Origin of the sequence: Synechococcus sp. BS55D (assembly GCF_004332415.1) — a bacterium.
Classification (GTDB): Bacteria; Cyanobacteriota; Cyanobacteriia; order PCC-6307; family Cyanobiaceae; genus Synechococcus_C.
Map to the genome: position 1 here is coordinate 53,835 of NZ_PHQT01000004.1, position 54,232 is coordinate 108,066.

The following is a 54,232-nucleotide window of genomic DNA, read 5'->3' on the forward strand; positions in this document are numbered from 1 at the left end:
TTCGCCACAGGCACCACCAGCGCTCGGGCTCCTGCCGCGGCGGCCAGACGGGCCACAGCAAGGATGCCTCGGCAGGGCCTCAGGCTGCCATCGAGGCCCAGTTCACCGGCACACCAGAGATCCTTCAGCAGCGGTGCATCCAGCTGGCCGCTGGAGACGAGAAGCCCGAGGGCAATCGGCAGGTCAAAGGCTGGTCCTTCCTTGCGTAGATCCGCCGGGGCCAGGTTCACCACCACCCGCACCAGTGGACCACGAAACCCGCTGTTGCGAAGGGCTGCCCTCACCCGTTCCCGGGATTCCTGGATGGCGGTGTCCGGTAGCCCTACGAGCTGGAGGCCTGGAAGTCCGGGGGCTAGGTCTACCTCCACGACCACCGGTCGAGCCTCTAGGCCGACGATCGAGGCACTCAGGCAGCGTGCCAGCATTGCAATCAAGCGGGTCAGGGGTTTAGTGCCCCACCTGTCACATCCCGGATCAGACGATGGCAGCTGACACGATTTTTGCCCGCATCCTTCGTGGTGAGATCCCCTGTGATGAGGTCTACAGCGACGATCTCTGTCTCGCCTTTCGCGACATCGCCCCGCAGGCTCCGCTGCATGTGCTCGTCATCCCGCGCAAGCCGATCGAGAGTCTGCGCTCGGCTGAGGAGGCGGATGGACCCCTGCTTGGCCATCTGCTGCTGGTCGCGGCCCGAGTGGCGAAGCAGGAGGGCCTCAGCGACTGGCGCACTGTGATCAACAGCGGTGCTGATGCTGGGCAGACCGTCTTTCACTTGCATGTCCACGTGATCGGTGGGCGTCCCCTCGCCTGGCCTCCCGGTTGAGTCCGGGGTCCGAGAGAATCAGGCGATGACAACTCTCCCCAGCAAGGTTCCTTTCGAGGCCCTGCGCCGTCAGCTCGCCAAGCTGCGCCATCTCGCGCAGCCGTTTTTCCTCCCTTTGGATCAGGCCAGCGGCTGGCAGTTCGTCTGGCTGCTGATCTCGCTGCTGTTCTGTGTAGGCGGCGTGGTGCTGCTGTTGCTCACGGGGCTGATGCAGCTGCTGGCGAAGCTGCAGCCTCTGATCACCGAGAAATACTTCGGAGGTGTGCTCAGCACCCTCGCCACGATCTGGAGCGGCTGGTGGGGGTGGGGCTTCGCGACGCTGTTCCTGATCGGGGCCGCCAGCTTCCTGACCATGCGCCAGCAGTTGCGCAACCGTCGCTGGTTGCACTGGCTGCTGCTCGCAGTGATCGTGTTGATGCTGCTGGCAGTGAACGGCATCAATGCCGGAATCAGCTTCATTGCCCGCGATCTCACTAATGCCCTGGTTGCTAAGCAACAGGAAGGCTTTTACCGGATTCTGATTATTTATGCCAGCTGTTTTGTGGTGGCATTGCCGATCAGGGTTTCGCAGATCTTCTTTACCCTGAAGCTAGGCATTATCTGGCGCGACTGGCTGTCGCGCAGCCTGATTGCAGACTATATGAGCAATAGGGCTTACTACGTTCTCAATCCAAATGATGAGCAGGCCACTGATGTTGACAACCCCGATCAGCGGATCACTGATGATACACGCGCATTCACGGCTCAGAGCCTTCAGTTCACGCTTGGGATTTTTGATGCGCTGCTGACCTTCTCCCTGAATATCTTGATCCTCTGGAGCATCAGCACAACACTGACCTTCTCGCTGTTTGCCTATGCCGCCTTTGCAACGACTGTGCTAATTGTGGCCGGTCGCAAGTTGGTCAGGATCAATTTTGATCAACTTCGCTATGAGGCCGATTTTCGCTATGGCCTGGTGCATGTTCGCGACAACGCCGAGTCGATTGCCTTTTATGCAGGCGAGAAGCCTGAGCAGGAAGAGACCCAGCGCAGACTCGGTTTTGTGGTGCGCAATTTCAATCTGTTGATCATCTGGCGGGTGGTCATTGACGTGATGAGGCGGTCGATTGGTTATGCCAGTAATTTCTTCCCGTATTTGGTGATGGCGGCGCCCTATTTCGCTGGCGAGATCGACTACGGCGGATTCATTCAGGCCAACTTTGCTTTTGGCATGGTCGAGTCCTCGTTATTTTTCGTGGTCAATCAGATTGAAGAGCTGGCCCAATTCACAGCGGGTATTACTCGTCTTGAGGGCTTTCAATCAAAAGTGGAGCAGGTCAGTCAGCAGGCTCCGGATGCAATCGGCGCCACCGTGCGCGACCGCGATTCGATCTTGGTGGACCATGCCGATCTGGTTCCCCCTGGCGCTCGGACCCCGATCATCCGCGACCTCACCCTCAGTGTTGGTGACACCGACAAGCTTCTTGTGGTGGGGCCCTCCGGCTGCGGTAAAACCTCCCTGTTGCGCATGGTGAGCGGGCTCTGGTCTCCCGAGCAAGGGCGGATCGAGCGTCCCCCGACAGGGGACCTGCTGTTCATTCCTCAGAAGCCCTACATGCTGCTTGGTTCCTTGAGGGAGCAGCTCTGTTATCCCACCGATGAGGCCCGCTTCAGCGATGACCAGTTGCGGGCTGTGCTTGAGCAGGTGCGCCTGCCTCAGCTGGTCAGCCGCTATCCCGATCTGGATGTGAAACAGGACTGGCCCAGAATTCTTTCCCTCGGCGAACAGCAGCGTCTGGCCTTCGGCCGTCTGCTGCTCAATGCTCCGCGCTTTGTCGTCCTCGATGAGGCCACCAGCGCCCTCGATGTGAAGACGGAGGAGCACCTCTACCAGCTGCTCATCGACAGGGATCTGGCCTTCATCAGCGTCGGGCACCGACCGACTCTGCTCAGCTTCCACGACACGGTTCTGGAGCTGATTGGCAATGGCGACTGGCGTCTGATCCCGACGGCCAGCTATGACGTATCCCAATCCTGATCCGGCCGCATGACCAGCAGCAGCACTGAGCAGACCTCCAAGGACTCCGCTCCCGGACAGGCCCCAGAGACCAGTGCGACCACCTCGGATGTTCCTGCCTTCGGGTGGAGCGCCTACGCGGAGCGCATCAATGGTCGTTTCGCCATGGTCGGTTTCGCCGCGGTGCTTCTGGTGGAAGCCATCAGCCACGACACCTTTCTGCACTGGGCAGGTCTGGTGCCCTGACTCGATCCATCAAGCTCCTTGCCCCCAGGCATGCCCGCCGTGGATGCAGGGCTTCTGCCTTGAGGGCGAGGTGATTCATGGCAATGGAATGAGATCCACCTCCCAGCGGCCGCCGCGGCTCACCTGCACGGCAAGTAGCTTGCCGCTCCCGTCCAGGCTCACCTGGCGAGGAACTCCTCGCGGATTGAGCTCCAGTTGTTGCATCAGGCCGAGCGAGCGGCGGTAAAGCATCAGTTCCGTCTCTCCGTCGCGCTGGCGCACGAGGGCGAGGCGCTCTCCGTCGCCGCTCAGGCTGATGCTCACCGGCTGGGCATCGGCTCGATTCAGTCCTGGCGTTGGAGTTGGCTGACCACTGCGCAGGTTGATCAGCTCGATCCGCTCCCTGCCGCTCCGGCTGCTCAAGGTTGCCAGCCATTCTTGAGCCAGGCTTGGATCCCTGCGGGCTTCACCACTGGAGGCGAGACGGCCATTCAGATCCGAGAGTGGACGGATTCCATCCGGGCTACAGGCGCTGAGCATCAGACCAGCCATGCAGCAGCAGCCTGCCCTGATCCAGTTCATGGTGTCGCTCCTGCTGGATCGCTCAGCTGCTCACCTCCCGGCCGTTCGGGTTCGAGAGTGCCGCTGAGGTCGAGAAGCTCCACCCTCCAGCGCCCCTGATCGGCCACCTGAAGGGCGAGTTTTCTGGCATCGGGAGCCAGGCTGAGGCGGATCGGATCATGGTTGCCGGGAAGGCGGATTGGATGGGCACGGCCCGTGAGTCGGTCCTCGATCAGGGCCATACGACGGCTGCCCCGTTGGGTGATCACGGCCAGATAACGGCCATTCCAGCTCAAGGACGGGGAGCTGTGGGGCTGATGACGATTGAGGTGGCGCAGAGGAATCAGGCCTCCCCCGCGACGATCACGCAGCTGAACAGTCGGGCGTCCGTTCTGGTCGACGATGACGGCAAGCAGGCGGCCATCACCGCTGAGGGCTGGCTCCAACTGCTGACGGTCAGCAAAGCCACCTGGTGCCCGCTGGGCCATTGGCCCACAGGCGCTGATCCAGGGACAAGTCATCAGCATGGCCAGGATCAGGGGGAGCCTGGGCATCAGGGGAACCTGGGGAGCAAACGGTGGCGATCCCCCTTGGGATCAGTCGTCGAAACGGGAGCTGTTGTCCCGCGGACGGGAACTGCGGGGGGTGGGCCGCTCAGCTGATGGTGGGTTGGCGGCTGGAGAGGTGGATGTTGGGTTAGGCCGAGCCGTTCCTGTCCGAGGGGAGGTTGATGGGGCTGAATCAAAGCGATTCGAGCCTGTGGCGACTTGGTTGCGGGACTCACCCAGGGAACCCGGACGCCGAACGGGGCTGGCATTGTCAGCCTTGCTGAACGAAGCCTCCTCTGGGGCTGCTCTCATGCGGCCTGCGGCTGGAGATCCGTCACGGGGACTGGCTGCACTGGGCCTGCTGCCCCGTCGTTGGTCCTGACGTTGGCTGCGGCGCTCCCCAAAGCTGGAGCGTGAGGGGGCTTCGTCATCATCGCGGCGTCCAAACCTGGCCATGCGCCGCTCGCGCTCGGAGTCTTCGGACCAGCCGCCGTCAGCTTCATCCCGGCCGCGGCGGCGGCTGGCTGCTTGTTCCGGGATGGCAGCACGGGATGGGCGACGGGGTCTGTAGAAATCACGTTCAGCGCCGTCGTCATCCATGCCGTCTGGCTCGGAACCGCGGAACCGTCGTCTCAGCGGTTGGGGCTCATCAAATCGGTCGTAGCCTGGATCAAAGTCACCGCGGAGACCACCGGCTGGGCCGCGGGACGGAGCAGGCTCGTCGTCGAAGTAAGCCGATCTCCTGGCCTGCTCTGTTGAAACACCGCGGAGACGAACGCTTTCGTAGGCAAAAAAGACGGTTGTGGCGGCCAGGAGAAACTGACCGAATTGCAGGATCGGATCCAGTCGCCAGCCCTGGAAGAAGAGAATGCCGCCGCATAGCAGCCCGATCGCTGCGAAGAAGACGTCATAGTCCCGCGCAAGCGCAGGTTTGAAGGTGCGCATGAAATAAAGAAGCGCACCACCCACAGCCAGCACGATGCCGACAATGCTGGCCCAGTTGAGACTGGCATTAACCACTGATTGGCCCCCTGGCGACGGCTGGCTTCAGGCTGAAGACCAGCCGAATTCAATCCAGTCTACGAACTGCGTCAGGGGGGATCAGAGCTTGCGGTCGACCTGATCGGTCTGGCTCAGAAGAAAGAGGCCAATGCTGGCAGGGATGACCACGATCACAGTGCCCCACACGAGGCTGCTCAGAAAGTTGGCGAGGGAGGGGGTCATGTCGGAGCGGACGCGATGGCCTTGCTCTGAGGATCCTAAGGATCACGGGTCGCTTTCTACGATGGGCGGCCGGATGCTTTGAGCTTTGTGACGCCGCTCCCGCTCGCCATGCTGCCTGCCGTCCATCTGGTGCTGGGGGTCCTGCTGGCTGTTTGGACCCTGATGTTCCTGGTGCGGATCGTGCTCACCTGGTATCCGCAGATCGATTTGAAGGCCGGGATGTGGCCTCTGGTGGCTTGGCCCACTGAACCTTTGCTGTCAGCGACTCGGCGGCTTGTGGCACCGATCGGCGGTGTGGATGTGACCCCTGTGATTTGGGTGGGCCTGCTCAGTCTTCTGCGTGAGCTGCTTGTGGGTCAGCAGGGCCTTCTCTCCCAGGTGATGCTCCATGCAGCGGCAGCCACTGCCTGAACGATGAGTCCAGGGCTCAGAGCATGTCCTGTTCGACGAATTTGGTGTGCACGTCTCCGCGCTGGAATTCCGGACGGTCTAGGAGGCGCAGATGAAAATCAACAGTCGTGGGGATCCCCGTCACGGCACATTCATTGAGCGCCCGTCGCATGCGCTTGAGTGCGCTCTCCCGATCAGGGGCCCAGATGATCAACTTGCCGATCAGTGAGTCGTAGAAGGGGGGGATGTCGTAGCCGGTGTAGACGTGGCTGTCGACACGAATGCCTGGGCCGCCCGGTGGGAGCCAGCCCGTGATGCGTCCGGGAGCCGGGCGGAAATTGTGGTTGGCGTCCTCAGCATTGATCCGGCACTCGATCGCGTGGCCGCGCAGCTGAACCTCTTCCTGACGCACGCTGATCGGCTCACCACCGGCGATGCGCAGCTGCTCCGCGATCAGGTCGATGCCAGTCACCATTTCTGTGACGGGGTGCTCCACCTGAATGCGGGTGTTCATCTCCATGAAATAAAAGCCACCACTGCGGTCGAGCAGGAATTCCACGGTTCCTGCACCCTCGTAGTTGATGCTGCGGGCTGCCGCCACCGCCGCTTCGCCCATGCGTCGGCGTAGATCGGGATCCAGGGCCGGGCTCGGGGCCTCCTCCAGCAGCTTCTGATGACGCCGCTGGATGGAGCAGTCCCGTTCCCCTAAATGCACCACGTTGCCGTGACGATCAGCGAGGACCTGCACCTCCACGTGCCGGGGCCGGTCGATGAATTTCTCCATGTAGAGGCCCGGATTGCCGAAGGCCGCCTCTGCCTCCCCTTGGGCCGCTTTGAAAAGTCCAGGCAGCTGCTCGGCATCCATCACCAGGCGCATGCCGCGACCACCACCGCCGGCGGTGGCTTTGATCATCACTGGATAGCCCATGTCCGCTGCCAGTTCGGCGGCTTCCTCTGGGGTCGACAGCAGGCCCTCGCTGCCTGGCACCGTGGGCACCCCCACGCGCTGCATCGTGGTTTTTGCCGTGGACTTGTCACCCATGGAACGGATCGCATGGGGGGAGGGGCCCACAAAAGTGATGCCGTGATCCCTGCAGATCTCAGCGAACCGATCGTTCTCCGCCAGAAAGCCGTAGCCGGGGTGGATGGCGTCGACCCCCCGCGATGTGGCCGCCGCAATGATGTTGGGAATATTGAGGTAGCTCTTGCTGCTGGCCGCCTCACCGACACAAACCGCTTCGTCGGCGAGTTGCACGTGCAGGGCGTTGCGGTCGACCGTGCTGTACACAGCCACGGTGGCGATCCCAAGCTCCCTGCAGCTCCGGAGGATCCGGAGGGCAATCTCGCCGCGGTTGGCGATCAGCACTTTGCCGATGGGCATCCCGCAGCATCCAGGCCAGGGCGGATCGTATCAGCGCTCCTGACCGGATCTTCCTCGGAGTGCTGGGAATGTTGTGCGAACCCCGAGCCGGTATGATCTTTCCTCGACGCGACCCGAGAGGTCGAGTCAGCCACGCGGATGTGGTGGAATTGGTAGACACGCACGTTTGAGGGGCGTGTGGCTTCGGCCTTGCGAGTTCAAGTCTCGCCATCCGCATTTCTCTTCACAACCTGGCCAGCACCGGTGTCGCCCTTGCCTGAGTTGCCGACCGGAGACGCCACGCTGTCCATCGTGTTGGTCTCCAATGGCCCTGGGGAGCTCACCACCTGGGTGAGACCCCTGGCAGCAGCTCTGCATCGCTCGATGCTGCTTCGCCCGCGTGCTGGGGCCTCACCGATCAGCCTGCGCTTGGTGCTCGTGCCCTGCCCGAATGCCACCGGCAGCGAGGCGGAGGTGGCGCAAGCCTGGGGACTGTTTGACCGCATCACCAGCGCGGCTCAGTTCTGGTCTCTGTTACTGCGTCCGGGGCGCTTCGGGCCCTGGGCGTCCCGCGGGGTGGTGGTGTTTCTGGGGGGGGATCAGTTCTGGAGTGTGTTGCTGTCGGCTCGGCTCGGCTATCGGCACATCACCTACGCCGAATGGGTGGCCCGCTGGCCCCGCTGGAATGACCGGGTGGCGGCCATGGGGCCCGATGTTCGTTCCCAGCTCCCCAGACGCTTCCGTTCCCGTTGCACGGTGATCGGGGACCTGATGGCTGATCTCTCCAGCCACGCCCGGGAGCAGGAGCCCCTCCCGCCAGGGGAGTGGCTGGCGCTTCTGCCGGGGTCCAAGCGAGCCAAGTTGTGCGTGGGGGTTCCCTTTCTGCTTGAGACCGCCGACCGACTGGCTGTTTTGCGCCCGGGTTGTCGCTTTCTGTTGCCGGTGGCGCCGACGACTAGCCCTGAGGAGTTGCTGCATTTCGCAGGATCCAGCAATCCGATTGCTGCCTGCTACAGGGCCTCGATTGCACAGATCATCGGTCCCTCTCCAGCATGGCCCGGCCGCAGCCTGATCACGGGAGCGGGCACCGTGATTCATCTCCATGAGGATCCACCCGCCCATGGCCCCCTCAGTCAGTGCGCCCTGGCACTCACCACCGTGGGTGCCAATACCGCTGAGCTCGGCGCCCTAGGGGTGCCGATGCTTGTGTTGGTGCCGACGCAGCACCTGGGCGTGATGCAGGCCTGGGATGGTTGGCTCGGGCTGCTGGCGCGTCTGCCCGGCTTACGCCGATGCATCGGATGGCTGCTCAGTGCCTGGCGCCTGCGCAATCACGGTTTTCTTGCCTGGCCCAATATTTCAGCGGGGCGTCTGGTGGTGCCTGAACGGGTGGGTGCGATCACCCCGGAAGCCATCGCCCGGGAGGCGGATGAATGGCTTGCCTCCCCAGAGCGTTTGCAAGGGCAGCGAGATGACTTACGCAGCCTTCGTGGCCAGCCAGGAGCGGTCAGGGCGCTGGCCGGAGAAATTCGTGAGCTGCTGCCCAAGGCGCTGACCGACTAGGGTCTGCCCGCTTTCGTATCCAGCCCCCATGACCGCCGGTGACCGCCTTGAGCGCAGCGCTGATGCGTGGCAGGCGCAGCTCACCCCTGAGCAGTTCCAGGTTGCTCGTCAGGGGGGCACAGAACGGGCCTTCACCGGCGCCTACTGGAATCACAAAGCTGATGGCCTGTATCACTGCGTCTGTTGCGATGCGCCCCTGTTCAGCTCTGAGACCAAATTCGAATCGGGAACTGGTTGGCCCAGCTTCTGGGATGGGGTGACCAGTGGCGCGATTCTGACGAAAGAGGATCGCAGTCACGGCATGGTGCGAACGGAAATCAACTGCGCCCGTTGTGATGCCCATCTGGGCCATGTGTTCAGCGATGGCCCCGCACCAACCGGATTGCGCTACTGCGTGAACAGCGCCTCGCTGCAGTTCAAAGATCGGGACTGACCGTTACCAGGGATCCTCAAGCTCCTCTTTTGGATCAGCGGGTTCCCGGAAGCGCTCGTTGGGCTCGATCGGCTCGACATCGAGGGGGTCGCCGATCGGGTCAACCGCCCGACGCGCCGCTGGACGGGGCCTGGCCGAAAAGCGTTCAATAGGCTCCGGCTCCGGCCCTGGTCTCTCCTCCTGCTCCAGCCGTCCGTAGCGATCCTGTTCATCCCAGCGTTGCGGTTGTTCGTCGGGATAGGCATCGAGATAGCGCTGGGGCTGCCGTTGCTGCTCGTAGCGGCGCTCGTCGATTTCCACATAGTCGAGCTCTTCCTCTGGAGCGAAGGTCTCTGTCCGGGAGGCCTCCAGCCGCCGCTGCTCCTGTTCGTTCGCTTGACCTGAGGTCAGCTGGTTCTCGACGGGAACGACGTTGACGCGGTAGCGCTCCCGTTCCTGTTCCTCCCAGCTGGGACCTCCGACCCCAAGCTTTTCGAGGAAGCCACTGTTGAGTTGCTTGAGCTTCTCTTCGGCGCCCTCATAGACAATGATTCGGTCGGCACCGCTGCTGACGATTTCCTCCACCGGAATCTCCCAGGTGCTGAGCACCCCCTCCCCGAGTAGAGGAACCCCTAGAGCACCCATCACGAGTGTGGTGAGTTCGCCGGTTTCGATGTCGAACGAGAAGCCAAGCACGCGGCCCAGCTGCTGACCGGATTCTGTGATCACCTGGCAGTTGATCACCCGGCTGTAGCGATCCGGCTGAAAGGTTTCGCTGAGGGAATCAACGGAGTCGACGAGGATCACGTCGCCCACCTGACGGATCCGGTCTAGGGGCATCCAACGGGGAAGGCCAGGCAGAAAGCGGGTCAGGGGGTTGTCCCGCAGGCCTAGGGCCACCACCTCACGGCCATCGATGTCGACGATCACCTCACCGACCACCCCAAGACGGCGGCCCGTGTCGCGGGTGATCACCTGGGTGCCCATCAGTTCAGAACGCAGCCAAAGCCGGTCGCTGGGGACACCAGCACCGGGCACGATGGCGCCGAGAGGGTCGTTTGGGGATGGAGATGCGCTCAAATCCTTGCCCAGTCCTGGCGATTCATTCCGGTCATTTTGACGCAAGGGGACACTGGCGGTTGTTCAGGCTGCATCCGGTAGCCCCACCACCTGGGTGTGGGCGCCCCGTGCCTGGGTCACACCAATCGTTCGTTGGGAGGCGCCGATCATCGGCCGACGGTGGCTGACCACCAGGAACTGGGCATCCTCGGCTTGCCGTGCAATCAGGGCTGCCAGCCGCTCCACATTCACACCATCGAGGAAGCTGTCGACTTCATCGAGGGCATAGAAGGGTGAGGGGCGGAAACGCTGCAAGGCGAAGAGAAAGCTGAGCGCCGTCAGCGATTTCTCTCCCCCTGACATGGCGGCCAATCGGCGCACCGACTTGCCTTTCGGGTGCGCCACCAGGGTGAGACCTCCCTCGAGGGGGTCATCGTTGTTGTCGAGCTGCAGATGGCCGTCGCCGTCGGAGAGGCTGGCGAAGATCTCGCGGAAGTGACCATCCACGGCGGTAAAGGCCTCCATGAAGGCTTCTTGCCGCAGGGTGGTGACGGTTTCGATCCTCAGCAGCAGCTCTTCCCGCTCCTGGCTGAGCACATCAAGGCGCTCGCCGAGATCATTGAGCCGCGTCTCCAGCTCGGCCAGCTCCTCCAGGGCCAGCATGTTCACGGGCTCCAGTGCTTCCATCCGCTGCTGCAACTGCTGCAACTCGCTTTGGAGAGCTTCTAATCCCGCGGCGCGCAGCTCCTCTGGGATTTCAGGTTTTGGATCAGGCAGTGCCCTTTCCAGCTCTTGCAGTCGCAGGGAGCCGCTGCGCAATTGTTCCGCCAGGGTCTCCTGTTCCTCCTGCAGCCGATCCAGTTCCCAACGAGCCTGTTGGAGTTGCTGGCGTTGCTCAGCCACGGCTGCCTCTGCTTCGTCTCGGGCCCGGCGTTGCTCCCCAAAGCGCGTCTGTAGCTCCTGTTGCTGGATGTCGAGGGCTTGGCGCCGCTCCGTCAGTTCCTGCTGCTCTTTTTGCCAGCGGCTGTGCTGCTCACCGAGGGCCTTCACGGCCTCCAGCAGGCGCTGCTCCTCCGCTTCCAGGTTCTGTTGCTGATCGCCGAGGCGTTCCAGGGCTAGCTCCCGTTGACGCTCTTCCTGCAGCAGCCCATCCCGTCTCTGGCGCGCATCACTCAGGGCCCGGTCGGCTGCTTCCAGTTCCTCCTGCAGCTGCTGCCAATTGCCGGCATCTCCCTGCTGCTGCGCGGCCTGCTCCTGCTGAATCAGGGTGTCCAGCTCGGCCTGAAGGGGTGAAACGGTTGCCCCTAGTTCCGTCAGTCGGGATTGCAGCTGGGCCTGGCTGTTGCGAAGGTTTTCGAGCCGATCGTTGCGTTGACGGCAGCGCTCAAGCAAAGGGGCGTGGGCTCGACGGGCCGTCTGACGTTCCGCCTCAAGGGCAGCTTGTCGCTGTTCCAGCTGGCGGTATTGCGGGCGGCTGGCATCCAGGGCAGCGCTCAGGCGCTGTTCTTCGCGATGGCAGGCCACCAGAGCTTCTCCCAGCTCCAACAGCCGCTGGCGCAGGGGTGCTGCCTCATCGCTGTCGCTGCTCACCCCGAAACTGAGACCACCGCTGCGCTGGGACAGGCTGCCGCCGGTCATGGCACCGCTTTTCTCGAGCAGCTCTCCCTCAAGGGTGACGGCTCGCTGGCGACCCAGCTGCTGCCGGGCGCTCTTCAGATCACTAAAGACCTGGGTATCTCCAAAGACATAGGCGAACACATCGGCATAGATCGGTTCGAAGCGCACCAGTTCCACCGCCCGTCCGATGAGCCCTCCGCTGGTCGGGGTCATGGCCCCATCCGGGCGGCGGCCGCGGGCCATGGCTGCGCCGCTGCCACCCCCAGAGGCTCTGATCTTGTTGAGGGGCAGGAAGGTGAGTCGCCCGGCCCGGCGGCTTTTGAGCAGTTCAATCGCCTGGGCGGCGATCCGATCATCGTCAACCACCACCTGGGCAAGGCGAGCCCCGGCGGCCACCTCAAGGGCGAGGCGGTGGCGTTCCTCCACCTCCCCTAACTGCGCAACCGGGCCGTGGATGCCATCGAGGCCTGCTTCGAGAAGTAAGCGAAGGGCTCCGGTGCCTCGGCTTTCCTGCAGGGCCTCCCGCCGGCTCTCGAGGCGGGCGATCTCCCGCTCGAGCTTGCCCTGCTCTTGCTCGAGGCGAGCGCGGGTGCGCTGCTGAACGGCGAGCTCCTCTGCCAGGGTCTGCACGAGCTCCTTGCCTTCCCGCAGGGATTGGAGCAGGGTTTGCCACTCCTGCTCGAGCTGTTCGAGGCTCTGCTGCACCCGGCGGTCTTCCTCTCCGTCGGTCTCCAGCTCCTGCTGAAGATCAGCGAGACGATCAGTGTCCTGCCGCTCACGCTCCAGGAGTTGTTGCTGCTCCTGCTGCAGCGGGGTCAGCTGAGCCTGGAGCTCGAGGCGACGAGCGCTGCGCTGCCGTTGTTCCTCGATCCAGGTACCGGAGCGCCCGGCCACATCACCAAGGCGGCGGCGGGAGATCTCCACAGCGGCTTCCGCGTCACGGCAGAGCCGTTCGGCATCGTCAAGGTTCTCTTGTCTGGTGTTGGCCACCAGCTGCTGCCCTTCCTCCTGGTATTGGCGGCGACGGTTGTTCAGATCGTGGCGGAGGCCCTGGAGCCGTTCGCTTTCCTGCTGATGCAGAGCCGACTGCCGTTCCAGGTCCCGCCCCCGGGTGTCGAGGCCGGCGAGCTCCGCCTGCACGCCCAACAATTGGTCTTCGCCGAGGGCTTTCACGCTCTCCTGAAGGATTTGAAGCTGGCTGGCGGCAGCTTGAAGGGTTGTCTCCTTCTCGCTCAGGGCTTCGCTGTCGCGAACGGTCTGTTCCGCGAGTTGCTGCTGGCGGATTTTCTGGAGCTCCAGCTCCCGGCAAGCGGCTTCGAAGCCCAGCACCAGCTCCTGTTGTCGACCCATCTGCAGGCGCTGGCGCAACTCCTGATAGGTGCGGGCCTTGGCGCAATCTTTCTCAAGCCGTTGCCTGGCGCTTAGAAGTTCCTGCTCCACGATCCGGCAGCGCTCCTGCCGCTCCTGAACGTCATCGAGCTTGCGGCGTGTCTGCTCGATGCGACTGTCGAAAAGGGCGACACCGGCCAACTCGTCAACAAGGCCCCGGCGCTCCCGGTTGCTCATCGAGACGATGCGGGTCACATCCCCTTGCATCACCACGTTGCTGCCCTCAGGGTCGATCCTTAGCCGGCGCAGCTGGGTTTGTAACTGCTGCAAATTGCAGGGTTCACCGTCGGCGCTGTAGCTGCTGCTGTATGAGCCGCCTGGCATGACCCGCAGTTTGCGGGTCACGGTCCATTCCTTCTGATCGGCGCGAATCCAAGGCCCCTCCTCCGGTGGCTCGAGACCTTCCTCCGCTGGATCAGGGGCCCAATCGGAGAGGTCGAAGCGAACGCTCACGGTGGTCTCTGCGGCCTTCCCCGCCTTGAGTACACCGCTGTTCACCAGATCAGGCAGTCGATCGGCGCGCATGCCGCGACTGTTGGCGAGTCCGAGGCAGAACAGCACCCCGTCAAGGATGTTGCTCTTTCCGGATCCATTCGGCCCGGTGACCACCGTAAAACCAGGTTCCAGGGGGATCGACATCGCCCCCCCGAAGGACTTGAAGTGCGTCAGCCCGACCTGATTGATGTGAACCAACAGGGGCAATGGCTGTCAGCGCACACAAGTTAGCGGACCCCCTGAAAAGCTCAAGGGTGTGACTTCGCCCCTAACCTGCGGGCAACCAGCTGGAGATCCATGGACCCGGCAGCTTTTCCCGCCCAGGAGCCGACTCGGCCCGAACCGGCTCCTTCCACCCCTGAGCTCGAGTCAATTCCGCAGCGGTTTCGCGATCATTTCGAGACGCTGCTGCCTGAGATCCAGCGACGCTGGCCCGAGGTTGCATCCCAGGCCTTGGAGGCCACCCGCGGCAGCTTGGATGAAGTGGTGCGGGTCATCGCAGAGCAAACCGGTCGTGCCGGGACGGCGGTTCGGCCTCAGCTCGAGGACCTGTTGCATCGGGCTGGCGACCGCACCCGACATCTGGTCGACAGCCTGGAGCCCCTGGAACAGCAGCTTGAGCACCTGCTCGATGATCTGAATCAGACCCTGCGGCCCAGGATTGAGCGGCCAGTGCGGGAGCGCCCGCTGCTGTCACTGGCCATTGCCGCCGGTGTTGGGTTGCTGCTCGGATCCCTTCTGGCAGGAGGGCGGCGCTCCTCATGACCGGCTCGACTCCTAGGGATCAAGGTGCCCAGTCCGAGGCACCCCGCTCAAGGCGACTCGGGGCTGCTGCCCGGGTGACGGCTCTGGCGGGTTCCGTGATGGATCTGCATGTGCGCATTGCTCTTCAGGAGGTGGACAGGGAGAAGCGGCGGCTGATCAGTGGTGGCTTGTTCCTGGCCATGGGCGGCACCCTGATGCTGCTGGCGCTCATCGCTGCTGAAGTCGCCCTGCTGGTCTGGGCTCTCGAGGCCTGGGGGTGGTCGCTGGTCCAGGCCCTGGTCGTTCTGGCGATTGCTGATGTGGTGGTGGCCGGCATCAGCCTGCGGATTGGCGGACAGCTCACCAAGGGGCCCTATTTGCCCCAGACCCTTGATGGTCTGTCCCGCACGACCAAGGCGGTGCTGGGTCGCTGAACCTTCGTGGGCTCTCTTCTCAGCGCACCTGGTCAGCGCACCTGGTAATGCAGCCAGCGGCAGTCGATGCCGCCGTTGCTGATTGGGATCCGGCGGGACGCCTTCATGCGCAAGGCTCCGGTCACAGCAGGGTTGCCACTGAGCAGCCAGAACTCCCAGCCGGATGCTTCCCGTTTCACCACCTGGGCCAGGTCGCCATAAAGAGTTTCGAGTTCGTCCTCTGCGCCGATGCGCACCCCATAGGGCGGGTTGCAAACCACCATCCCAGGCCCCGCTGGTAGTGACAGATCGCGGAAATCACCGGTGTTGATGGTGATCGACTCCTCGAGACCGGCGGCAGCCACGTTGCTGCGAGCCTGCTCGGCAATGTCGGCATCCTGCTCCCAGCCCAGGATTGGTGCTGAGGGCTGCTGGGGCTGGCTGCGCCTCCGGGCCCGCTCCAGTTCATCGCGCCAGAGCTCAGCATCGAAATCCGCCCAGCCTTCGAGGCTGAAGGTCCTTTCAAGGCCAGGGGATTGCCCGCGGGCCAGGCTCGCGGCTTCGATCAGGAGGGTGCCTGAACCACAGAGGGGATCGACCAGGGGAGTGGTGCCGTCCCAACCCGTGAGCCGGATCAACCCAGCAGCCAGGTTTTCTTTGAGCGGTGCGGCACCCATGGCCGCCCGGTAGCCACGGCGATGGAGACTGCCGCCGCAGCCATCGAGGCTGAGCACAGCTTCGCCCCGTCCCAGGTGCAGGTGGAGATGGAGGTCGGGCTCCTCCAAGTCGATTGAGGAACGTTCCCCCCACAACTCCCGTTGGCGATCCACGATCGCGTTCTTCACTTGCAGGGCGCTGTAATGGCTGTGGTTGAGCCCTTGGGCGCTGCCGGTGGCATCCACCCGGAAGCTCATGGAGGGATGCAGCCAGCGTTCCCAGTCGACGCTGTCCTGCACGCCGTGATAGAGCGAGTCGCGGCCATCACAGGGGAAGCGGCTCAGCTCTCGAAGCAGCCTGAAGGGCAGGCGACACTGCAAGTGCAGCCGATAGAGGCAGGCCATATCAGCTTCGAAGGCCGCGGCTCGGCGTAGCGGCCTTACGGCCTTGGCCCCCAGGTCGATCAGCTCCTGGGCTCCCGCTTCCTCGAGTCCCTGGGGCAGCACCGCCACTGCGGGGATCCTTTGGTGTGCATGGCGGTTGTCCCTCCCCACGATCCTGTGCTCTCCGTCACCACTGCTGTCAGAATGACAACGTCCGGTCTCGACCGGACTAGGTGATCCACACCAGTGTTTCGGACAGCGGTTCGATTCCGCTCAGCTCCATTCCCCCCTCCCTGGGGCTGCAATGGTTTCGACGGGGCATGAGGAGGGTGACTGAAGCCTGCTCGGTGAGAGCAAACCCGTAACTGCGAACAACATCGTTCGTTTCTCCCGTCAAGCAGCCCCTGTTGCTGCCTGATCCTTAAAGGAGATGGGGTGAGGTCAGCCTTATCACCCAAATGACCCATGGGCCCTGGAAGGGGCCTACCCATTACTTGGTAACGGCCTACACAGCCTGCTCCTGCAGGCTGCTGCACATTCAAGACACGCCCTCCACCGGCCTGGCATGAGCCCCCTGTTTCGCTGTCTGATGTGCACCAAAGACATCGAGCGTTCGACACGCAGCTTCTGGCGCCATAAGGGCCATTTGCTCTGCTCCAGCTGCAAGGACCAGCTGGAGTTTGAGTCGAAGGGAGTGAGCCGATCCAGTGGCGAACCGATCAGATGAAGCGGCCGATGAACACGTCGCCGAAATTCTGTTCGAAGATTTTGTTGCCTAGCTCGGTGATCTCCTGATCACTCATGCCGGCCATGTTGTGCAGGTTGTGGCGCACCACCGTGGCGTGGTGAAGCTCATGGCCGTGGTCGGCGGCCACCTGGATCAGCTCCTCCGCCGAACGGGCTGCTTTCACCTTGTCGGTGAGGGCGGGATCGGCGGAGGCTTGCTTGAGGAATCGATCCAGATTCTGCTGGCTCATGACGTGGCCATCGTTGGGATGCCCTCATCTTTGAGTGTTCAGCTAAAGGTTGCGTTATCCCCGCTCAGATGGGCCAGTGCTTGCTCGAGCGCTGCCCTGCGGGTCGGCACCAACGCATCGATCCCGAACTGGTTCAGCCGCTCGTGCACCTTGCCAGAGGCGCCGGCTACCAACACGTCCCGATGGTGGTTGCGGGCTTCATCCACCATGCGCTCGATTGCCAGGCTGGCCGTGACCCCCACATGAGGGACCTCGCTGATATCGAGAATCAGCATCCTGTACTCACGAACAAGCATCATCCGCTCGCTGATGCCCTTGGCGGCTCCAAAGCTGAGAGGGCCCTGCAGGCGAAACAGCATCACGGCATCACCGCAACGATTGAGGAGGGCCTGCTCCTCGGGGGGAAGGTTGCCGCTGGCCTCTGGCCCGCTCTCCATCCCTGCCAGTTGGTGCTCGCTCAGATTTTCAATCGTCAGCAGGTTGGCCACGAACATGCCCACCAGCACGGCCCCGATCAGATCCCAAAACACGGTGAGGACCAAGACGCCCCACATCACCACCGCGGTTTTGCGAGACAACCGATGGGCTCTGAATAGGAATCCCCAGTCGATGATGTCGAGCCCCACCTTGATCAGAATTCCCGCGAGTAACGCAGTGGGAATTCCTTCCGCCAAGGGGCCGGCCCCAAGCAGCAGCACCAACAGCACCAGTGAGTGCACCATCCCCGCAAGGGGTGTGCGGCCCCCGGATTTGATGTTGATCACCGTGCGCATGGTCGCCCCGGCTCCTGGCAGGCCGCTGAGTAGGCCTGCTACGGCGTTGGCGATGCCTTGACCGATCAGCTCCTTGTCCGAGCGGTGACGCGTTCCGCTCAGGTTGTCGGCCACCAGTGAGGTCAGAAGCGAGTCGATGGAGCCGAGCACTGCCAGCACCAGCCCTGCCCTCACGAGCACAGGGAGATGTTCGCTCCAGTTGGGAACGTTCAGTTGTAGGCCTCCCTCTGGGATCGCCCCGATCCTCGGCAATTGTTCCGAGCCGAAGAGCAGCAGCGATAGCGGCGTGATCAACAGCAGCGCCAAAAGTGGTGGGGGCAGCCAGCGACGGACGGAGGCCGGAGTGCAGAACACCACCAGTAACGTGCAGCAACCGATCCCTAGAGAAGCCGGATTCGGATGCCAGTTGCCGGCCACCATCCGCAGGGCATTCACCACACCCCCGCCACTGTTGATGCCAAGAAGCGGGCCGATCTGGAGCAGCAGGATGATCACGCCGATGCCCGACATGAATCCCGAGACCACCGAGTAGGGCACCAGCGTGATGTACCGCCCTAGGCGCAGCAGGCCGAACAGGATTTGCAGCAGTCCACCGATCACCACCGCGGCCATCACCAGGGGCAGGACTTGCCCGCCGCTTAGGTCACGCGGGATTCCCACGGCAGCAAGGGTGCCCACAATCCCGGCTACGGTCACGCTCATGGGCCCGGTCGGACCGCTCACCTGTGCAGGGGTGCCGCCGAACAACGCCGCCAGGAACCCTGTGACGATGGCTCCGTAAAGACCGTAAATCGCGCCTCCTGGGCCCAGCGCCGCATTGCCGAAGGCCAGGGCTAGGGGCAAGGCAACGACCGCTGCGGTCAGCCCCCCCAGCAGATCCCCACGCCAGCGGCGTTGATTGAAGCCATGCAGAATCCGCCCTGGAAACCATGTGGCCATTGGCGTCTCTCTGCTGCCTGCATTGTTCGCAGGATTGCGGAGGTCGCCAGCCTTTCGTTATCGAATCGGGCCCATTCAGGGGCGGCCTGTTGTCATCCCTGACCAGACCTGAAGGTCCTCCAGGCTTTGCACGCCCACGCGCCTTTCGCCGTTGGGCAGGATCCAGGTGGGATAAGCGCGAATCTCGGCTGCCTGGCAGGCGGCCGCTTGTTGAGGCAGTTCTTCGGGTTTGGCGCATTCCACGTAGGGAAGACGCTGGGCCCCGACTTCACCAAACAGGCCCGTCTGGAACTGACAGGCCGGACAGCGCCAGGATCCGTAATACAAGACATTCACCTGCTTGAGGTGGTCCGCCAGGGCCAGTGGATCAGGGCCGGCGGGTTGGGCCGTGGCCCCAAGGGGCGCGAGCAGCAGGGGGGTGGCTGCGATGAACAGCCGACGCAGGCCCCGGCGGGACATGGAATGCATGGGCCCCGAGAGAACAACTCAATCGTAAAGAGGCCATCGGCGTTCGGGCTTCCCTCCATTCATGGCCTGGGCCGGGGAAGGACATTGCTGAGACGATGGATCTCAGTGGGGCCCTAGGCCATCGCATCCGTTATGGCCGGCAGTGGTTACCGCGATTACTTCAAAGTGCTCGGGGTCGACCGCGGTGCTGATGCCGATGCGATCAAACGCGCCTTCCGGAAGTTGGCCCGGCAGTACCACCCGGATGTGAATCCCGGCGATCAGACAGCCGAGGCCAAGTTCAAAGAGGTGAGCGAGGCCTACGAAGTGCTGTCCGATCCGGAGAAGCGCCGGCGCTATGAACAGTTCGGCCAGTACTGGAATCAGGCTGGCGGCATGGGCAGTGGCCCAGCTGGAGCCGGCTTTGATGTGGATTTCGGCCGCTACGGAAATTTCGATGATTTCATCAACGATCTGCTGGGGCGGTTCGGGGGTGGGGGTGGTGCTGGCTTCGCGGGTGCTTCCGGTTTCCCAGGAGGCGGTTTTCCTGGAGGTGGTTTCGCAGGAGCTGGTTTCCCAAGGGGCGCACAGCGACAGCCCGTGAACCTCGATGCAGAAGCCACCGTCAAGGTCAGCTTCTCCGAAGCCTTCCGCGGTGGAGAGCGCACTCTCTCCGTCAATGATGAACGGGTGCAGGTGCGAATCCCTGCTGGCGTGAAAAATGGCTCCAGGCTCCGCCTCAAGGGCAAAGGCAACCTGCAGCCGGGTACGGGGCGTCGCGGCGATCTCTATCTGAATCTTGAGGTGCAGGCCCATCCCGTGTGGCGCCTCGATGGTGATCAGCTCCGCGCGGATCTGCCCGTTGCTCTCGATGAACTCGCCCTGGGTGGCAGCGTCACCGTGATGACCCCTGACGGCGAAGCCGATGTGGCCATTCCTGCGGGAACAGCACCTGGCCGCAGCCTTCGCCTGAAAGGCAAGGGTTGGCCCCAGAAGTCCGGTCGCGGTGATTTGCTGCTCACCCTCACGCTCCAGTGGCCGGATGCCTGGTCGGAGCAGGAGAAGCGGCTGTTCGAGCAGTGGCGCGAGGCACGTGCACAGGATCCCCGTCGCGACTGGCTTCAGTCGGCTCGCCTCTGAGGCAGGCCCTACGATTTCAGCCCCAATCCAGCCTCGCCTGATGGATCTTCCCTATCGCCCCCGACGACTGCGCCGCACCCCGGCTCTGAGGGCCATGGTGCGCGAAAACAGTCTTCAGGCTTCGGATTTCATCTATCCGTTGTTTGTTCATGAAGGCACCGAGGTGGAGGCGATTGGGGCGATGCCAGGGGCGTTTCGCTGGAGCCTCGAGCAGCTCACCGGTGAAGTGAAGCGCGCCTGGGATCTGGGAATCCGCTGTGTGGTGCTGTTCCCGAAGGTGGCGGAAGGGCTGAAAAGCGAAGATGGCTCCGAGAGCTTCAACGAGCACGGCCTGATCCCCCGTGCCATCCGTCAGCTCAAGCAGGAGTTGCCAGAGATGGCGATCATGACCGATGTCGCGCTTGATCCCTATTCCTGCGACGGCCATGACGGGATCGTCAGTGCTGAGGGGGTCGTGCTGAATGACGAAACGATCGAACAGCTCTGCAAGCAGGCGGTGGTGCAGGCTGAGGCGGGAGCCGATCTGATTGGCCCCAGCGACATGATGGATGGCCGCGTCGGAGCCATCCGGGAAGCGCTCGATGACGCCGGTTTCGAACACGTTGGCATCATCAGCTACACAGCCAAGTACTCATCGGCCTACTACGGCCCGTTCCGTGAGGCACTCGATTCCGCCCCACGCCCTGCCGGTAGCAAGCCGATTCCTACCAACAAGGACACCTATCAGATGGACCCGGCCAACGCCCGGGAGGCGATCACTGAGGCTCAGCTTGATGAGCAGGAAGGGGCCGACATCATGATGGTGAAGCCCGGGTTGGCGTACCTCGACATCATTCACCGGCTTCGGAAGGAATCGGAGCTGCCGATTGCCGCCTACAACGTCAGCGGCGAATACTCAATGGTGAAGGCGGCCGCTGAGCGCGGTTGGATCGATGAGCGGGCTGTGGTGCTGGAAACCCTTCTCAGCTTCAAGCGTGCCGGTGCCGATCTGATCCTCACCTATCACGCCTGTGATGCCGCCGCTTGGCTGCAGCAGGACTGATCGATCAGGGCTAAGCAGGGAACAGGTTCCACTTCGACCATGGTTGCCGCCCGACCTCTGCGTTTCTGGAGTCCGCTGCCCTTCGTGGCCTCCGCCATTGCCCTGATCATTGCCGCCCATCTTCTGCTCAGTGGCGATCGCCGTGATCGGGGTGATGGGTTGGCGCTGCTCGGTAGCGGCCTGATCTGCTTTTCCATCGGCTGTGTTTGCCGTACCTCCTGGGGGATCTCCTTCGCCCATGATCCAAAGCCTGAGCCCGCATCCCTGGAGCCGCGCCGGTAGGTTCAGATCAGCCTGAGCTCCTTTCGCCTGCCCCTTCCGCCATGGTTCCCGTCCATCGTCTCGGTCATGTCGCCATTCGCGTGCAGGACATGACCCGGGCGATTGCCTTTTATACGGATCTCGGCATGCGACTCGTCTGGCGGGCTGAGGACTGGTGCTACCTGGAAGCGGGCGAGGGCCGCGATGGTCTCGCCTTGCTCGGGCCCAATTACAAGGCCGCCGGCCCCCACTTCGCCTTTCACTTCAAGGACCGTGCCGCTGTTGATGCTGTGCATGCCCGGCTCAAGAAGGATGGGGTGGCAGTCGGTGGTGTGCATGACCATCGCGATGGCACTGCTTCCTTCTATCTGCGCGACCCCGAGGGCAACTGGCTCGAAATGCTTTATGAGCCCCCGGAGGGAATCCCTTCGAATCAGCCTGAGGTTGCCGCTGAGCCCTCCTGACGATGGCTGAGCAACACCGCGCAATGGCGACGTCATCCGGCGTGCTGGAGGAGGCGCTCGAGCTACTGGAGTGGCCGCGCCTCTGCAGTCATCTCGCTCATTTCGCCAGCACGGTTGTGGGCCGTCGGCACTGCCAGGGTGATCTCTTCCCCGCTGATCTCGATGGCAGTCGCGTCTTGCTGGCCCGCAGCATCGAGATGGGGGGGCTCGATGGTGTGATTGACGGGGGGCTCAGTTTTCAGGGGGTTCACGACCTCGAGCTGGTTGTGCTGCGCTGCTGCAAAGGGGGGGGCGCCGATGGCGAGGAGCTGCTGGAGGTGGCTGACACCTTGGCCGCTGGCCGTCGCCTGCGGCGGCAGATCGATGACCCTGAGCTTCGACCTGTCTGCACAGCCCTGCTTGAGGATGTGGCCACCCTCCCAGAGTTGGAGCAGCGGCTGAAATTCGCGTTGGAGGAGGGCGGCAGGGTGGCGGATCGTGCCAGTGCGGCGCTGTCCGGGCTACGACGGCAGTGGCAGCAGCTGCGCCAGGAGCGTCGTGATCGCCTGCAGGAGGTCATCCGCCGCTGGGCTTCGCAGTTGCAGGACACGGTGATCGCTGAGCGCCATGGCCGTCCCGTGCTCGCGGTGAAGGCCGGGGCCGTGGCCCATTGCCCCGGCATGGTGCATGACAGCTCCGCCTCTGGCAGCACGGTGTTCGTTGAGCCGCGAACGGTGGTGGACCTGGGCAACCGTTTGGCCGATCTCGAGGGGCGGATCCGGGAGGAGGAACAGCGGGTGCTGGCGGAGTTGAGTGCTGCTGTGGGTGAGCAGGGTGAGCCCCTCCAGCGACTCGGGAACGTGCTGCTTCAGCTGGATCTGGCCCTGGCCAGGGCACGGTATGGCCAGTGGCTTGGTGCCGTACCTCCTCGGTTGGAGCCCGATCCTGATGCTCCGTTTGTGCTCCAAAACCTGCGCCATCCACTGCTCGTCTGGCAGGAGCGCAGGGATCAGGGGGCCCCAGTGGTACCGATCAGCGTGGAGGTCTCCAGCAGTCTGCGGGTGGTCGCGATCACCGGACCCAACACCGGCGGCAAGACCGTCACTCTCAAAAGCATCGGCCTGGCCGCTCTGATGGCCCGCGCTGGCCTCTGGTTGCCCTGCACGGGAACGCCATCCCTTCCCTGGTGTGCTCAGGTGCTGGCTGACATCGGTGACGAGCAGTCGTTGCAGCAGAGCCTGTCGACGTTCAGCGGCCATGTGAGACGCATCGGGCGCATCCTCGCCGCTTTAGCGGCCGGCCCCGCCCCAGCTCTCGTGCTGCTCGATGAAGTGGGAGCGGGCACGGACCCCAGTGAAGGCACGGCCCTGGCGACTGCCCTGTTGCGCACCCTCGCGGACCGAGCCCGCCTCACCGTGGCAACCACCCACTTTGGGGAACTGAAGGCCCTCAAGTACGCCGATGCTCGTTTCGAGAACGCCTCCGTTGCTTTCGACAGCGACACGCTGTCTCCGACCTATCGCTTGCTCTGGGGTATTCCAGGTCGCAGCAACGCTCTGGCGATTGCCACGCGTCTGGGCCTGGATTCTGGGGTGATCGAGCAGGCTCGGGAGTTGCTGGCCCCCCAGGCGGAGGGGGATGTGAACGCTGTGATCCGCGGTCTTGAGGAACAGCGTCAACGCCAGCAGGCGGCTGCTGAGGATGCCGCTGCTCTCCTGGCCCGTACGGAACTTCTGCATGAGGAGCTGCTGGGTCGCTGGGAGCGCCAGCGGCGTGAATCCTCAGAGCGGCAGGAACAGGGGAGGCAGCACCTCGAGGCCTCGATTCGCTCAGGCCAGAAGGAGGTCCGTCGTCTGATCCGGCGCCTGCGGGATGAGAAGGCCGATGGCGAAACGGCTCGGCAGGCCGGCCAACGGCTCAGGCGTCTGGAGTCAGATCATCAGCCCCGGCCCCAGCGCCGACAGCTCACAGACTGGCGGCCTGCGGTTGGCGAACGGATCCGACTGCTCGCACTCGGCAAGGCAGCAGAGGTGCTGTCGATCTCAGAGGATGGCCTTCAGCTGCAGGTTCGTTGCGGAGTGATGCGTAGCAGCGTGGAGCTGACAGCGGTAGAGAGCCTGGATGGTCGTCGCGCCGCAGCACCTGAACCGGTGGTGAAGGTCAAGGCGCGGGTGAATGGCTCCGGTGCTCAGGTGCGCACGTCACGCAACACCGTGGATGTGCGTGGCATGCGTGTGCATGAGGCTGAGGCTGCCGTGGAGGAGATCCTGCGCACGGCCAGTGGTCCGGTCTGGGTGATTCATGGCGTTGGCACCGGGCGCCTTAAACGTGGACTGCGTGACTGGTTGTCGACGGTTCCTTACGTGGAGCGAGTGGTGGATGCGGATCAGGGAGACGGTGGAGCTGGCTGCAGCGTGATTTGGCCTCGATGAATCCGTTGGCGATCGCCTAAAGCGTTGGAAGCACTGGCTCCGGGCCTGGAGCGGCAGGCTCCTCAGGCAGCGGGATCGCTTCTCCAGCCTGGTCGAACAGTCGCCAACCCGCCGGATCCGCATCGAGGTGGATCCGGCTGCCGCTGGTCAGGCTGAGATCGGGTTCAGCTCGCACCTGCACCAGGTGATTGCCCTCAAGCAGCCTGCAGGTGATCAGTTGCTCGTTGCCCAGGACCTCGCAGTGACTGACCTCCGCAGGCAAGTTGCGGTTGGTGGCGGGAGCCACTTTCAACTGTTCCGGTCGGATGCCAGCGGTGAGCGGCTGGCCTTCCAGCGCGGGCATGGCAGCAGCGAGTGGACCTTCCACGTTGAGCCGGCGCTCCTCCAAGAGAAGGCAGTGGCCGGCACCCACACGGACCGGCAGCACGTTCATTGGTGGACTACCGATGAACTGAGCCACGAACAGGTTCGAGGGCCAGCGGTAGAGCTCCATCGGCGTGCCCAGTTGCTGCAGCCTGCCTTGATTCAGCACCGCGATTCGGTGCCCCATGGTCATGGCCTCCACCTGATCGTGGGTCACGTAAAGGGTGGTTGTGCCCAGCTGGCGCTGTAGATCAACAATCCGGGCACGCGTGCTGGTGCGCAGCTTGGCATCGAGATTGCTCAGCGGTTCATCCATCAAAAACACCGCTGGTTGGCGGGCCATGGCGCGACCAAGCGCCACCCGTTGTTTCTGACCACCTGATAGTTCCTTGGGCCGGCGATCGAGCAGCTGATCGAGCTCGAGGGCGCGTGCCACCTCCTGGGTGCGCTCCTCAATGCGTTGCTCCCGCATGGAAGGAACCTGAAGGATGCCTGGAAGCTGCCGCGTCTGCCTGTGCAGCTGATCCTGGATCCGTTGCACAGGCGTGCGTGAGCGACTGCGCCGGAGACCGAACCCCAGGTTGTCGCGCACACTCAGGTGCGGGTAGAGGGCATAGCTCTGAAACACCATGGCCACGTCCCGCTGGGAGGGCCTTAGCTGACTGACCGGTCGATCCCCCACGAGGATTTCGCCTGAGCTGGGGGTGTCGAGCCCTGCCAGCAGCCGGAGCAAGGTGCTTTTGCCGCAACCGGAGGGGCCCACCAGCACGAGGAACTCGCCATCGTCGATGCTGAGATCCAGCTGGCGGATCACCTCCACCCCAGCGCCACCGCCCCTACCGGGATAGGTTTTGCTGAGCGCCTCGAAGCGAACCCCGGCCACCGCTGTGCTCCCGTTCGACGCGATCCTAGGGTTGATGGTTGGCCAGGCCCGAGGGTTGCTGTGCAGTTCATCGATCAGGCGCGCATCACCGTGCGGGGCGGCCGCGGCGGCGATGGGATCGTCGCTTTCAGACGCGAAAAATATGTGCCGGCCGGTGGCCCCTCAGGGGGTGATGGGGGGAATGGCGGCAATGTTGTGCTCGAGGCAGACGCCAACCTCCAGACCCTGCTCGATTTCAAATACAAGCGCCTCTTCCCGGCGGTGGATGGGCGGCGGGGCGGTCCGAATCGCTGCACCGGTGCCTCTGGCATTGACCTGGTGATCCGTGTGCCATGCGGTACGGAGGTTCGCCACCTCACCACAGGCATCTTGCTGGGGGATCTCACGACTGCTGGCGAGCAATTGGTGGTGGCTTTTGGTGGCCGCGGTGGCCTTGGAAACGCCCACTACCTCAGCAACCGAAACAGGGCGCCGGAGAAATGCACTGAAGGTCGCGATGGGGAGGAATGGCCCCTGCAGCTGGAGTTGAAGCTGTTGGCCGAGGTGGGGATCATTGGATTGCCCAATGCAGGCAAGAGCACTCTGATCAGCGTGCTCTCAGCGGCTCGCCCCAAGATCGCCGATTACCCGTTTACAACTCTGGTGCCCAACCTTGGCGTCGTCCGACGTCCGACAGGGGATGGCACCGTGTTCGCCGACATCCCCGGGTTGATCGCTGGTGCTGCCCAGGGAGCAGGGCTGGGCCATGATTTTCTTAGACACATCGAACGCACCCGACTGCTGATCCATTTGGTGGATGGGGGCTCAGAGGATCCGGTCAGTGACCTTCGCGTGGTGGAGAAGGAGCTGGAGGCCTATGGCCACGGTCTCGTGGATCGCCCACGAATCCTGGTGCTGAACAAGCAGGAATTGCTGGATGATGAGGCGGCCCGTGCTGAGCAGGTGGAACGGCTGCAAAGTGAAAGCGGTCGACCAGTGCACTTGATTTCGGCGGCCATGGGTCAGGGGCTGGATCAACTCCTGGATCTGGTCTGGCGAGAGCTGGGCATCTAAGACAGCTGGTTGTTAGGCGGAAACCTGGTGCTGGTGTTCACGCCGACATCAATGCTTGTGGCCCCCTGGATCCATGGCGATAAAGGGGGCAGCTCGTTTTCGATGCATGACCTTCTTCACCTGTTTCGATGCCGAAGGTGGGGTGATTGCCCGCTGTCAGACCCGTGAGGAGATCGCCGTCCTGCAGGGCATGGGTCGTCCGATCGCCGAAGTGCGCGAGATGAAGGCCGAAGAAGCTGTGGTCTGCTCTCTCACCGGTAGCCCAGCCGAATACGACGAGGAAGTCTGAAAACGCCAAAGAAAAGGCCTGCGGGACAGCATCCTGCAGGCCATCGATCATTCCTCAGTAGGGACTGACGCTCTGATCAGTCGTCGTAAACCCGGCACTCGGGTGCCTCGGGGTTGGCGTCGCAATACATCTCAAGGGATGTGGGGTCGTGGTTATCACCGGGATGGTGTTCCTTGTAGTCCTTGAGCTCCTTGAGCTCACCTTCCAGGTGACGCACTTTGGCCTCGTTCCCCTCGGCACGGGCAGCCTCGATCTCCGATTGATCTTTTTGGATGTGCTCGTCGATGGATTTCATGGAATCTGCGGTCTTTGGGTGCCGCTCACAGGCAACGTGCACACCATACGGCTGATCCACGATGGCGCTACGGGGGAAGGGTGCCACTGCCTTTCCGTAACAGGATGCTTGTCAGGGATCGCTCATTGGCGCTACCAGCTCAGTAGGGAGCAAGGGGGCGCATGGTTCGTATCAGGCATCGTCAAGGCCGCCACTTCATGGATGAGGAGGGGCGGATGTTCTGGATCAATGGGCCTGAGGCCTTCTGCTATCTCTCGGAGCAGAGGCAATGGCGATCAGGACTAACGTTTCTGGAAATCCTGGAATGGAAGCAATGCGCTCCTTCTGGGCTTGTCAGTCAGCGATTTGCCTCGCTCGTGCAGGCCTGTGAAGCCTTTGAACACAATCAGGTGATCTGGTCCCATGACCTTTACCTGAGACGGATGGGTGATCAGATGGCCCTGCATCGCTCTCTCGATGACTACAGGCCCACGGCGATGAAGCTGGCTGAGGCTGCCGGTGCGAGGGTTCTCCCGGCCCCCTGGGCCGTGGCGGGCCAGAGCCAGGCGCAGGTTGTTCTCTGCTGTGAATGGCCTGCACCATCTCGCTCCCAGGATCTGACTCATCCCAAGCGCAGACGGCGCAAGCGCAGCGGTTCACCTGTGTTGCAGACAGCTTCTTTCATGGAGCCAGTTCGCTGAGTTCCAGCCAGCGCTCTTCGGCTGACTCCAGCTGCTGGATCAATGCGGCCAGCTCCTCGCTCAGGCGGGTGAGGTCTTCTCCAGTCCCGCTACTCAGCGCGGCTTCCAATTTGCTTTTGCGTGCTTCGAGAGCTGGAAGCTCCCGGTCGAGAGCTTCCAGCTCTCGAGATTCCTTGAAACTGCGCCGTCGAGGAGTCGGGGCTGAATCGTTGGTCTGGCTCTCCTGCCGCAGGGTGGAGGTGGTGTCCTTGGTTTGGCGCTGTCCTGCGCTTGACCGCTCGTCTTGCCGACGTTGATCGAGAAAGGCGCTGTAGTTTCCCTCAAAGCGCTGCAGGCGCCCGTTCTCGAAGCAGAACAGGCGATCCACTGTGCGGTCGAGGAAATAGCGGTCGTGGGAGACCACCACGACGCAGCCCTGGAAGTCCTCTAGGAGATCTTCGAGGACGCTCAGCGTCTGCACATCGAGATCATTGGTTGGTTCATCAAGAAGCAGCACATTGGGGGCTTGGATCAACAGCCTGCAGAGGGTGAGGCGCCGCCGCTCACCTCCGGAGAGCTTGCTGATGGGGCTGTGCTGTTGGGCGGGAGGAAACAGAAAGCGTTCAAGTAACTGAGATGCACTGAGTTGTTCGCCCCCCAGGTCGATACGCGAAGCAGCTTCTTCCACGAATTCGATCACCTTCCGCTCCAGTCCACGTCCGCTGGTGAGGGCGTCGGTGTGTTGGTCGAGATAGCCGATGTGCACGGTGTCGCCGAGCCGCAGGCTGCCGCTGGTGGGTTCGCGGCGCCCGGCGATCAGGTCCAGCAGGCTCGATTTGCCGCTTCCGTTGGGGCCGATGATGCCGACCCTGTCCTCAGGGCTAAAGCTGTAGCTGAAGTCATCCAGCAGCACAGGCCCGTCGGGATGGCCATCGGCGGTGACCCTCAGGTTCTCAGCTTCGATCGCGATCTTGCCGATCCTTCGGCTGATGCTGGCCATGTCCAGCTGCGCCCGAGCCTGGCGGGAGGGTGCTTCCCGCATCGCCTCGATGCGTTGCAACCTCGCTTTCTGTTTGGTGCTGCGAGCTTTCGGGCCCTGACGCAACCAGGCCAGCTCCCGGCGCAGAACGCTTTTGAATTTTGCAGCGGAGGCGGCATCTGCTGCATCCTCTTCGGCCTTGCGCTGCAGATAGGTGCTGTAGTTCCCGTCGTAACTGCGTGCTTCGCCTCGATCCACCTCCACCATCCGGCGCGTGACGCGATCCAGCACATAGCGATCGTGGGTGACGAGCACCACAGCCCCTGGATAGCGGTCGAGCCATAACTGCAACCATTCCACCGCTGCCGCATCTAGATGGTTGGTGGGCTCATCCAGCAGCAGTACATCCGGGCAGGCCACCAGGGCCGATGCCAGACCCACCCGCTTGCGATACCCGCCGGATAGGTCTTCGACTGGGCGATGGAGATCACTGATACCAAGGCGCTGCAACACCTCTTGGCACTGCTGTTCGAGGCCCCATGCTTCCGATTCATCCATCTGTTGGCTGAGCTGTCCCAGCTCAGCCAACAAGGCACTGTCTTCGGGTGCTTCAGCCACAGCCTCGCTTAACGCCGAGAAGCGCAGCAGGAGCTCCCTTTTTTCTCCGCAGCCAGCCAGCACCTGTTCGAGCACGGTGAGACCGGGCTCTACGGCACTGTCCTGGCCCACCAGTTCGATCCGCAATCGCGGCGAGCAGCGTCGTTCTCCAGCACCGAGTGGTTCGATCCCGGCGAGCACCTTCAGCAGGGTCGATTTACCCGCGCCATTGGGTCCGATCAGGCCAAGCCGATCGCCCGCGGCCACGTGCAGTGTGAGCTCGGCGAAGAGGGTGCGGATTCCGAAATCCTTCGCTGCCCCCACCAGGCTGATCAGACTCACGCGCTTGAGGCCATCCGTTGTGCTTCCAGATAAGCAAACACGCTCTTATCCCCCACATCGGCAGCAACAGGGCCCCCAAACTTGCGCAGCGCTAGGACCAACATCAGCAGGGCCGCCAGAGTCATCACAGTGCCGGTGAGCGCCTCTGAGAGCAGTCCGCTCAGGTGCCCGAGTAGTCCCAGGGGTAGCAGCAGGGTGAGTCCGATCGCTTCCGGCCGGCGGAAGCAGAAGAACTCTTTGAAACCCACCCCAGTGAGGGCGGCGAACAGAGGACCGATCAGCCAGATCCAGAGTGGTTGCTGCGCCGCGACCTGGAGCATGGGCTCGGAACCGCTTCGCCACATCCAAACCAGAAGCCCAAAGCATCCCAGGCCCCAGAGGATCTGCAGAGCTCGATGCAGGCTGCGCAGGTAGATGTGAATCCAGCTCAGGGCCAGTCCCAGACTGGTGGCCATTGGCAGGAGCCAGAGGCCTGCGTGGCGTGGGCCCAGCAGGGCCCATTGCCCCATGGCTGCCGTGAAGCTGATGGCGCAGATCAGGAGACAGAAGCGATAACGCTGCACTTCCTTCGCATCACGCTCGGTGATCTGGTAGATGCCATAGACCCCCTCGAACGTTGTTTGTTCACCGTTGGCGGTGGAGGAGATCATGGGCAGGTGGGGGGCTGGGCCATGACCAGTCTGCTCAAGTCCTCGCCGGCTGGAATGATGCCCCCAGGGTTGAGTGGGAAGAGGGCTCCGAAGTAATCCTGCCGCCAGGCGTGGGCATCACAGGTGGCGGCTACTCCTGGCAGCTGGAAGAAGCGTTGTCGCCACTCCCAGAGTGCCGGCAGGGTCCATAGGGGCTGGGCCGTGCATCCGAACAGGGGGGCGTACACCATTTCCCATCGAATCATTGTTGGGAAGAGACGCACGTCAGCCAGGGTCAGCGCCTCGCCGCACAGCCAGGGACCCCCTCCAGTTTTGAGGGCAGATTCCACGGTTTTCAAGGCCTGGAAGAGAGCCTCACTGGCGTCCTGATAGGCCTGCTGGCTGCGGGCGAATCCACAGCGATAGACCCCGTCATTGACCGCTGGCTGCAGTCGTTGCTGCCAGATTTCGATGCTCTCCAGAAGCGGCTCCGGGGCTAGATCAGGAGCTCCTTGGGGGGCCGGCCAGCGCGCTAGCGCCACGCTGAGTTCGGCGCTGTCATTGCCAAGCAGAGCCGGTTCATGGGTTGCTGACTGGCATGGATCAACGAGGGCCGGCACTGTGGCTCGGTGTCTGGGACTGCAGCCGCAGTGTTGATACAGAGCCTGCAGGCTGTCGCAGCCCAGCCAGGCCGGTTCCAGGCTCCATCGCCCTTTCAGGTGATCGGCTTTAGCGATCACCAGCTCAAGACTCGGCTGCAGCTGCCGCAGCTGATGAATGAGCCAGGTGCGATGGGCCCATGGACAGCTGCGGCCGATGATCAGTCGCGCTCGGGTCTCATCGTTGCGGGCAAGCAGGTCGCTGGCCTCGGGTAGAACCACGTCATGGCGGTCGCTCGCGGGCCTGCGGTAGTGACCTTCTGCGTCGGCTGGGGCGAGTCCTTGCATCAGGCGTTGCCATTGCCAGTGCCAACCCGCGCGAGCAGTGGCAACGATCAGCGGGGGAACGGCCATGGCGCTTTCCTTTCATTCCATCCTCCGCCAGGCTGGAGGTCCTGGCTGGTGGTGCATGGCAGCCCCTCGAGTGTTGGTGGTCGCGGGCACCCACGGCAATGAGATCAACGGTCCATGGCTGCTCGAGCAATGGGAGACGCATCCAGACTTGCTTGATCGCAGGGGGCTGCAGGTCGAGACGGTGCTTGGCAACCCCGAGGCCTGCCGACTTGCCAGGCGCTACGTGGATCGTGACCTCAATCGCAGCTTCCGACCCGAATGGTTGGGTCTGGTCCCGGAATCTTTCTCCTCAGCCCCGCAGGATGTCCCCCTGGAGGTCCGCCGGGCCCGGGAGCTCATGGCTGCCTATGGGAGCTCTGGGTCTTTGCCCTGCAGCCTGGTGTTCGATCTGCACAGCACGACGGCTGCGATGGGGACCTCGCTGGTGGTCTATGGGCGCCGCCCGGCTGATCTGACCTTGGCAGCGGCGCTGCAGGAGCGGCTGGGGTTGCCGGTGTATCTGCATGAGGGTGATCAGGCTCAGCAGGGCTTTCTGGTGGAGCGCTGGCCTTGCGGACTGGTCGTTGAGATCGGCCCTGTGCCCCAGGGTGTTCGCTCTGCCCGCGTCGTCGAACAGACCCGGCTCGTACTCCAGGCAGCCTTCGATGTGACCCATGAAGCTGCTCACGGCTTACTGATCACCCCATCCGATCTGGTGGTGCATCGACATCTCGGCAGCATTGACGTTCCCCGCGATCCAGCCGGTCGCCCTGATGCCTGCATTCATCCACAGCTTCAAGGCCGGGATTGGCACCCGCTGCGTCTTGGTGATCCTCTGTTCTTGCGTGCCGATGGCGAGGTGATCCGCCATGGAGGCCCGGATGGGGTGGTGCCGGTATTCATCAATGAAGCGGCCTATGCCGAAAAAGCGATCGCCTTCAGTTTCACCAGCAGGGAACGGTGGCCCCTGGACCCATCGGGACCAGGGGCGCTCAGGGCTCTGCTGATGAGCGATCAGCGCGGGGAGCCGTTGTAAATCACCTGAACCACGCTGCGGCCATCAGGGGCGATCTGGATTTCGGATTCGGTGGTGGGCTGACTTCCGTTCTCCGGCCAGCCGGGCTTGCCGCCAAGGAAGCGGAAGGTGTAGCCCTGGCTGTTGTTGCTAATCAGGCACTGTCCGCCCCCTCCGGCTGTGTTGAACATGCAGGGCTGCGGCCGGTACGCGCTCAGACCACCGTTCTGGTTCACAACGGTGTTGCGAGCCAAGTTCAGGGCACGCACCTGGGAGGCTGGCACAGGGGCCTGTGCCTGAACCGGAGCGGAGAGGCTGAGCAAAGACGCGCCGCTGAGAGCAAGTGAGGCTGAGAGAAGACGGAAACCCATGGGTGATGTGAGGATCTCCCCCTCATTGATTGTTCGACTCCTCTCGGCTGTCAACTCAAGGCAATAACGCGCGCCCGATCCGGATCAGAGTGAACCTGGTTCAGCGCAGAGGACCGTTGTAAGGAACTGCCACGATGCTGTCTCCGCTGCGGGAGACCAGAACCTCAGTTTCCAATGAGGGATTGGCTGGAACCTGCTGTTGCCAGCCCGGTGCACCCCCCTTAAAGCGGAAGAGAAACCCCTGGGTGGATCGGGAGACAAGGCAAGTGGGCGCCCCGGTTTCGTACATGCAGCCGGCTGCCCTGTATCGGGACAGCCCCCCGTTGAGGGATTCCGCTCGCATTCGGGCCAGGTTTGCGGCCTTGGTTTGAGCGAGGGGAAGCGAGCTGCTGCTCTGAGCGTTCAGGGCGCCAGGACTGAGGGCCGCCAGGCCAAGGAGCAGGCCTGTGGCGAAGTGGAGCGTTCGTGTCTGGTTCATGGTCCCGATGATGCTTGGGCAGGGCGATCGTCATCTGACTGGCTGATGACCAAGCTGTGTCTGGGTACGACCGTTCGCCTTGGGGGGGATGGCCTACCCGCAGGCCCAGGTGGCCTGTTCCTTGGTGCAGGGCAGATCGCTTGTGCTGCCATCGGCCCAGTAGATCCTCAGGCGATCATCCACCGTGCCGAGGCGCAGGGTGAGTGATTTCACAGGGCCGGCGGGAGCTTTGCGATTCGGGTCGCCCGGTTGAGCACCCTGCTGGGCAAGCCGTCGCTCCAGTTGCTCGAGGCGTAACTCCAGACGATTGATCGCTTCAGCCTGTTGGCCTGCTTTGTGCGGTTGCGATTGCCTTTGACAGGCGCTGAGCCCAAGCAAGGCCAGTGCTAGGCCCGTGAGACCGACCAGGGGGGCGACACGGATTTGAGTTTTGGCACAGGCTCTGCTGAGCATGGACAAAGGATTGGTGCCCCCAGTCTGCGTGGTTACTGCGGGTTGACCAGTCGCTCGCTCCAGTAGATGACAGCCCCCTGGGCTTCGAGCTCATGGCGTCTGTGACGCGCTCGTTCGACAGGAACGGTCTCCTCGAGACGTCGCCCGGCATGAAGCCAGCGAATCAGAACCACTTGAGTCTCCAGAGACTTGACTTAAGAACCTTAAGTGATCCTGAAGCCCTTGCCCTTCTTCATGAACGGGAGCACTCACAGCTCAATGTTCCGTTACAGTCGTTTCTGGCAGGGCATCCCTGCCCTTCCGTAACCGCTCTTCGGAGCTTCGTTTCCCGTTCTCATGACCACCACCATTCAGCAGCGCTCCGGCGCCAATGGCTGGCAGTCCTTCTGCGAGTGGGTCACCTCCACCAACAACCGCCTCTACGTGGGCTGGTTCGGTGTGCTGATGATCCCCACCCTGCTGGCTGCCACCACCTGCTTCATCGTTGCCTTCATCGCAGCTCCCCCCGTCGACATCGACGGCATCCGTGAGCCCGTTGCCGGCTCCCTGATCTACGGCAACAACATCATCTCTGGTGCTGTTGTTCCTTCTTCGAACGCCATCGGCCTGCACTTCTATCCCATCTGGGAAGCTGCCTCCCTCGATGAGTGGCTCTACAACGGCGGTCCTTACCAGCTGGTTGTGTTCCACTTCCTGATCGGCATCTTCTGCTACATGGGCCGCGAGTGGGAACTCTCCTACCGCCTCGGCATGCGCCCCTGGATCTGCGTTGCTTACAGCGCTCCTGTGGCTGCTGCTTCTGCTGTGTTCCTGGTGTACCCCTTCGGTCAGGGTTCCTTCTCTGACGGCATGCCCCTCGGCATCTCCGGCACCTTCAACTTCATGCTGGTGTTCCAGGCTGAGCACAACATCCTGATGCACCCCTTCCACATGCTGGGTGTGGCTGGTGTGTTCGGTGGCTCCCTGTTCTCCGCCATGCACGGCTCCCTGGTGACCTCCTCCCTGGTCCGCGAGACCACTGAGAGCGAGTCCCAGAACTACGGCTACAAGTTCGGCCAAGAGGAAGAGACCTACAACATCGTGGCTGCCCACGGTTACTTCGGTCGCCTGATCTTCCAATACGCCTCCTTCAACAACAGCCGCAGCCTTCACTTCTTCCTGGCTGCCTGGCCTGTGGTCGGCATCTGGTTCACCGCCCTGGGCGTCAGCACCATGGCCTTCAACCTGAACGGTTTCAACTTCAACCAGTCCATCCTTGATGGTCAGGGCCGCGTCCTGAACACCTGGGCTGATGTGCTGAACCGTGCCAACCTCGGCATGGAAGTGATGCACGAGCGCAACGCTCACAACTTCCCCCTCGACCTGGCTGCTGCTGAGTCCACCCCCGTGGCTCTGCAAGCTCCCGCCATCGGTTGATCTGGAATCAACAACAGGTTCAGATCAACTGAACCGGAAAGCCCCCTCCTCGGAGGGGGCTTTTTGTTGTGTGCTCCTTGGTTTTAGTCCTTGTTCGCAAAGGATAGAAGCATCGTCTGAATGTCATCGCCACAGCAGCTTTCCGAGGTGGTGGCGAAAAGTTTGTGGACTGGCTGTAGAAGTGAAGGCAGAAATGCCGCATCGACAGCCAGGCATTACCCATGCCTGGTTTTGTGGTGAACACTGTGCGGAGCATTTCGACCACCAGCTCCAGTCTTGAAACGGCATTCGCTGGCATCTCGATGCCCCGATACCCTTAATCAGTGGTCTCGTCGAGAGTTGGCGGGGCAGTCAACTTTGGCAGAACATCAGGTTGCTGGTCAGATGGCAAGAGGTTGCTCGCTTTGGAGTTGTTCTCGTTGGGTGCTTCCTCCGGACCGACGACATCAACCGCCGTACGTTGCACTACCAGCTGAAAACGAAGCGATTGTCTTTTGTTGATCTCGTCCTGCACTGCTGAAACCTGTTTGAAGGTGGGCAGTCTTGGATCGGTGACGCGCACTAGTGCGCGAATCACTGGAGGGTTGCGCCCCCAGTCAATGTCGAGTCGCTCGAGATCGACGTTCTGTTGATCGCCAAAGGTCAGAGTTTCGCGGCGCAGAAAGGAAAGAATCGTGGAGCGGATCGCGTCGCGGGTGTTGTTTTGTCTTGCACGACCCAGCAGGTTGATGAAGCTGCTACCAAGCGGAATCAGCAACAAACCGGTGAGCGCGAAGTTCGCAGCACTGAGACGGCTGCGGCGAAGCTGCTGACGCAGCACCGGATCCTTCCAGGCCATGAGCACAAGCCCGCCGGTGAGGATGCCCATCAGGTTTGTGGCGAAAAGCAGGCCAGCGCCACTGGCCAGACTCCAGCGCTGATGGGAGATCAGCAGGCCCATCACGCAGATCGGTGGGACCAGAGCCACAGCAATCGCCGTGCCCGCCAGGGAACTGACGGCATCGCTGCGCAACTTCGCATAGGTGGCCAAACCACCGGCTACAAGGGCAATGCCTAGGTCAAGCAGATTGGGCGCAGTTCGCGCCGCCACTTCGCTTCCAAACTGAGGCAGCCCCACGCTGCTGCCCAGCAGGGCTGCCATCACCGTGGTGGTCAATACACCGATGAAGAGCGTGCGCAGGGCACGGCTCAGCAGACGTGCGTCGCCGAGCAGGATGGCAAAGGCTCCGGATCGGATGGGCATGATCCAGGGAGCAACCACCATGGCGCCGATGACCACAGCAGCGCTATTCGCAAGCAATCCGAGGGTGGCAATCAAGCTGGCTCCAATGGTGAGAACGATGAAGACCTCATCGAGCGCAGCATCCCGCCGGTAACTTCTGTGCAGCTCCTCCAGTCGTTTCAGCGGCTCGACCACGCTGCTTTTCATGACACTCCAGTACCAGCGTCATCAGTCTGGTCTTGCCCGAGAGCTTGGACGACGCATCCGGCGCCATTGGGGTGAAGCCGATGACCTGACTTGAACAGGCGACCCACGCTTTACGAAAGCGTTGCTCTACCGGCTGAGCTACATCGGCGACAACAGGAACTTAACATTTGAAGCTGCAGCGCTTTTGACGGTTGGGTCAGAACTCCAGGACATCCCTCGACCCTGACCTCAAGGAGCGACTTCTCAGGGAATCACGCACTCCCTGGCGGGGTCTTCGGCGACTCCTCTGGCTTGCTTTCTTCGCTTCCGGTGGGCTCGGACTTTTCGTCATGGGCTTCCGGGGCAGTGCCGGTGGGGATGTTGGTCTCAGTGACCTCGGAATTCAGATTGGAGCTGTTGTCCTCTTCGGCAGCCTGCTCTGGTTCGATCGAGACCGCGGCGTCTGAAGCATTCGCCGCCGCAGTGGCGGCGATCTGCACGTCCCAGTGGAGGTTCTCCAAGCGCAGTAGACCCAGGCCGACGGAGAGCCTGCGGGTCTGAAATTCGTTGTCATCCATAGGGCTGACCGCATCCAGTGCATTGGGATCGCAGGTCAGAAGCCAGATTGCTTGGATCAATTGCTGCCACTGCCAGAGCAGCATCGCCAGGATTGGGATGGCGACTAATAGACAGGTCAGTCGGCTGCTGCCTGCCAGGGGGGAGAGGTCTCGAACCAGCACGGCCGAGCTGTCAATCCACCGGAACAGGAAGAGAAGCACCAGGACTCCACTGGCAGCCAGTACACGGATCAGAGGGCTGCTTTGCAGGCTGCTGAGTTGACGCTGAACGCGGCTGCGGGAGTCTGGCCTGATGCGGACCAACAGCAGGGATCCCCAGTCAGCTGGCTGGCGCCACAGCAGAACCGCAGGGGCCAAGGCCCCAAGTGCCCAAGTCAAGAGCCGTTCCAGCACAGGCACGGGACCAAGATCCGATCCGGCGAGCACCAGCTGCAAAAGGATCAGCTCCAACGGGATGGCCCCGATGGCAAGGAGCTGAAGCCAGAGCAGTGGCTCGCTGCGGGAACTCACGGTCGGCAGTGGCGGGGTGGTGATCAGGTGCTGAGTTTTCGGCGCTGGGTAACCATCTTGAAGCCTTCAATACGGTCGCCCTCCTCCCAATTCGCAAAGCGATCACAGCCGATGCCGCATTCGAAGCCCGTGGCGACTTCTTTGACATCGTCTTTGTTGCGACGCAAAGAGTCGAGATCGCCCGCAAAGACAATTTCCTTGCCGCGATGGACACGAACCTTGCAGTTGCGTTGGAGCTTGCCCGTGGTGATGTAGCAACCGGCCACGGCGCTCTTGCCAATCGTGAAGACGGCACGCACTTCCGCTTCGCCCAGGGGCTCCTCGACCATTTCTGGTTCGAGCAGGCCCTCCATCGCCATCTGGATGTCCTCCAGCAGCTTGTAGATGACGTCATAGTCCCTGACGTCAACACCAGTGGCATCGGCAGCGCGCTTGGCACCAGATGCCATGGAGGTGTTGAAGCCCACGATGACCGCGCCCGATGCGGCAGCGAGATCCACGTCGGTTTCGGTGATCTCACCGGGAGCTGACAGCAGCACTCGCACCTGGACTTCGTCCTTCGGTAGCTGTTCGAGCGACCCGAGAATCGCTTCCACGCTGCCCTGAACGTCGGCTTTGAGGATGAGGTTGAGCTCCTTGAGCTCGCCCTCACTGGCTTGCCCGGACATTGCGGCAAGCGACACACGACGGGACGCCATCTGCTGGGCCAGCCGTGTGGCGCGGGCATCGGAGGCGCGATCGCCCACAACGGCGCGGGCGGATTTTTCGTCGGGATAAACCTCGAACTCATCACCAGCTGTCGGCACTTCGCTGAAGCCCAGGGCCTCGACCGCACAGGAGGGCCCTGCTTCCTTGAGACGATGCCCGGCGTCATCGACCATGGCGCGCACCTTGCCCAATACAGGCCCAGCCGCGACCACATCACCCGTACGCAGGGTGCCGTTCTGAATCAGCAGTGTGGCCACAGGACCCTTGGCTTTGTCCAAGTGCGCCTCGATCACGGTGCCCTTAGCCAGGCGATCGGGGTTGGCCTGCAGGTCTTCCACTTCGGTGACCAGGAGGATCATCTCGAGCAGCTTGTCGATGTTCTCGCCCTTGATCGCGCTCACGGGCACCATCACCACATCACCGCCCCATTCCTCGGCTAGCAGGTTCTGTTCCGAGAGTTCCTGCTTCACCCGGTCGGGAGATGCTCCTTCTTTGTCGATCTTGTTGATCGCCACCACGATCGGGACCTCAGCGGCCCGTGCATGGCTGATCGCTTCTAGGGTCTGGGGGCGGACGCCGTCATCGGCAGCAACCACCAGGACAGCAACGTCAGTCACCTTCGTGCCTCGGGCCCGCATGGCGGTGAATGCCTCGTGGCCAGGCGTGTCGAGGAAGGTGATCTTGCGGGGCTCTCCGCTGTGTTCGATCTCCACCTGGTAAGCACCGATGTGCTGGGTGATGCCTCCGGCTTCGCCTGCGGCCACCCTCGCTTTGCGAATGGCGTCGAGCAGGCTTGTTTTGCCGTGGTCCACGTGACCCATGACGGTGACCACGGGAGGGCGGCGAATCAGGTGGGCGAGATCCTCCTCCTCGATCATCTCGACCGTCTTCTTTGCGGCCTCCTCCACGTCGTCTTGGAGAACCGGCACACCGAACTCTTCGGCCACCGTCTCGATCGTGGGCATATCGAGGGTTTGTGTGACCGTGGCGATGATCCCCTTGAAGAACAGGGATTTGATGATCTCGGAACTCTCGACACTGAGCATGTCGGCCAGTTCCTGCACCGTGAGGTTGTCCTCCGGAACGATCAGCATCTCCGGGCGAACTTGCTTGGCTTCTCGCGCTGCACGCAGTTCCATCGCCCGGCGCCGTTGGCGCTGACGGGTGGTTTCCTTTTTGCGTTTCCGCATGGCCGCCACCGGCTTGGCTGCGGCTTTCTGCTGCGCTTTGGGTTTGGCCGGACGGGCCAGGCTGGCCGAAAGGACCATGGCCTGCTGTTCACCGGCGTAACCACCGGTTTCCGCCGTCAACGCATCATCGTTTTCACCAATGATGTGAACCTTCTGACGCTGCTTCTGAGGAGAGCGGCTGCGCAGAGCTTCCAGCTTGGCGCTGTCATCCCAGTCGGGGCGACCGGGTCGGCGCTGACCTCCAGCACCCGGGGCTGGTCTGTAACCAGGACGTCGAGGCGCTGAAGGTGGCTGAGCGGTGGGCCGAGCCACGGGAGGAGTGGCTTTGCTGTCACCGTCCGTTCCTCCACGCGGTGCAACCGGCGTGCCGTCGGGTCGACGGGGCGGGGGTGCCCCAGGACGCCCAGACGGCTTCTGAAGTTGCATGAGCTCGCCAGGGGCCACTGGCTTGCGCATGCCGCCAGGAGCTCCGGGGCGAATCGGTGCCGACGGGCGTCCGCCGCCATCGCGTCCGCCTGGGCCGGCCCCATCGCGTCGGATCGGCTTGCCGACCAGCTCGAGACCACCGCCAGAACGGGGCTGGCCGGGACGGGATGGCCCAGGACGTCCAGCACCGGGTCCACCTGCTCTGGCAGGAGTCGGTCGCTGGGGGGCGCTGGGGCGTGCGGGCGTTGCCGGTCGTTGGTTTTGGCTGCTGGCGGCGATAGGTCGGGGACTGACGCCAGGGCGCTGCGCCGGCGGACGCATGGGGGGATTTCCCTGGGCATTGCCGGGAGGATTGGCTCCGCGGGCAGGCTGGGGGCGGCCCACCAATTCCGGTTTGGCCACCGGACGCTGGGGCGGCGCCGTGGTGCGCTTCACCGGTGCGGGTGCGGCAGGCCGCCCAGCACTGGGAGCACCACTTTGGTTTTGGACAGGTCTGGGGGAAGGAACCGCAGGGCGAGGACTTGGTGTCGCCGGCCGTGTGTTCGAAACCGGCTTGCTCGCAGGGGCACTGGGGCGTGCCGGAGGTGCGCTCACCGCAGGTTTCACCACCTGAGGACGGGGTGTTGGCGCAGCAGCTGGCTTGGCCTGGGGCTCGCGGGCCACAGGCTGCTTCGGACTCGTGGGTTTCTGCACCCCTGGCTTCACCACCACGGGCTTCTGCTGCACCACTGGCTTCGCCGGGGGGGCTGGTTGGCGCGGAGCGGCGGGGCGGCTTGGGCTTGCCGCATCTCCTGCCGGCTGCGCAGGCTTGGCGCTGGGGCTGTCCGCTTTCCGCACGGAAAGGATCGCCTTGCCTGGAGCCGGTTTCGCAGGTGCTGCCGGTGCAGGCTTGCTGCCCTGCTTCAGCAATGAGCGGATCTTTGCTGCCTCGCCATCACTGATCGAGCTGCTGTGGCTCTTCGCCGCAATGGAAAGCTTTTCAGCAGCATCCAGCACGTCCTTGTTGTCCAGGCCCAAGTCCTTGGACAGCTCATAAATTCTGACTTTGCCGCTGCTGGTCATTCAGGTCAGGTCTCCGGTCGGTCAGGGCACGGTGTGCCCCGGGGCTCCACCCAGGTGGGGCCAATGGTCATCTTGCCTCAGCGGCCGTATCCCGTTGAAGGGTGAGCCGCTCCTGCAGCACCTCCACAACGCTGTCGGGCACCTGGCAACGCAGGGCTTTTTGCAGTCGTTTGCGGCGGCGTGCCTCTTCCAGACAGGCCTCCTGGGGGCAGAGGTAGGCGGATCGGCCCATCCCTGCGTCCAAGAGAACCCCATCCTGATGGTCGCGTACCACGCGCCAGAGCTGGCGACGATCGAGCAACTGGCGACAGGCGACACACCGTCGCAGGATGGGGCGATCGATGTTCACCGGGCTCCGTCCTCTTCGCTCACGGCCTGGGCGTCGTCGACGCCATCGACTAAGGCAACGTCTTCATAGGAGGCATCGGGGTCGTTGTCCTCATCATCCTCGGGCAGGGGATACAGCTCGCGCAGGCGTGCATCCTCGGCAGCTCGGGCTGCCTGTTCAGCGGCGAGGCGCTCTTCGGCTTCGCGCTGGAGGGCTTCCTCTTCTTCCCGTTGGGAAATCAGCTCAGACACAACCGCATCCTCTGCCGCCTGGTCGTATTCGGTGGAGTTCTTGATGTCGATCTTCCAACCCGTCAGACGGGCCGCCAGACGGACGTTCTGGCCTTCGCGCCCGATGGCAAGACTCAGCTGATCCGGGGGAACCAACACGTGCGCATGCTGTCCTTCAGGATCCACCAGTCGCACCACTTCAACCCGAGCAGGGCTGAGGGAATTGGCGATGTACTGGCTGGGGTCAGCTGACCAGCGGATCACATCGATCTTTTCGCCGCGCAGTTCGTTGACCACCTGCTGAATCCTGGAGCCTCGGGCACCGATGCAGGCGCCGACGGGATCCACTTCCCGTTCGATGCTGTCAACGGCGACCTTCGTGCGCGGGCCAACGGAACGGGATGGGGGATTGGCTTCTCTGGCCACCGCCACGATCCGCACCGATCCCTCCTGGATCTCAGGAACCTCGTTCTCGAAGAGGTAAACGACGAGTCCGGCGTTGGCGCGGCTCACGAACAACTGGGGACCACGACGGGGTACTTCACTGACTTCCTTCAGGAAGACCTTGAAGGTGGCATTGGCTCGATAGTTGTCGTTGGGCAGTTGGTCCCTGCGGGGTAACTCAGCTTCAACCTCCGGTCGGCCTAGGCCCGAGCTCACGGCCATGATCACCGACTGACGCTCGAAGCGGATCACTCGGGCGGTGAGGACGGGATCCTCCAGATCAGCGAATTCCTCCTGGATCATGCGCCGTTGCTGATCTCGGAGTTTCTGGGCAAGAACCTGCTTTGTGGTGGCTGCCGCCATGCGACCGAAGTCTTCCTTCTCAGGGGTGACATCGAGCACCACGGTGTCGCCCACCTGAGCGTCATCGGTCACCTGCATCACTTCGGCAAGGGCGATCTGGTGGTCTTCGCTTTCCACTTCTTCGACAATGATCTTGCTGGCCAGAACCCGGTAGCCCTCCTCCTCAAGGTCGAGGGCAACATCGAAGTTGCTGAAGTACTCCTCATCGAAAGGGTCTTCACTGATGCCCAGGTAGAGGGTGCGTCGATAGCGCTCGTAGCCTTTCAGCAGAGCTTCACGCAGGGCCGCTTCCACCACCTGAGGGGGGAGTTTTTTCTCCTCGCTGATGTCATCGATCAGGTTGGTAAGGCCAGGGAGAAGGACGAGAGCCATCGGGGGATTTCGAGAAGAAAAAAAGAGCGAGCGAGTGGGTGGAGGGGATTCAGCCGGTGGGGCTGATGAGTTGAACGGAGATCACAGAGGGTCTGGAAATGCGTTTGATGCGTCCCCGCACATTCACCTGCACGTGGTCGTCGTTGCGTTCGAGCAAGGAGCCTTGTTGCCGTTGCTCCCTGCCTTCGTCATCGCGATAGAGGACTTCAACCGGGTAGCTGCGGAACGTCTGGAAGTCCCGATCGCTCTGGAGCTGATCCCCGATGCCAGGGCTGCTGATCTCCAGAACATACGCCTCGGTGAGCAGAGCCTGCGACTCAAGTGCTTCTCCCATGGGTCCACTGAAGCCTGCGCAGTCATCAAGTGAGACGTCAGAACCATCTCCGCGACGAATCTGTACCTGCACCGTCATGGGTTGCAGGTGGGTGAGGATCTGAATGTCTGCCAGCTCAAAACCGTGCGCTGCAGCTGTGCTTGCAGCAACGGCAGTGATGTCAGGCAGGAGTGGATGGGGCAAGGGCTCGGCGAGAGGGTGACTCGGGCTCAGGCCCGATGGTTGATGCTGTGATCACCCTCCCGGAGAGAGGTACTCACCAGGCCTGTGTCAAATGTAGGCGATGGTGGTTCACAGAGCCGAAGTGCAGCCGAGAGGCAGCGTTCAGTTGCAACCCTGCACAGAGATTCGGTAGCTGAAGCCGGTGGCTCCTGGATCACTGTTAGCGCCGATTCTGAAATTCACCTGACTCACGGCCTTGTCGGACGGCACTGCGAATGGACCGAACTGGGCACCGGTGCCCGTGGGGGGCTTCATGGATTGCTGCACCACCCGAAGGTTGCTTCCGTCTGTGAATTTCAGATAGGCCTCGATTGGATAGGCACCCGGGTTGCCATCGGTGGAATCTGCCGTGAAGAAGAGCTTGAAGCTTCGATAAGGCCGGTTGACGACGAAATCAGTGTTCCAGTTCGTGCGTCCGACTGCCTTTCCCACCAAGCCTTTGGGGCGTTCAACCTGTTTCTTGATGATGTAGGGCTGAGGACCGTTGCCATTGCCCCCGACCGGCATCAGGAAGGAACAGCCGGCATGGGCTTGGGGAGCCATCGAGAGCGCGCTGGAGATCGCGGTGCAGCAGAGGATGGCAGTGGTCCGTCCTGTCTGGATCGGCATGGTCTCTCTTTGGTTGTGGGGAGTGGAGCGAGTGCGTCAGGGGCTGGTGGCACTCTCAAGCTCCAGCCGCTCCAGCACCACGTCCACGGGAATCTGACTGGAGAAGCGGCAGGAACAGGTTTCGCTGGCATCGAGAGTGCCGTGTTCCCAATACTTATTGCTTCCATTGCCGCCACCGCAGAACCCGTAGTGGTCACAGGTTTTCAGGCAGCGACTCATGCCTGAGCGCATGTCGGCAAGCAATCGCTGGAAGGTGCTTGATGAGGCGGCAGCCTCCAATGACACCTCACGGATGTTGCCCAGATTGAACAGTCCGTAGCGCTCTGTTTCGACGGAGAGCAGTTCCGGATCGAAGGTGGAGAAGTTGCCTTGGGCGTCAACGCTGAGAATGGCGTAGGGACGATTCATCTCGTTCTGAAGCAGGCGTTGCTCCCCCTGGATCATCCCTAGAACTTGATCGAATTCCCTCAAGTGGATTGGGAAACCATCGCGACGATTGCAGTCCCAGAAGTGGCTCAGAAAGGATCGATATTGCTTTTCGCGACTTTGACCCTGCATGGATGACTTGGTATTCACGCCCTCCTGCTCCTCCACGTTGAAGCCGATGTGGTGAATGCCCTGATCACGGAAGAAGCGGTAGACCCGTTCAGGATCCTCCATGGCAGCGCTGGTGATCACTGCGATGGCATGAAAGGGAATCTCATGCGCTTGCAGAGTCTTGATTCCCTTCATCGTCAGGGCATGAGATCCCCGCTGGTTGCGGAAGCGACGGTGGGCGTCGTGAATGTCTTCGGGCCCGTCAATACTCACGCCCACCACGATCTGATTGCGCCGAAAACAATCACACCAGTCGGCATTGATCAGCGTGGCATTGGTTTGAACGTGCTGCTCAATCACCACACCCTGGGCCTGGAGATCAGCGGTGTGACGCCGGAGGATCGCCGTGGCCTCGTCGTAGTAACCGGTGGGCAGGGTGAGAGGCTCCCCCGCATGCCAGAGGATGGACAGCTGGGGGCCCCAGAAGGGACTCTCATAGATCCGCTCGAGCAGGGTCGGTAGCAACTCGAGATCAAAAATCTTCCGTTTTTGCCGGTCCGGTAGGTAGCAGTAACTGCAGTCCAGGTTGCACAGAGAGGTGGCCTGGATCACCAACAGCCCGATCGGGCCGAATTCTGCGTTGTTCACCAGTTCGCGAAACCACCGCGGTAGCCATTGGCGAAACCGCCGCCACCACCATTGGCAAAGCCACCACCTCCGTTACCCCAAGCACGACCGCCGTTGCCCCAGGCACGACCACCACCGTTGCCCCAGGCACGGGCGAGGTCCGGGTGCTGTGGAGCTGCTTCATCAAGTGCCTGCCAGGCCGTCTGTCGGATCAATTCGATCCGTTGCTCGAGCTGAAGGCTCCGGTCTGGGTTGACGTGGACGCTGGCATGGCTGGCTTGCTGCATGACGCCCGCCGCGCTGAGCAGGGTCACGAGGCTGAGGAGGGTGGTTTTGTTCATGGGTCCTGGATCGATCGGGGTGGGTCGGCGGTGGGAAGGCGTTAGTTGTTAGGGGTGATCTCGGCGACCGTGGCCAGCACGATCCTGAAGAAAGTGCTGATCTGCTCGTCTTTGAGACCAATGCTGCTGCCAGGACCCACCCAGCGGTTGATTTCCTTGCGCACGTCGGTGTCGTTATTGATGTAGGCCTGCAGAAGCCGGCCGATGGCAAGGTTGCTCACGTTGAGGAGGTGAGGGGTGGCATCGGTGACCACGCAGCCCACGCTCGCTCGGGCATAGGGGAGGGCTGGAACCAGATTGCTATCAGGGGCCGTTGTTTTCTGGTTGGCGCGTAGCCAGAGCGTGTCGCCACCCAGCACGCTCACCTTGTCGCTCTTCAGCGCTTCCAGAGCCTCTGAGGGAGTGTCGAAAGCCTGAAGGGAGGCGTCATCCACGGAGTTGGCCAGGATCGAGGCCGCAACGCTGTCCTTCACAACGCCGATGGTCTGACCCTTAAGGCTGTCGGGTGTGCCATCGATGCCGGCCGGTGCCAGCACGCGGATGCCGCTGGTGGCGAAGGGGAGGGTGTAGTTAAGGGTCTTCTGGCGCTCCCAGGAGAAACCCACACCGCAGGCGATATCGGCTTCACCATTGCGAATCTTGTTGAGGCCCTCGTCCACCGAGCTGGCCGTCATCGTTTCCAAGCTCACGTTGTCAGCCTTGGTCTCAGCGGCCGTTTTGAGTTGGTCGCGGATCGCCTCCAGCACAATGAAGGAGAGGCCGTCATCACCCGTCTCGGTGGTGGTGACAAAAGGAAGCTGCTGGCCGATGACCACAGCCCGAAGCTTGCCGGTGGAGAACACAGTCTCAGACGCACCCGCTGCGTTTGTTGAGGAGTCAGGAGAAGACGACGGCGACTTCTGACAGGCCAGCAAGCCGAACGAGGCGAGAAGCATCAGGCCAGTGGCGGTGGCCCGGAGGGAGTGCTTCATCGGAAAGGGTGCGCGTTACCGCACGTCTAGGCAGGCTCGCTGGCGGTGTCCACCGCATCGTGCCGGGGTGTGCACGAATCGGATCAGTTCTGATTTCCTCCCAGATCGATGCTCGGTAGATCCTCATAACGATCCCCAGGTTTTTCATCCCCTCGCAGTGTTGGGTCCTGGTTGATGCAGCGCGCCTTCTGCTCCCCGGTGGTCAGGTATTGGCACACCCTGGCCCACAGCTTGCTCCGGGTTCCGCCGGGGCCGCGACTGAAGAGCACTTGGTCTGGCAGACCGGGCTGGCAATCGATCTCAACTTGGCAGAGCTCACAGCGAAGACGCTGGCTTGAGGGGACCGTCATCGTGGATCGGGCGGTGAGAGAGGCAAGTTAAGGCCGGATTGCGCTTGGTAGGGTCCCGAAATCCCCCGCGATCGCCCTGCTGTTGTGACGACGCTTCCTTTTGACTTGCAGATTCCGCTGATTGGGCTGAGCAGTGCGCTGCTGATTTGGTTCGCTCTTGATCTGATCGCTCGCCGGTTCGGTTCAGGGTCTTTGCGTCGCCATCTGCTGCTCGCCAGTCGACTGAGCGTGTGCATGAGCTGGGCGCTTGCGTCCTTGGGCTGGTGGATCGGCGAGCTTCTTGATCCCCAGGTCCTTGATCTGCCCCGGGACGGCCTTGGTATCCGCTCCTTCTTCGCTGTTGTGGGGTTCTCCTGGACCCTTCTGCGCTGGAAGGGAGTGATCGAGGCGCAACCCGATCTCTACGGCGAACGTTTGCTGCCCGGTTTGGAGAAGAAGGACCGCACGTTCTTACTCGACGTGATTGGCAAGCTCCTGCTTGGCCTGGCGCTGCTTGTCCTCGTGCTGCAGGTGATGCGACTACTGGGTATCTCTGCCGCCGTGCTGATTACTGCCGGTGGCTTCGGCGCGGCCGCGGTTGGTTTTGGTGCCCAGAGTATTGTCTCGAATTCGCTCAGTGGCTTGAGCTTGTATGTCAATAGGCCATTCGTTGTGGGTGATTACATTGATATTCCTTCAGAAAATCTCTCGGGAACTGTTGAAAAGATTAGCTGGTTTTATACGCGCCTTCGTTCGGTGGATCGCCAGCCTCTTTTTGTCCCCAATGCGATCTTTAGTGCTAAGCCGGTGATCAACATCAGCGAAATTGATAATCGCCGGGTCTGGATTGAATTCGGACTTAACTACGCCAATCGCGCACTGATTCCTGAGCTCACTTCCGCACTGGAAAGCTGGCTGCGTGGGCACCCCGATGTCGATGCCAGCCGAACTCTTGCCGTCAATTTCATCGGCTATGGAGATTCCAGCCTGAACCTCAGGCTTGTTTGTCATGCCCGTGGCGCCACCTTGATGGACGCCTGGTCTCTTCAGGAAAAGGTTCTTCTGGAAATTGGGGCTGCTGTCGATCGATGTGGCGCCTCGATGCCTTTCCCAACGCGAACGTTGTTGCAGGGATGAGGCTGATGTGGCTCAGAAGTTGAGGATCACGCCTCCACCACCGTTGCCCCAGCCGATCCCGCCGTTGCCCCAGCCACCATTGCCCCAGCCACCATTCCCCCAGCCGCCATTTCTCCAGCCGTTGCCCCAGCCATTGCCCCAACGCCGTCCACCACCATTCCCCCAGCCTCTGCCACCGCCGTTACCCCAGTAACGAGCCAAGGTGGTCGAGCTGTTGTCATGGGTTGCTGCTGGGTTGGGATCGCCCAGAGAGGTCTGGATTTGCTGGATGCGTTGCTCCAGTGGGTTGTGTAGATCAGGGCTGCTGAAAATGCCGGAGCTGAGTCCCGGTTGCTGTAAGACAGCCGATGTGGCCAGAAGAGTGCAGAAGCTGAGTAGAGAAGGCTTGTTCATGGAAGAGAGATTGAGACGCCGTTTGGTTTTGCTTCAGGAGGCTTTCTGGAATTCGGCCACTGTCGAAAGTACGTTCCGGTAGTAGTGGTTGATTTGCTCTTCGGTTAATCCCACCCCACTATCTTTGCCAAGCCAGGCATTGATTTCCTGGCGAACTTTGGGGTCGCCATCCACATAGGCCTGCATCAGGCGACCGAGGGCGATGTTGCTGAGATCAAGCAGGGATGAGGAGGACTCCGCCACGATGCAACCGACCGCGGATCGTGCATAGGGCTCAACCGGCACAATGACGTCGGCAGGGACCGTCTCTTGCTGGCTGGCCCGTAACCAGAGGCTGTCGCCCGCCAACAATTGGATGGCGCCAGATTTCAGAGCCTGCAGCGCATCGCTTGGGGTTGCATAGCTCTTGAACGTCGCTTGGTTGATGTTTTCAGCCAGCACGGTGGCGGCAACGCTGTCGGCAATGACGCCGATCGTCTTGCCTTGGAGGTTCTTGGGAGTGCCGTCATTCCCTTTCGGTGCCAGCAGCCTGATCCCGCTGGAGGCAAAAGGAAGGGTGAAGTCGAAGTTCTTTTGTCGCTCCCAGGAGAAATTCACCCCACAGGCGATGTCGGCTTTCCCTGAGCGGATCATCTCCAACCCCGACGCCACATTCGGAGCAACGATGGGAACGATGCTGACTTGCTTCGCACCCTTGACTCCTTCGGCATTGAGCTGGTCGCGTATGGCCTCCAGCACGACGAAACTGAGGCCGTCAAATCCTTGATCGGCTTTGCGCACCATCGGCAGTTCCGTCCCGATCACCACCGCTCGCAGTTGCCCGCTTTCGGAGACAGGATCAGGGGTTGCTGGCGGATTGTCTGTTGTCTGTTCAGCTGGTTTCTGACAGGCCAGCAAGAAGGTGCAGCAGACGGCGAGCAAGGCCAGCCGCGCATGCCGAATGGATCCCATGGAACCCACATCGTGGAGATCACCCTTAGATCTAGTCAGCGGAGAGAGATTCGTCGATGCTCTGGGATGCCCCTAGCGTGGGAGCCGCCGTCGCCTTCGCGCGTTGATGGGTCGCTTCCGGCTGTGCGCAGTTGCTCTCCTGATCTGTTTCTGCAGCCTGATCGGCGCCCTTCCGGTGCAGGCCTCACTCAGCTCTGCCAAGGCCTCTCACAGCTTTGTTGCTGATGTGGTGCATCGGGTTGCCCCATCCGTGGTGCGGATCGACACCGAGCGCCTGGTGCAGCGGCAGCCTTATGACCCCACGCTGATTGACCCTCTGCTGCGGGACCTGCTGGGGCAACCGGGCATGGGTGCAGAACGCGAGAGGGGGCAGGGATCGGGAGTGGTGATCGATGCGGAAGGGTTGGTGCTCACCAATGCCCATGTCGTGGAGCGGGTTGATGAGGTGACTGTGACCCTGGCAGATGGCGAACAGCGTGATGGCCAGGTGATCGGGACCGATCCGATCACAGATCTCGCCTTGGTGCGTCTCGGGAGTGGGGAGCGGCCATCCGCTGCACCCCTGGGTGACTCCGAAGCATTGGAAGTGGGGGACTGGGCGATTGCCCTCGGTACGCCCTATGGCCTCGAGCGCACGGTCACCCTCGGCATCGTCAGCAGCCTCCATCGCAACATCAACACCCTCGGTTTCTCTGACAAGCGTTTGGATCTGATCCAGACCGATGCCGCGATCAATCCTGGAAACTCCGGCGGTCCGCTGGTGAATGCCGCTGGAGAAGTGATCGGCATCAATACTCTTGTGCGCTCGGGGCCTGGGGCTGGACTCGGCTTTGCCATTCCGATCAATCTGGCCCGTCGGGTCGCGGAGCAGCTGCTGGCCACAGGGGAGGTGGTGCATCCCTATTTAGGGCTCCAGCTGGTGCCTCTCACCCCAAGGATCGCAAGGGATCACAACCGCGATCCCAATGCCTTGCTTCAACTGCCCGAGCACTCCGGAGCTCTTGTACAGACCGTGTTGCCAGATAGCCCGGCTGACCAAGCGGGGCTTCGGCGTGGCGATCTCGTGATTTCCGCTGCTGGCCTCCCGGTGGATGGTCCTCAGGCGCTGTTGCAGGAAGTGGATCGTGCTGAGATCGGGGCGCCACTGCCCCTCGAGGTCCTGCGTACTGGTCAGACTCTGCGCCTGTCTGTCAAGCCGGCCCCCCTCCCTGGTCTCGGCTGAAACCCTTGCTACGGTCTCGCCAGTCTCTGACCAACGACGGTGGATCTTCAGACCCAGATGAAGCAGGCTGTGGCTGCTGCTGCCACAGAGCAGATCCAGAGCGGCATGGTGGTCGGGCTCGGGTCAGGCTCCACGGCAGCCCTGATGATCCAGGCCCTTGGTGCCAAGTTGAAGCGTGGTGAACTCACGGAGATCGTCGGGGTGACCACCTCGTTTCAAGGGGAGGTTCTGGCGGCAGAGCTTGGGATCCCCCTGCAAAGCCTGAATGCTGTGGATCGCATCGATCTGGCCATCGATGGGGCTGATGAAGTCGATCCTTCTTTTCAGCTGATCAAGGGAGGCGGAGCCTGCCATGTGCAGGAAAAGCTGGTGGCTGTTCGCGCCGACCGGTTTGTGGTGGTGGTTGATTCCACCAAGCTGGTGGACACCCTTAACCTCGGCTTTTTGTTGCCTGTGGAGGTGCTCCCAGGCGCCTGGCGCCAGGTCAAAGCACAGCTGTCCGAGATGGGGGGAGAGGCTGAACTGCGGATGGCAGTGAAGAAGGCCGGTCCAGTGGTCACCGATCAGGGAAACCTGGTGCTGGATGTGAAATTTGAAGGTGGCATCAGCGATCCGGCTGGACTCGAGCAGGGCATCAACAATCTTCCTGGGGTGTTGGAGAACGGCCTGTTCGTGAACATCACCGATCAGGTGCTGGTTGGTGAGATCAGTGACGGTGTGGCCGGTGTACGAGATCTCGTCAGGCGTTGAGCCGCACCGACACCGAGTTGGCATGGCTGTGCAGCCCCTCGCTGCGGGCCAATTCCATGACGGCTCCGCCGGTGGCTTCCAGGGCTGCCCTGTTGAAGGCGATCAGGGAGGTATGGCGCATAAAGGTTTCTACACTCAGGGCCCCACTGAAACGGGCTGTTCCACAGGTGGGCAGGGTGTGGTTCGGGCCTGCGAGGTAATCGCCGACCGCCTCCGGTGACCATGAGCCAATAAAGATCGCCCCTGCCGTGCGGATGCGATCCGCCAGGGCCTCAGGGCGCTCCACCAGCAATTCCAGATGTTCGGGTGCGAAGCGATCACTGAGGCGGGCACAGCTTTCCAGGCTGTCGCAGACCACAACAAGTCCCCAGTTCGTCAGGGATTGCCTGCAGATGCTCTCGCGGGGGTGATCGCAGAGCTGACGTTCCAGTTCGGCCGGTAATGCAGCTGCGAGGGCTGGCTCCGTCGTGAGCAGCACGGAGGCAGCCAGCGGGTCATGCTCGGCCTGGGCCAGCAGGTCGGCAGCGACGTGGGCGACTGCGGCTGTGTGGTCTGCGATGACCAGCACCTCGCTGGGACCGGCGAGGGAATCGATTCCCACCTGCCCAACCACCGCTTTTTTGGCCAGGGTCACATAAAGATTTCCTGGCCCTGTAATGACATCGACCTGTGGAATCGTTTCGGTGCCGAAGGCAAGGGCGGCAATCGCCTGGGCACCACCCACACGGTAAACCTCTTGAATTCCTGCGATGTGGGCAGCGGCCAAGACCGCTGGATTGACGCAACCATCCCGGCCGGCGGGAGTGACCATTACGACACGTTCCACCCCGGCAGTGCCTGCAGGCACCGCATTCATCAACACAGTGCTTGGGTAAGCAGCGCGTCCACCTGGGACATAGAGTCCCGCCCGGTGTACGGGGCGCCATCGACGTCCGAGACGCTCACCATGGACCCCCTCAAAGTCGAGGTCCTGGGGTTTCTGACGGGAGTGAAAATCCTGAATGCGGCGATGGGCCAAGTCCAGAGCGTCCCGGAGATCGGCCGGTGTTCGCTTCCATGCCTCTTCAAGCAGAGCTGGATCCAGCTGAATGGGCTCGGGCTTGAAACCGTCTAATTCCTCGGTCAGTGCGATCAAAGCCTGGTCGCCGTCTCGTCGCACGCGCGTCAGGATCCCTTCGACAGTGGCCTGTGCTTGCTGCTGCGCATCACCGCCGGTTCGCCCTGCGATCTGATCCAGCAAGGCAGCGGCCTGATCCGCGTCATGGAGGCAGCGAAGCTGGATGTTGGCCTTGGAGGGAACCTCACGGTTCGGCTGGGTCATCGGCGGGGGCTCTGAGGCAATGGCATCTGATCAAGCTAGAACCCGCTGCTCCCGTCCGAAGGATGAAGTGCGGGAGAACTCCTGTGGGCTAAGGTTGAAGATTGTCGAACCCGATCCGCCTCAGTGGCCAATAACAAGTCGTCAAAAAAGCGCGTTGAGATTGCCGAGCGCAATCGTCTGCAGAACAAGTCGTACAAGTCGGCACTGCGCACCCTGATGAAGCGTTGCTTCACTGCCTGTTCGGCCTATGCCGAGAAGCCCGGCGACGATGCCAAGGCCACCGTTCAGTCCAGCATGAATGCTGCTTTCAGCAAGATTGACAAGGCTGTGAAGCGTGGTGTTCTGCATCGCAACAACGGCGCCCACCAGAAGTCCCGGCTGACCGAGGCTGTGAAAAAGGCGATTGAGCCGGCAGCCACCGCCAGCTGAGCATCGCTCCAAGGTTCAACTCTGCAAAATGGACCGGAAGGCGCGTTTCCGGTCCTTGTGTCCACTCTTTCGCTGATCGACAGTCACTGTCACATCGTGTTCCGCAATTTCGACGCGGATCTCGACGAGGTGTCACAGCGCTGGCGAGAGGCCGGGGTGGTGGCTCTGCTTCATGCTTGCGTCGAGCCTTCTGAAATCCCGGCGATCCGGGCCCTTGCCGATCGCTTCCCGGAGATGCGTTATTCGGTGGGTGTGCATCCACTGGATACGGAGCACTGGACGTCTGACACCGCGGCATTGTTGCGCCGCGCTGCTCTTGATGATCCCCGAGTGGTGGCCATCGGTGAACTCGGTCTCGATTTGTACCACGATCAGAATCTCGATGAGCAGTTGGCGGTGCTGAGGCCCCAGCTTGATCTGGCGGTTGAGCTTGACCGCCCGGTGATCATTCACTGCCGCGATGCCGCTGAGCCGATGCTGCGTGAGCTGCAGGAGCGTCAAGCTCGTGGTGCTTGCCCGAGGGGGGTCATGCACTGCTGGGGTGGTACCCCTGAAGAGATGGAGGCGTTTTTGGCGCTTGGCTTCTACATCAGCTTCAGTGGCACGGTGACGTTCCCCAAGGCTGAGGTCACTCACGCCTGTGCTCGACAGGTGCCGGACAATCGATTCCTGGTTGAGACTGATTGTCCATTTCTTGCCCCTGTGCCCAGGCGAGGCAAGCGCAACGAACCTGCCTTTGTGGCTGCGGTGGCTCAACGGGTCGCTGAATTGCGTGGGCAGACCGTGGAGGAGGTGGCTGAGCGAAGTACCGCCAATGCCCGTCAATTGTTCGCTCTGCCCTGAAACCAGCGCTTTCGGGCGAGGGCGGAGCAGAAGTGTAAGATGTTTTATTGGCCTGGCCGCTGCGCAGATTCTGCGCAGCGGCTCCCGAAGCGTCCACTCCCTTCCGGTGCATTGACGACGTCCGCCGTTCGTTCCCGAGATCTCTGAGACCCCTTCAGCGGTGCCTTCTCCCCGTGGCGAGGAGGTGCCGCAGCCTTGTGGTGATCAAAGCTCGTGGAATTCAGCGGCTGACCTTCAGGCCTTTTGTCCCTCCATCCTTCTGCAGGTCTCCGCATGAGCAGCAGCGCGATTCAGGTCGCCAAGACCGCCACCTACCTGCCCGATCTGGTGGAGGTGCAGCGTGCCAGCTTTAAGTGGTTCCTGGACAAAGGTCTGATCGAGGAGCTGGAAAGCTTTTCTCCGATCACGGATTACACCGGCAAGCTTGAGCTGCACTTCGTCGGTAGCGAGTACCGACTCAAGCGCCCTCG

Annotated in this window: 60 protein-coding genes, 2 tRNA genes and 1 pseudogene (2 of these 63 only partly in view); 27 read left to right on the forward strand and 36 right to left on the reverse strand. The window is 62.2% G+C overall.

Annotated elements, in window-relative coordinates:
• A protein-coding gene (locus tag CWE16_RS09565) for a YifB family Mg chelatase-like AAA ATPase (protein ID WP_131595299.1) crosses the window boundary here: on the reverse strand, positions 1-425 show its 5' end (the start). Its footprint begins 1,138 nt before the window's first position; only the first 425 of its 1,563 coding nucleotides appear in the window; the start codon lies at positions 423-425; its stop codon lies off the left edge, out of view.
• Positions 426-481: 56 nt separating this feature from the next.
• On the opposite strand from CWE16_RS09565, the gene CWE16_RS09570 reads away from it, so the two are divergent.
• Genes CWE16_RS09570 through CWE16_RS09580 form a run of 3 tightly spaced genes read left to right on the forward strand, consistent with a single transcriptional unit; the run spans position 482 to position 3,065 of the window.
• Positions 482-823 (forward strand): histidine triad nucleotide-binding protein, encoded by a 342-nt coding sequence (locus tag CWE16_RS09570; protein WP_131595016.1) that lies wholly within the window; start codon positions 482-484, stop codon positions 821-823.
• A 25-nt stretch (positions 824-848) separates the two neighbouring features.
• A complete protein-coding gene (locus CWE16_RS09575) occupies positions 849-2,840 on the forward strand; it encodes an ABC transporter ATP-binding protein/permease (RefSeq protein WP_131595019.1) in 1,992 nt (663 codons plus the stop codon).
• Positions 2,841-2,849: 9 nt separating this feature from the next.
• Positions 2,850-3,065, forward strand: a complete 216-nt coding sequence (locus CWE16_RS09580; RefSeq protein WP_131595021.1) for a chlorophyll a/b-binding protein — start codon at positions 2,850-2,852, stop codon at positions 3,063-3,065.
• Positions 3,066-3,140: 75 nt separating this feature from the next.
• Here CWE16_RS09580 and CWE16_RS09585 read toward each other — a convergent pair whose 3' ends face one another.
• The 4 genes from CWE16_RS09585 to psbX form a co-directional block, all read right to left on the reverse strand.
• Complete coding sequence (locus tag CWE16_RS09585; protein ID WP_131456682.1) at positions 3,141-3,626, reverse strand: TolB family protein; 486 nt, start codon at positions 3,624-3,626, stop codon at positions 3,141-3,143.
• Positions 3,623-4,159 carry a TolB family protein gene (locus CWE16_RS09590; RefSeq protein ID WP_131595024.1) on the reverse strand — a complete coding sequence of 179 codons (537 nt, stop codon included), beginning with the start codon at positions 4,157-4,159 and terminating at the stop codon, positions 3,623-3,625. Before CWE16_RS09590 ends, CWE16_RS09585 begins: the two co-directional genes overlap by 4 nt.
• Before the next feature lie 42 nt (positions 4,160-4,201).
• Positions 4,202-5,173 carry a Ycf66 family protein gene (locus tag CWE16_RS09595; RefSeq protein WP_131595026.1) on the reverse strand — a complete coding sequence of 324 codons (972 nt, stop codon included), beginning with the start codon at positions 5,171-5,173 and terminating at the stop codon, positions 4,202-4,204.
• Positions 5,174-5,254: 81 nt separating this feature from the next.
• Entirely contained in the window at positions 5,255-5,377 is a 123-nt protein-coding gene (psbX, locus tag CWE16_RS09600; protein WP_130129943.1) for a photosystem II reaction center X protein, read from the reverse strand.
• Between the two features lie 87 nt (positions 5,378-5,464).
• Here psbX and CWE16_RS09605 point away from each other — a divergent pair, with 87 nt between their 5' ends.
• Positions 5,465-5,788, forward strand: coding sequence for a YggT family protein (locus CWE16_RS09605; RefSeq protein WP_236629675.1), 324 nt, complete (start codon positions 5,465-5,467; stop codon positions 5,786-5,788).
• Between the two features lie 16 nt (positions 5,789-5,804).
• On the opposite strand, the gene accC is transcribed toward CWE16_RS09605, so the two are convergent.
• Positions 5,805-7,148 carry an acetyl-CoA carboxylase biotin carboxylase subunit gene (accC, locus tag CWE16_RS09610; protein WP_131456688.1) on the reverse strand — a complete coding sequence of 448 codons (1,344 nt, stop codon included), beginning with the start codon at positions 7,146-7,148 and terminating at the stop codon, positions 5,805-5,807.
• Positions 7,149-7,282: 134 nt separating this feature from the next.
• Between accC and CWE16_RS09615 the strand changes: the two genes are divergently transcribed.
• From CWE16_RS09615 to msrB, 3 genes are all read left to right on the forward strand, one after another.
• Positions 7,283-7,364, forward strand: a tRNA-Leu gene (locus CWE16_RS09615).
• Between the two features lie 36 nt (positions 7,365-7,400).
• Complete coding sequence (locus CWE16_RS09620) at positions 7,401-8,690, forward strand: glycosyl transferase (protein WP_131595302.1); 1,290 nt, start codon at positions 7,401-7,403, stop codon at positions 8,688-8,690.
• Between the two features lie 28 nt (positions 8,691-8,718).
• Positions 8,719-9,123 (forward strand): peptide-methionine (R)-S-oxide reductase MsrB, encoded by a 405-nt coding sequence (msrB, locus tag CWE16_RS09625; protein WP_131595028.1) that lies wholly within the window; start codon positions 8,719-8,721, stop codon positions 9,121-9,123.
• Between the two features lie 3 nt (positions 9,124-9,126).
• Here the strand turns inward: msrB and CWE16_RS09630 are convergent, their stop codons facing one another.
• Positions 9,127-10,182, reverse strand: coding sequence for a PRC-barrel domain-containing protein (locus CWE16_RS09630; protein WP_236629676.1), 1,056 nt, complete (start codon positions 10,180-10,182; stop codon positions 9,127-9,129).
• Between the two features lie 63 nt (positions 10,183-10,245).
• A complete protein-coding gene (gene smc / locus CWE16_RS09635; protein WP_236629677.1) occupies positions 10,246-13,806 on the reverse strand; it encodes a chromosome segregation protein SMC in 3,561 nt (1,186 codons plus the stop codon).
• Positions 13,807-13,959: 153 nt separating this feature from the next.
• Here smc and CWE16_RS09640 point away from each other — a divergent pair, with 153 nt between their 5' ends.
• Together CWE16_RS09640 and CWE16_RS09645 are read left to right on the forward strand one after the other, a co-directional pair.
• On the forward strand, positions 13,960-14,427 hold the full coding sequence (locus CWE16_RS09640) for a glycine zipper domain-containing protein (protein WP_131595032.1): 468 nt from the start codon (positions 13,960-13,962) through the stop codon (positions 14,425-14,427).
• Positions 14,424-14,840, forward strand: coding sequence for a phage holin family protein (locus CWE16_RS09645; protein ID WP_131595034.1), 417 nt, complete (start codon positions 14,424-14,426; stop codon positions 14,838-14,840). Before CWE16_RS09640 ends, CWE16_RS09645 begins: the two co-directional genes overlap by 4 nt.
• A gap of 32 nt (positions 14,841-14,872) precedes the next feature.
• Here the strand turns inward: CWE16_RS09645 and CWE16_RS09650 are convergent, their stop codons facing one another.
• A complete protein-coding gene (locus CWE16_RS09650) occupies positions 14,873-16,030 on the reverse strand; it encodes a THUMP domain-containing class I SAM-dependent RNA methyltransferase (protein WP_131595036.1) in 1,158 nt (385 codons plus the stop codon).
• Positions 16,031-16,424: 394 nt separating this feature from the next.
• Here CWE16_RS09650 and CWE16_RS12160 point away from each other — a divergent pair, with 394 nt between their 5' ends.
• Positions 16,425-16,586, forward strand: coding sequence for a hypothetical protein (locus CWE16_RS12160; RefSeq protein WP_201737989.1), 162 nt, complete (start codon positions 16,425-16,427; stop codon positions 16,584-16,586).
• Here CWE16_RS12160 and CWE16_RS09660 read toward each other — a convergent pair.
• From CWE16_RS09660 to CWE16_RS09670, 3 genes are all read right to left on the reverse strand, one after another.
• Positions 16,579-16,836, reverse strand: coding sequence for a Nif11-like leader peptide family natural product precursor (locus CWE16_RS09660; protein WP_131456700.1), 258 nt, complete (start codon positions 16,834-16,836; stop codon positions 16,579-16,581). The genes CWE16_RS12160 and CWE16_RS09660 overlap by 8 nt on opposite strands.
• A 38-nt stretch (positions 16,837-16,874) precedes the next feature.
• A complete protein-coding gene (locus CWE16_RS09665) occupies positions 16,875-18,548 on the reverse strand; it encodes a SulP family inorganic anion transporter (RefSeq protein ID WP_131595038.1) in 1,674 nt (557 codons plus the stop codon).
• 75 nt (positions 18,549-18,623) lie between these two features.
• Entirely contained in the window at positions 18,624-19,016 is a 393-nt protein-coding gene (locus CWE16_RS09670) for a hypothetical protein (RefSeq protein ID WP_236629678.1), read from the reverse strand.
• A gap of 132 nt (positions 19,017-19,148) precedes the next feature.
• On the opposite strand from CWE16_RS09670, the gene CWE16_RS09675 reads away from it, so the two are divergent.
• From CWE16_RS09675 to CWE16_RS09695, 5 genes are read left to right on the forward strand one after another with little or no spacing between them, the layout of a single operon-like run.
• Positions 19,149-20,135 carry a DnaJ C-terminal domain-containing protein gene (locus CWE16_RS09675; protein ID WP_131595040.1) on the forward strand — a complete coding sequence of 329 codons (987 nt, stop codon included), beginning with the start codon at positions 19,149-19,151 and terminating at the stop codon, positions 20,133-20,135.
• 40 nt (positions 20,136-20,175) lie between these two features.
• Positions 20,176-21,177, forward strand: coding sequence for a porphobilinogen synthase (hemB, locus tag CWE16_RS09680; RefSeq protein ID WP_131456706.1), 1,002 nt, complete (start codon positions 20,176-20,178; stop codon positions 21,175-21,177).
• 39 nt (positions 21,178-21,216) lie between these two features.
• Positions 21,217-21,459 carry a hypothetical protein gene (locus CWE16_RS09685; RefSeq protein WP_131456708.1) on the forward strand — a complete coding sequence of 81 codons (243 nt, stop codon included), beginning with the start codon at positions 21,217-21,219 and terminating at the stop codon, positions 21,457-21,459.
• Positions 21,460-21,500: 41 nt separating this feature from the next.
• Positions 21,501-21,902, forward strand: a complete 402-nt coding sequence (locus tag CWE16_RS09690; RefSeq protein ID WP_131456710.1) for a VOC family protein — start codon at positions 21,501-21,503, stop codon at positions 21,900-21,902.
• Between the two features lie 23 nt (positions 21,903-21,925).
• A complete protein-coding gene (locus CWE16_RS09695; protein ID WP_236629679.1) occupies positions 21,926-24,313 on the forward strand; it encodes an endonuclease MutS2 in 2,388 nt (795 codons plus the stop codon).
• A gap of 16 nt (positions 24,314-24,329) precedes the next feature.
• Here the strand turns inward: CWE16_RS09695 and CWE16_RS09700 are convergent, their stop codons facing one another.
• The gene (locus tag CWE16_RS09700) at positions 24,330-25,559 is read right to left on the reverse strand and encodes an ABC transporter ATP-binding protein (protein WP_131595044.1); all 1,230 of its coding nucleotides are present in this window, start codon (positions 25,557-25,559) and stop codon (positions 24,330-24,332) included.
• Positions 25,560-25,619: 60 nt separating this feature from the next.
• Between CWE16_RS09700 and obgE the strand changes: the two genes are divergently transcribed.
• Together obgE and CWE16_RS09710 are read left to right on the forward strand one after the other, a co-directional pair.
• Positions 25,620-26,612, forward strand: a complete 993-nt coding sequence (obgE, locus tag CWE16_RS09705) for a GTPase ObgE (RefSeq protein WP_131595046.1) — start codon at positions 25,620-25,622, stop codon at positions 26,610-26,612.
• Between the two features lie 106 nt (positions 26,613-26,718).
• Positions 26,719-26,901, forward strand: coding sequence for a hypothetical protein (locus tag CWE16_RS09710; protein ID WP_131595048.1), 183 nt, complete (start codon positions 26,719-26,721; stop codon positions 26,899-26,901).
• A 76-nt stretch (positions 26,902-26,977) separates the two neighbouring features.
• Here the strand turns inward: CWE16_RS09710 and CWE16_RS09715 are convergent, their stop codons facing one another.
• A complete protein-coding gene (locus CWE16_RS09715; protein ID WP_131595050.1) occupies positions 26,978-27,196 on the reverse strand; it encodes a CP12 domain-containing protein in 219 nt (72 codons plus the stop codon).
• Positions 27,197-27,357: 161 nt separating this feature from the next.
• Between CWE16_RS09715 and CWE16_RS09720 the strand changes: the two genes are divergently transcribed.
• A complete protein-coding gene (locus CWE16_RS09720; protein ID WP_131595051.1) occupies positions 27,358-27,876 on the forward strand; it encodes a hypothetical protein in 519 nt (172 codons plus the stop codon).
• On the opposite strand, the gene CWE16_RS09725 is transcribed toward CWE16_RS09720, so the two are convergent.
• The 3 genes from CWE16_RS09725 to CWE16_RS09735 are packed head-to-tail and all read right to left on the reverse strand — an operon-like array spanning position 27,857 to position 31,415.
• On the reverse strand, positions 27,857-29,773 hold the full coding sequence (locus CWE16_RS09725; protein ID WP_131595053.1) for an ABC-F family ATP-binding cassette domain-containing protein: 1,917 nt from the start codon (positions 29,771-29,773) through the stop codon (positions 27,857-27,859). The two genes, CWE16_RS09720 and CWE16_RS09725, sit on opposite strands and share 20 nt — an antisense overlap.
• Positions 29,770-30,423, reverse strand: a complete 654-nt coding sequence (locus CWE16_RS09730) for a DUF2301 domain-containing membrane protein (protein ID WP_131595055.1) — start codon at positions 30,421-30,423, stop codon at positions 29,770-29,772. Before CWE16_RS09730 ends, CWE16_RS09725 begins: the two co-directional genes overlap by 4 nt.
• A complete protein-coding gene (locus CWE16_RS09735) occupies positions 30,420-31,415 on the reverse strand; it encodes a glutathione S-transferase C-terminal domain-containing protein (RefSeq protein ID WP_131595057.1) in 996 nt (331 codons plus the stop codon). Before CWE16_RS09735 ends, CWE16_RS09730 begins: the two co-directional genes overlap by 4 nt.
• 55 nt (positions 31,416-31,470) lie before the next feature.
• On the opposite strand from CWE16_RS09735, the gene CWE16_RS09740 reads away from it, so the two are divergent.
• Complete coding sequence (locus tag CWE16_RS09740; protein ID WP_131595059.1) at positions 31,471-32,430, forward strand: aspartoacylase; 960 nt, start codon at positions 31,471-31,473, stop codon at positions 32,428-32,430.
• On the opposite strand, the gene CWE16_RS09745 is transcribed toward CWE16_RS09740, so the two are convergent.
• The 4 genes from CWE16_RS09745 to CWE16_RS12165 all read right to left on the reverse strand — a co-directional run bounded on the left by CWE16_RS09745 (position 32,409) and on the right by CWE16_RS12165 (position 33,884).
• Positions 32,409-32,780 carry a hypothetical protein gene (locus tag CWE16_RS09745; RefSeq protein ID WP_131595061.1) on the reverse strand — a complete coding sequence of 124 codons (372 nt, stop codon included), beginning with the start codon at positions 32,778-32,780 and terminating at the stop codon, positions 32,409-32,411. The two genes, CWE16_RS09740 and CWE16_RS09745, sit on opposite strands and share 22 nt — an antisense overlap.
• A 100-nt stretch (positions 32,781-32,880) precedes the next feature.
• Positions 32,881-33,258 carry a hypothetical protein gene (locus CWE16_RS09750; RefSeq protein ID WP_131595063.1) on the reverse strand — a complete coding sequence of 126 codons (378 nt, stop codon included), beginning with the start codon at positions 33,256-33,258 and terminating at the stop codon, positions 32,881-32,883.
• A 93-nt stretch (positions 33,259-33,351) separates the two neighbouring features.
• Positions 33,352-33,711 (reverse strand): hypothetical protein, encoded by a 360-nt coding sequence (locus CWE16_RS09755; RefSeq protein WP_131595065.1) that lies wholly within the window; start codon positions 33,709-33,711, stop codon positions 33,352-33,354.
• Between the two features lie 32 nt (positions 33,712-33,743).
• The gene (locus tag CWE16_RS12165; RefSeq protein ID WP_164498757.1) at positions 33,744-33,884 is read right to left on the reverse strand and encodes a hypothetical protein; all 141 of its coding nucleotides are present in this window, start codon (positions 33,882-33,884) and stop codon (positions 33,744-33,746) included.
• A 163-nt stretch (positions 33,885-34,047) separates the two neighbouring features.
• On the opposite strand from CWE16_RS12165, the gene psbA reads away from it, so the two are divergent.
• The gene (gene psbA, locus CWE16_RS09760; RefSeq protein ID WP_007100687.1) at positions 34,048-35,127 is read left to right on the forward strand and encodes a photosystem II q(b) protein; all 1,080 of its coding nucleotides are present in this window, start codon (positions 34,048-34,050) and stop codon (positions 35,125-35,127) included.
• 316 nt (positions 35,128-35,443) lie between these two features.
• On the opposite strand, the gene CWE16_RS09765 is transcribed toward psbA, so the two are convergent.
• Entirely contained in the window at positions 35,444-36,556 is a 1,113-nt protein-coding gene (locus CWE16_RS09765) for a DUF389 domain-containing protein (RefSeq protein ID WP_131595067.1), read from the reverse strand.
• A gap of 75 nt (positions 36,557-36,631) precedes the next feature.
• Positions 36,632-36,704: transfer RNA gene (locus CWE16_RS09770), tRNA-Thr, on the reverse strand.
• Between the two features lie 43 nt (positions 36,705-36,747).
• On the opposite strand from CWE16_RS09770, the gene CWE16_RS09775 reads away from it, so the two are divergent.
• Positions 36,748-37,002: a DUF3493 domain-containing protein gene (locus CWE16_RS09775; protein WP_131595069.1), complete on the forward strand. Its 255-nt coding sequence runs from the start codon at positions 36,748-36,750 to the stop codon at positions 37,000-37,002.
• Between the two features lie 60 nt (positions 37,003-37,062).
• Here CWE16_RS09775 and CWE16_RS12300 read toward each other — a convergent pair.
• The 10 genes and pseudogenes from CWE16_RS12300 to CWE16_RS09825 all read right to left on the reverse strand — a co-directional run.
• Positions 37,063-37,623 (reverse strand): annotated as a pseudogene (locus CWE16_RS12300) (low-complexity tail membrane protein); the annotation flags it as partial.
• A gap of 23 nt (positions 37,624-37,646) precedes the next feature.
• Entirely contained in the window at positions 37,647-41,009 is a 3,363-nt protein-coding gene (gene infB / locus CWE16_RS09785) for a translation initiation factor IF-2 (protein WP_131595071.1), read from the reverse strand.
• Positions 41,010-41,076: 67 nt separating this feature from the next.
• Positions 41,077-41,358, reverse strand: a complete 282-nt coding sequence (locus CWE16_RS09790) for a YlxR family protein (RefSeq protein WP_131456745.1) — start codon at positions 41,356-41,358, stop codon at positions 41,077-41,079.
• Positions 41,355-42,746, reverse strand: a complete 1,392-nt coding sequence (gene nusA / locus CWE16_RS09795; RefSeq protein WP_131595073.1) for a transcription termination factor NusA — start codon at positions 42,744-42,746, stop codon at positions 41,355-41,357. Before nusA ends, CWE16_RS09790 begins: the two co-directional genes overlap by 4 nt.
• Before the next feature lie 49 nt (positions 42,747-42,795).
• Complete coding sequence (rimP, locus tag CWE16_RS09800; protein WP_131456749.1) at positions 42,796-43,263, reverse strand: ribosome maturation factor RimP; 468 nt, start codon at positions 43,261-43,263, stop codon at positions 42,796-42,798.
• 141 nt (positions 43,264-43,404) lie between these two features.
• Positions 43,405-43,845, reverse strand: coding sequence for a hypothetical protein (locus CWE16_RS09805; RefSeq protein WP_201737994.1), 441 nt, complete (start codon positions 43,843-43,845; stop codon positions 43,405-43,407).
• A 102-nt stretch (positions 43,846-43,947) separates the two neighbouring features.
• Positions 43,948-45,096: a cyclophane-forming radical SAM/SPASM peptide maturase GrrM/OscB gene (grrM, locus tag CWE16_RS09810; protein WP_131595075.1), complete on the reverse strand. Its 1,149-nt coding sequence runs from the start codon at positions 45,094-45,096 to the stop codon at positions 43,948-43,950.
• Positions 45,093-45,416, reverse strand: coding sequence for a GrrA/OscA1 family cyclophane-containing rSAM-modified RiPP (gene grrA / locus CWE16_RS09815; protein ID WP_131595077.1), 324 nt, complete (start codon positions 45,414-45,416; stop codon positions 45,093-45,095). The genes grrM and grrA (CWE16_RS09815) overlap by 4 nt, the downstream gene beginning before the upstream one ends.
• Positions 45,417-45,457: 41 nt before the next feature.
• The gene (grrP, locus tag CWE16_RS09820; RefSeq protein ID WP_131595079.1) at positions 45,458-46,387 is read right to left on the reverse strand and encodes an extracellular substrate binding-like orphan protein GrrP; all 930 of its coding nucleotides are present in this window, start codon (positions 46,385-46,387) and stop codon (positions 45,458-45,460) included.
• 83 nt (positions 46,388-46,470) lie between these two features.
• Entirely contained in the window at positions 46,471-46,737 is a 267-nt protein-coding gene (locus CWE16_RS09825) for a hypothetical protein (protein WP_131456756.1), read from the reverse strand.
• A 255-nt stretch (positions 46,738-46,992) separates the two neighbouring features.
• Between CWE16_RS09825 and CWE16_RS09830 the strand changes: the two genes are divergently transcribed.
• The gene (locus CWE16_RS09830) at positions 46,993-47,853 is read left to right on the forward strand and encodes a mechanosensitive ion channel family protein (RefSeq protein WP_236629681.1); all 861 of its coding nucleotides are present in this window, start codon (positions 46,993-46,995) and stop codon (positions 47,851-47,853) included.
• Positions 47,854-47,865: 12 nt separating this feature from the next.
• Here CWE16_RS09830 and grrA (CWE16_RS09835) read toward each other — a convergent pair whose 3' ends face one another.
• Both grrA (CWE16_RS09835) and grrP (CWE16_RS09840) read right to left on the reverse strand, forming a co-directional pair.
• Positions 47,866-48,246 carry a GrrA/OscA1 family cyclophane-containing rSAM-modified RiPP gene (grrA, locus tag CWE16_RS09835; RefSeq protein ID WP_131595083.1) on the reverse strand — a complete coding sequence of 127 codons (381 nt, stop codon included), beginning with the start codon at positions 48,244-48,246 and terminating at the stop codon, positions 47,866-47,868.
• A gap of 33 nt (positions 48,247-48,279) precedes the next feature.
• Positions 48,280-49,197 (reverse strand): extracellular substrate binding-like orphan protein GrrP, encoded by a 918-nt coding sequence (grrP, locus tag CWE16_RS09840; RefSeq protein WP_131595085.1) that lies wholly within the window; start codon positions 49,195-49,197, stop codon positions 48,280-48,282.
• Positions 49,198-49,303: 106 nt separating this feature from the next.
• Between grrP (CWE16_RS09840) and CWE16_RS09845 the strand changes: the two genes are divergently transcribed.
• Both CWE16_RS09845 and rpiA read left to right on the forward strand, forming a co-directional pair.
• A complete protein-coding gene (locus tag CWE16_RS09845; protein ID WP_131595087.1) occupies positions 49,304-50,419 on the forward strand; it encodes a trypsin-like peptidase domain-containing protein in 1,116 nt (371 codons plus the stop codon).
• 57 nt (positions 50,420-50,476) lie between these two features.
• Complete coding sequence (gene rpiA / locus CWE16_RS09850; protein ID WP_131595310.1) at positions 50,477-51,169, forward strand: ribose-5-phosphate isomerase RpiA; 693 nt, start codon at positions 50,477-50,479, stop codon at positions 51,167-51,169.
• Here rpiA and hisD read toward each other — a convergent pair.
• The gene (gene hisD / locus CWE16_RS09855) at positions 51,159-52,490 is read right to left on the reverse strand and encodes a histidinol dehydrogenase (RefSeq protein ID WP_131595089.1); all 1,332 of its coding nucleotides are present in this window, start codon (positions 52,488-52,490) and stop codon (positions 51,159-51,161) included. The two genes, rpiA and hisD, sit on opposite strands and share 11 nt — an antisense overlap.
• 123 nt (positions 52,491-52,613) lie before the next feature.
• Between hisD and rpsT the strand changes: the two genes are divergently transcribed.
• From rpsT to rpoB, 3 genes are all read left to right on the forward strand, one after another.
• A complete protein-coding gene (gene rpsT, locus CWE16_RS09860) occupies positions 52,614-52,919 on the forward strand; it encodes a 30S ribosomal protein S20 (RefSeq protein ID WP_131595091.1) in 306 nt (101 codons plus the stop codon).
• A 57-nt stretch (positions 52,920-52,976) separates the two neighbouring features.
• Positions 52,977-53,762: a TatD family hydrolase gene (locus tag CWE16_RS09865; RefSeq protein WP_201737990.1), complete on the forward strand. Its 786-nt coding sequence runs from the start codon at positions 52,977-52,979 to the stop codon at positions 53,760-53,762.
• Between the two features lie 273 nt (positions 53,763-54,035).
• Positions 54,036-54,232: the 5' end (the start) of a DNA-directed RNA polymerase subunit beta gene (rpoB, locus tag CWE16_RS09870; RefSeq protein WP_131595095.1), read on the forward strand. Its footprint extends 3,097 nt past the window's final position; 197 of the gene's 3,294 nt are visible here — the first part of the coding sequence; the start codon lies at positions 54,036-54,038; its stop codon lies beyond the right edge, outside the window.

Bases quoted from the DNA above. Each gene is read 5' to 3' on its own strand.
- infB (WP_131595071.1), bottom strand. From the start codon at position 41,009: ATGACCAGCAGCGGCAAAGTCAGAATTTATGAGCTGTCCAAGGACTTG.
- CWE16_RS09720 (WP_131595051.1), top strand. From the start codon at position 27,358: ATGGTTCGTATCAGGCATCGTCAAGGCCGCCACTTCATGGATGAGGAG.
- smc (WP_236629677.1), bottom strand. From the start codon at position 13,806: ATGTCGATCCCCCTGGAACCTGGTTTTACGGTGGTCACCGGGCCGAAT.
- hisD (WP_131595089.1), bottom strand. From the start codon at position 52,490: ATGACCCAGCCGAACCGTGAGGTTCCCTCCAAGGCCAACATCCAGCTT.
- CWE16_RS09570 (WP_131595016.1), top strand. From the start codon at position 482: ATGGCAGCTGACACGATTTTTGCCCGCATCCTTCGTGGTGAGATCCCC.
- grrA (WP_131595083.1), bottom strand. From the start codon at position 48,246: ATGAACAAGCCTTCTCTACTCAGCTTCTGCACTCTTCTGGCCACATCG.
- CWE16_RS09575 (WP_131595019.1), top strand. From the start codon at position 849: ATGACAACTCTCCCCAGCAAGGTTCCTTTCGAGGCCCTGCGCCGTCAG.
- CWE16_RS09825 (WP_131456756.1), bottom strand. From the start codon at position 46,737: ATGACGGTCCCCTCAAGCCAGCGTCTTCGCTGTGAGCTCTGCCAAGTT.
- CWE16_RS09670 (WP_236629678.1), bottom strand. From the start codon at position 19,016: ATGCATTCCATGTCCCGCCGGGGCCTGCGTCGGCTGTTCATCGCAGCC.
- CWE16_RS09690 (WP_131456710.1), top strand. From the start codon at position 21,501: ATGGTTCCCGTCCATCGTCTCGGTCATGTCGCCATTCGCGTGCAGGAC.
- CWE16_RS12160 (WP_201737989.1), top strand. From the start codon at position 16,425: ATGAGCCCCCTGTTTCGCTGTCTGATGTGCACCAAAGACATCGAGCGT.
- CWE16_RS09745 (WP_131595061.1), bottom strand. From the start codon at position 32,780: ATGGGTTTCCGTCTTCTCTCAGCCTCACTTGCTCTCAGCGGCGCGTCT.
- accC (WP_131456688.1), bottom strand. From the start codon at position 7,148: ATGCCCATCGGCAAAGTGCTGATCGCCAACCGCGGCGAGATTGCCCTC.
- hemB (WP_131456706.1), top strand. From the start codon at position 20,176: ATGGATCTTCCCTATCGCCCCCGACGACTGCGCCGCACCCCGGCTCTG.
- CWE16_RS09805 (WP_201737994.1), bottom strand. From the start codon at position 43,845: ATGGCTCCCCAAGCCCATGCCGGCTGTTCCTTCCTGATGCCGGTCGGG.
- CWE16_RS09675 (WP_131595040.1), top strand. From the start codon at position 19,149: ATGGCCGGCAGTGGTTACCGCGATTACTTCAAAGTGCTCGGGGTCGAC.
- CWE16_RS09710 (WP_131595048.1), top strand. From the start codon at position 26,719: ATGACCTTCTTCACCTGTTTCGATGCCGAAGGTGGGGTGATTGCCCGC.
- grrP (WP_131595079.1), bottom strand. From the start codon at position 46,387: ATGAAGCACTCCCTCCGGGCCACCGCCACTGGCCTGATGCTTCTCGCC.
- CWE16_RS09715 (WP_131595050.1), bottom strand. From the start codon at position 27,196: ATGAAATCCATCGACGAGCACATCCAAAAAGATCAATCGGAGATCGAG.
- CWE16_RS09585 (WP_131456682.1), bottom strand. From the start codon at position 3,626: ATGAACTGGATCAGGGCAGGCTGCTGCTGCATGGCTGGTCTGATGCTC.
- msrB (WP_131595028.1), top strand. From the start codon at position 8,719: ATGACCGCCGGTGACCGCCTTGAGCGCAGCGCTGATGCGTGGCAGGCG.
- CWE16_RS09845 (WP_131595087.1), top strand. From the start codon at position 49,304: ATGGGTCGCTTCCGGCTGTGCGCAGTTGCTCTCCTGATCTGTTTCTGC.
- CWE16_RS09765 (WP_131595067.1), bottom strand. From the start codon at position 36,556: ATGAAAAGCAGCGTGGTCGAGCCGCTGAAACGACTGGAGGAGCTGCAC.
- CWE16_RS09665 (WP_131595038.1), bottom strand. From the start codon at position 18,548: ATGGCCACATGGTTTCCAGGGCGGATTCTGCATGGCTTCAATCAACGC.
- CWE16_RS09685 (WP_131456708.1), top strand. From the start codon at position 21,217: ATGGTTGCCGCCCGACCTCTGCGTTTCTGGAGTCCGCTGCCCTTCGTG.
- CWE16_RS09730 (WP_131595055.1), bottom strand. From the start codon at position 30,423: ATGATCTCCTCCACCGCCAACGGTGAACAAACAACGTTCGAGGGGGTC.
- CWE16_RS09645 (WP_131595034.1), top strand. From the start codon at position 14,424: ATGACCGGCTCGACTCCTAGGGATCAAGGTGCCCAGTCCGAGGCACCC.
- CWE16_RS09740 (WP_131595059.1), top strand. From the start codon at position 31,471: ATGGCAGCCCCTCGAGTGTTGGTGGTCGCGGGCACCCACGGCAATGAG.
- nusA (WP_131595073.1), bottom strand. From the start codon at position 42,746: ATGGCTCTCGTCCTTCTCCCTGGCCTTACCAACCTGATCGATGACATC.
- CWE16_RS09695 (WP_236629679.1), top strand. From the start codon at position 21,926: ATGGCGACGTCATCCGGCGTGCTGGAGGAGGCGCTCGAGCTACTGGAG.
- grrP (WP_131595085.1), bottom strand. From the start codon at position 49,197: ATGGGATCCATTCGGCATGCGCGGCTGGCCTTGCTCGCCGTCTGCTGC.
- rpiA (WP_131595310.1), top strand. From the start codon at position 50,477: ATGAAGCAGGCTGTGGCTGCTGCTGCCACAGAGCAGATCCAGAGCGGC.
- CWE16_RS09660 (WP_131456700.1), bottom strand. From the start codon at position 16,836: ATGAGCCAGCAGAATCTGGATCGATTCCTCAAGCAAGCCTCCGCCGAT.
- CWE16_RS09735 (WP_131595057.1), bottom strand. From the start codon at position 31,415: ATGGCCGTTCCCCCGCTGATCGTTGCCACTGCTCGCGCGGGTTGGCAC.
- CWE16_RS09750 (WP_131595063.1), bottom strand. From the start codon at position 33,258: ATGAACCAGACACGAACGCTCCACTTCGCCACAGGCCTGCTCCTTGGC.
- CWE16_RS09640 (WP_131595032.1), top strand. From the start codon at position 13,960: ATGGACCCGGCAGCTTTTCCCGCCCAGGAGCCGACTCGGCCCGAACCG.
- CWE16_RS09580 (WP_131595021.1), top strand. From the start codon at position 2,850: ATGACCAGCAGCAGCACTGAGCAGACCTCCAAGGACTCCGCTCCCGGA.
- grrA (WP_131595077.1), bottom strand. From the start codon at position 45,416: ATGAACAAAACCACCCTCCTCAGCCTCGTGACCCTGCTCAGCGCGGCG.
- CWE16_RS09755 (WP_131595065.1), bottom strand. From the start codon at position 33,711: ATGCTCAGCAGAGCCTGTGCCAAAACTCAAATCCGTGTCGCCCCCCTG.
- CWE16_RS09590 (WP_131595024.1), bottom strand. From the start codon at position 4,159: ATGCCCAGGCTCCCCCTGATCCTGGCCATGCTGATGACTTGTCCCTGG.
- psbA (WP_007100687.1), top strand. From the start codon at position 34,048: ATGACCACCACCATTCAGCAGCGCTCCGGCGCCAATGGCTGGCAGTCC.
- psbX (WP_130129943.1), bottom strand. From the start codon at position 5,377: ATGACCCCCTCCCTCGCCAACTTTCTGAGCAGCCTCGTGTGGGGCACT.